Annotated in this window: 48 protein-coding genes, 1 tRNA gene and 1 pseudogene (1 of these 50 running past the window's edge); 26 read left to right on the top strand and 24 right to left on the bottom strand. The window is 70.5% G+C overall.

The features are described 5' to 3' along the window. From ACTIE5_RS23380 to ACTIE5_RS23350, 7 genes are all read right to left on the bottom strand, one after another. Positions 1-31 carry the 5' portion of an efflux RND transporter permease subunit gene (locus ACTIE5_RS23380; protein WP_439552132.1) on the bottom strand. It extends 3,122 nt beyond the left edge of the window, so only the first 31 of its 3,153 coding nucleotides appear in the window; its start codon is at positions 29-31; the stop codon falls past the left edge of the window. A gap of 4 nt (positions 32-35) precedes the next feature. After that, positions 36-1,238 (bottom strand): efflux RND transporter periplasmic adaptor subunit, encoded by a 1,203-nt coding sequence (locus ACTIE5_RS23375; RefSeq protein ID WP_439552131.1) that lies wholly within the window; start codon positions 1,236-1,238, stop codon positions 36-38. Positions 1,239-1,376: 138 nt separating this feature from the next. After that, the gene (locus ACTIE5_RS23370) at positions 1,377-3,008 is read right to left on the bottom strand and encodes a hydantoinase B/oxoprolinase family protein (protein ID WP_439552130.1); all 1,632 of its coding nucleotides are present in this window, start codon (positions 3,006-3,008) and stop codon (positions 1,377-1,379) included. After that, positions 3,005-5,044: a hydantoinase/oxoprolinase family protein gene (locus ACTIE5_RS23365; protein ID WP_439552129.1), complete on the bottom strand. Its 2,040-nt coding sequence runs from the start codon at positions 5,042-5,044 to the stop codon at positions 3,005-3,007. Before ACTIE5_RS23365 ends, ACTIE5_RS23370 begins: the two co-directional genes overlap by 4 nt. Before the next feature lie 127 nt (positions 5,045-5,171). Further along, a complete protein-coding gene (locus ACTIE5_RS23360) occupies positions 5,172-5,483 on the bottom strand; it encodes an HU family DNA-binding protein (RefSeq protein WP_439552128.1) in 312 nt (103 codons plus the stop codon). Between the two features lie 153 nt (positions 5,484-5,636). Next, entirely contained in the window at positions 5,637-7,601 is a 1,965-nt protein-coding gene (locus tag ACTIE5_RS23355) for a molybdopterin biosynthesis protein (RefSeq protein WP_439552127.1), read from the bottom strand. Further along, on the bottom strand, positions 7,594-8,604 hold the full coding sequence (locus ACTIE5_RS23350; RefSeq protein ID WP_439552375.1) for a hypothetical protein: 1,011 nt from the start codon (positions 8,602-8,604) through the stop codon (positions 7,594-7,596). Before ACTIE5_RS23350 ends, ACTIE5_RS23355 begins: the two co-directional genes overlap by 8 nt. Before the next feature lie 207 nt (positions 8,605-8,811). Between ACTIE5_RS23350 and ACTIE5_RS23345 the strand changes: the two genes are divergently transcribed. From ACTIE5_RS23345 to ACTIE5_RS23330, 4 genes are all read left to right on the top strand, one after another. After that, positions 8,812-9,228: a hypothetical protein gene (locus tag ACTIE5_RS23345; RefSeq protein WP_439552126.1), complete on the top strand. Its 417-nt coding sequence runs from the start codon at positions 8,812-8,814 to the stop codon at positions 9,226-9,228. A 90-nt stretch (positions 9,229-9,318) separates the two neighbouring features. Then, positions 9,319-10,026, top strand: coding sequence for an FCD domain-containing protein (locus ACTIE5_RS23340; RefSeq protein ID WP_439552125.1), 708 nt, complete (start codon positions 9,319-9,321; stop codon positions 10,024-10,026). A 41-nt stretch (positions 10,027-10,067) separates the two neighbouring features. Continuing rightward, positions 10,068-11,021: a VOC family protein gene (locus tag ACTIE5_RS23335; RefSeq protein ID WP_439552124.1), complete on the top strand. Its 954-nt coding sequence runs from the start codon at positions 10,068-10,070 to the stop codon at positions 11,019-11,021. 188 nt (positions 11,022-11,209) lie between these two features. Continuing rightward, a complete protein-coding gene (locus ACTIE5_RS23330) occupies positions 11,210-12,178 on the top strand; it encodes a Bug family tripartite tricarboxylate transporter substrate binding protein (protein WP_439552123.1) in 969 nt (322 codons plus the stop codon). Positions 12,179-12,382: 204 nt separating this feature from the next. On the opposite strand, the gene ACTIE5_RS23325 is transcribed toward ACTIE5_RS23330, so the two are convergent. The 8 genes from ACTIE5_RS23325 to ACTIE5_RS23290 form a co-directional block, all read right to left on the bottom strand. Beyond that, positions 12,383-13,420 carry an Ldh family oxidoreductase gene (locus ACTIE5_RS23325; RefSeq protein WP_439552122.1) on the bottom strand — a complete coding sequence of 346 codons (1,038 nt, stop codon included), beginning with the start codon at positions 13,418-13,420 and terminating at the stop codon, positions 12,383-12,385. Positions 13,421-13,429: 9 nt separating this feature from the next. Then, positions 13,430-14,302, bottom strand: coding sequence for an alpha/beta hydrolase (locus tag ACTIE5_RS23320; RefSeq protein ID WP_439552121.1), 873 nt, complete (start codon positions 14,300-14,302; stop codon positions 13,430-13,432). Between the two features lie 109 nt (positions 14,303-14,411). Next, on the bottom strand, positions 14,412-15,062 hold the full coding sequence (locus tag ACTIE5_RS23315) for a DUF2161 family putative PD-(D/E)XK-type phosphodiesterase (RefSeq protein ID WP_439552120.1): 651 nt from the start codon (positions 15,060-15,062) through the stop codon (positions 14,412-14,414). A gap of 141 nt (positions 15,063-15,203) precedes the next feature. Continuing rightward, positions 15,204-16,523, bottom strand: coding sequence for a methyl-accepting chemotaxis protein (locus ACTIE5_RS23310; protein WP_439552119.1), 1,320 nt, complete (start codon positions 16,521-16,523; stop codon positions 15,204-15,206). Then, entirely contained in the window at positions 16,498-17,022 is a 525-nt protein-coding gene (locus ACTIE5_RS23305; protein WP_439552118.1) for a PAS domain-containing protein, read from the bottom strand. The genes ACTIE5_RS23310 and ACTIE5_RS23305 overlap by 26 nt, the downstream gene beginning before the upstream one ends. A gap of 113 nt (positions 17,023-17,135) precedes the next feature. Beyond that, positions 17,136-17,735, bottom strand: coding sequence for a glutathione S-transferase N-terminal domain-containing protein (locus ACTIE5_RS23300; RefSeq protein ID WP_439552117.1), 600 nt, complete (start codon positions 17,733-17,735; stop codon positions 17,136-17,138). 160 nt (positions 17,736-17,895) lie between these two features. Continuing rightward, positions 17,896-18,612: a response regulator transcription factor gene (locus tag ACTIE5_RS23295; RefSeq protein WP_439552116.1), complete on the bottom strand. Its 717-nt coding sequence runs from the start codon at positions 18,610-18,612 to the stop codon at positions 17,896-17,898. A 97-nt stretch (positions 18,613-18,709) separates the two neighbouring features. After that, a complete protein-coding gene (locus ACTIE5_RS23290; RefSeq protein WP_439552115.1) occupies positions 18,710-19,345 on the bottom strand; it encodes an HD-GYP domain-containing protein in 636 nt (211 codons plus the stop codon). A 230-nt stretch (positions 19,346-19,575) separates the two neighbouring features. On the opposite strand from ACTIE5_RS23290, the gene ACTIE5_RS23285 reads away from it, so the two are divergent. Together ACTIE5_RS23285 and ACTIE5_RS23280 are read left to right on the top strand one after the other, a co-directional pair. Beyond that, entirely contained in the window at positions 19,576-20,634 is a 1,059-nt protein-coding gene (locus ACTIE5_RS23285; RefSeq protein WP_439552114.1) for a glycosyl hydrolase family 8, read from the top strand. A 66-nt stretch (positions 20,635-20,700) separates the two neighbouring features. Beyond that, positions 20,701-21,414 carry an MlaA family lipoprotein gene (locus tag ACTIE5_RS23280; protein ID WP_439552113.1) on the top strand — a complete coding sequence of 238 codons (714 nt, stop codon included), beginning with the start codon at positions 20,701-20,703 and terminating at the stop codon, positions 21,412-21,414. Between the two features lie 25 nt (positions 21,415-21,439). Here ACTIE5_RS23280 and ACTIE5_RS23275 read toward each other — a convergent pair whose 3' ends face one another. Then, positions 21,440-21,850, bottom strand: a complete 411-nt coding sequence (locus ACTIE5_RS23275) for a Zn-ribbon domain-containing OB-fold protein (RefSeq protein WP_439552112.1) — start codon at positions 21,848-21,850, stop codon at positions 21,440-21,442. A 5-nt stretch (positions 21,851-21,855) separates the two neighbouring features. Then, positions 21,856-23,007 (bottom strand): thiolase C-terminal domain-containing protein, encoded by a 1,152-nt coding sequence (locus ACTIE5_RS23270; RefSeq protein ID WP_439552111.1) that lies wholly within the window; start codon positions 23,005-23,007, stop codon positions 21,856-21,858. 367 nt (positions 23,008-23,374) lie between these two features. On the opposite strand from ACTIE5_RS23270, the gene paoA reads away from it, so the two are divergent. The 5 genes from paoA to ACTIE5_RS23245 all read left to right on the top strand — a co-directional run bounded on the left by paoA (position 23,375) and on the right by ACTIE5_RS23245 (position 28,987). Then, positions 23,375-23,944 carry an aldehyde dehydrogenase iron-sulfur subunit PaoA gene (paoA, locus tag ACTIE5_RS23265; RefSeq protein ID WP_439552110.1) on the top strand — a complete coding sequence of 190 codons (570 nt, stop codon included), beginning with the start codon at positions 23,375-23,377 and terminating at the stop codon, positions 23,942-23,944. After that, positions 23,941-24,888 (top strand): FAD binding domain-containing protein, encoded by a 948-nt coding sequence (locus ACTIE5_RS23260; protein WP_439552109.1) that lies wholly within the window; start codon positions 23,941-23,943, stop codon positions 24,886-24,888. Before paoA ends, ACTIE5_RS23260 begins: the two co-directional genes overlap by 4 nt. A 3-nt stretch (positions 24,889-24,891) precedes the next feature. Beyond that, complete coding sequence (paoC, locus tag ACTIE5_RS23255; protein WP_439552108.1) at positions 24,892-27,102, top strand: aldehyde oxidoreductase molybdenum-binding subunit PaoC; 2,211 nt, start codon at positions 24,892-24,894, stop codon at positions 27,100-27,102. Between the two features lie 177 nt (positions 27,103-27,279). Then, positions 27,280-28,275 (top strand): Bug family tripartite tricarboxylate transporter substrate binding protein, encoded by a 996-nt coding sequence (locus ACTIE5_RS23250; protein WP_439552107.1) that lies wholly within the window; start codon positions 27,280-27,282, stop codon positions 28,273-28,275. Continuing rightward, complete coding sequence (locus ACTIE5_RS23245; RefSeq protein ID WP_439552106.1) at positions 28,265-28,987, top strand: hypothetical protein; 723 nt, start codon at positions 28,265-28,267, stop codon at positions 28,985-28,987. Before ACTIE5_RS23250 ends, ACTIE5_RS23245 begins: the two co-directional genes overlap by 11 nt. Before the next feature lie 75 nt (positions 28,988-29,062). Here ACTIE5_RS23245 and ACTIE5_RS23240 read toward each other — a convergent pair. Together ACTIE5_RS23240 and ACTIE5_RS23235 are read right to left on the bottom strand one after the other, a co-directional pair. Continuing rightward, a pseudogene (locus ACTIE5_RS23240) lies at positions 29,063-29,242 on the bottom strand (DUF6538 domain-containing protein); the annotation flags it as partial. Between the two features lie 100 nt (positions 29,243-29,342). Further along, positions 29,343-29,416: transfer RNA gene (locus ACTIE5_RS23235), tRNA-Gln, on the bottom strand. Between the two features lie 310 nt (positions 29,417-29,726). On the opposite strand from ACTIE5_RS23235, the gene ACTIE5_RS23230 reads away from it, so the two are divergent. The 3 genes from ACTIE5_RS23230 to ACTIE5_RS23220 all read left to right on the top strand — a co-directional run bounded on the left by ACTIE5_RS23230 (position 29,727) and on the right by ACTIE5_RS23220 (position 34,296). Then, the gene (locus tag ACTIE5_RS23230; RefSeq protein WP_439552105.1) at positions 29,727-32,291 is read left to right on the top strand and encodes a calcium-binding protein; all 2,565 of its coding nucleotides are present in this window, start codon (positions 29,727-29,729) and stop codon (positions 32,289-32,291) included. 125 nt (positions 32,292-32,416) lie between these two features. Then, positions 32,417-33,541: a Ppx/GppA phosphatase family protein gene (locus ACTIE5_RS23225; RefSeq protein WP_439552104.1), complete on the top strand. Its 1,125-nt coding sequence runs from the start codon at positions 32,417-32,419 to the stop codon at positions 33,539-33,541. Positions 33,542-33,558: 17 nt separating this feature from the next. Next, positions 33,559-34,296: an RlmE family RNA methyltransferase gene (locus ACTIE5_RS23220; RefSeq protein ID WP_439552103.1), complete on the top strand. Its 738-nt coding sequence runs from the start codon at positions 33,559-33,561 to the stop codon at positions 34,294-34,296. A gap of 1 nt (position 34,297) precedes the next feature. On the opposite strand, the gene ACTIE5_RS23215 is transcribed toward ACTIE5_RS23220, so the two are convergent. Next, entirely contained in the window at positions 34,298-35,593 is a 1,296-nt protein-coding gene (locus ACTIE5_RS23215; RefSeq protein WP_439552102.1) for a hypothetical protein, read from the bottom strand. A 299-nt stretch (positions 35,594-35,892) separates the two neighbouring features. On the opposite strand from ACTIE5_RS23215, the gene guaB reads away from it, so the two are divergent. Beyond that, positions 35,893-37,398 carry an IMP dehydrogenase gene (guaB, locus tag ACTIE5_RS23210; RefSeq protein ID WP_439552101.1) on the top strand — a complete coding sequence of 502 codons (1,506 nt, stop codon included), beginning with the start codon at positions 35,893-35,895 and terminating at the stop codon, positions 37,396-37,398. A 274-nt stretch (positions 37,399-37,672) separates the two neighbouring features. Here the strand turns inward: guaB and ACTIE5_RS23205 are convergent, their stop codons facing one another. Together ACTIE5_RS23205 and ACTIE5_RS23200 are read right to left on the bottom strand one after the other, a co-directional pair. Beyond that, a complete protein-coding gene (locus tag ACTIE5_RS23205) occupies positions 37,673-38,965 on the bottom strand; it encodes an SPOR domain-containing protein (protein WP_439552100.1) in 1,293 nt (430 codons plus the stop codon). 158 nt (positions 38,966-39,123) lie between these two features. Next, positions 39,124-39,624: a hypothetical protein gene (locus tag ACTIE5_RS23200; protein WP_439552099.1), complete on the bottom strand. Its 501-nt coding sequence runs from the start codon at positions 39,622-39,624 to the stop codon at positions 39,124-39,126. 275 nt (positions 39,625-39,899) lie between these two features. On the opposite strand from ACTIE5_RS23200, the gene ACTIE5_RS23195 reads away from it, so the two are divergent. From ACTIE5_RS23195 to ACTIE5_RS23175, 5 genes are all read left to right on the top strand, one after another. Further along, positions 39,900-40,634 carry a haloacid dehalogenase type II gene (locus tag ACTIE5_RS23195; protein WP_439552098.1) on the top strand — a complete coding sequence of 245 codons (735 nt, stop codon included), beginning with the start codon at positions 39,900-39,902 and terminating at the stop codon, positions 40,632-40,634. Next, positions 40,634-41,947: an RsmB/NOP family class I SAM-dependent RNA methyltransferase gene (locus ACTIE5_RS23190; RefSeq protein ID WP_439552097.1), complete on the top strand. Its 1,314-nt coding sequence runs from the start codon at positions 40,634-40,636 to the stop codon at positions 41,945-41,947. Before ACTIE5_RS23195 ends, ACTIE5_RS23190 begins: the two co-directional genes overlap by 1 nt. 25 nt (positions 41,948-41,972) lie before the next feature. After that, entirely contained in the window at positions 41,973-42,566 is a 594-nt protein-coding gene (locus ACTIE5_RS23185) for a GNAT family N-acetyltransferase (RefSeq protein ID WP_439552096.1), read from the top strand. A 48-nt stretch (positions 42,567-42,614) separates the two neighbouring features. Next, positions 42,615-44,201, top strand: a complete 1,587-nt coding sequence (guaA, locus tag ACTIE5_RS23180; protein ID WP_439552095.1) for a glutamine-hydrolyzing GMP synthase — start codon at positions 42,615-42,617, stop codon at positions 44,199-44,201. Positions 44,202-44,518: 317 nt separating this feature from the next. Next, positions 44,519-45,799: a tyrosine-type recombinase/integrase gene (locus tag ACTIE5_RS23175; RefSeq protein ID WP_439552094.1), complete on the top strand. Its 1,281-nt coding sequence runs from the start codon at positions 44,519-44,521 to the stop codon at positions 45,797-45,799. Here the strand turns inward: ACTIE5_RS23175 and ACTIE5_RS23170 are convergent. Continuing rightward, the gene (locus ACTIE5_RS23170; RefSeq protein WP_439552374.1) at positions 45,765-46,043 is read right to left on the bottom strand and encodes a helix-turn-helix transcriptional regulator; all 279 of its coding nucleotides are present in this window, start codon (positions 46,041-46,043) and stop codon (positions 45,765-45,767) included. The two genes, ACTIE5_RS23175 and ACTIE5_RS23170, sit on opposite strands and share 35 nt — an antisense overlap. 233 nt (positions 46,044-46,276) lie before the next feature. Between ACTIE5_RS23170 and ACTIE5_RS23165 the strand changes: the two genes are divergently transcribed. The 4 genes from ACTIE5_RS23165 (at position 46,277) to ACTIE5_RS23150 (ending at position 50,949) form a co-directional block, all read left to right on the top strand. Further along, on the top strand, positions 46,277-47,245 hold the full coding sequence (locus ACTIE5_RS23165; protein WP_439552093.1) for an ArdC family protein: 969 nt from the start codon (positions 46,277-46,279) through the stop codon (positions 47,243-47,245). After that, positions 47,242-47,658: a hypothetical protein gene (locus tag ACTIE5_RS23160; protein ID WP_230165389.1), complete on the top strand. Its 417-nt coding sequence runs from the start codon at positions 47,242-47,244 to the stop codon at positions 47,656-47,658. Before ACTIE5_RS23165 ends, ACTIE5_RS23160 begins: the two co-directional genes overlap by 4 nt. Positions 47,659-47,734: 76 nt before the next feature. Then, positions 47,735-49,855 carry a ParB/RepB/Spo0J family partition protein gene (locus ACTIE5_RS23155; protein WP_439552092.1) on the top strand — a complete coding sequence of 707 codons (2,121 nt, stop codon included), beginning with the start codon at positions 47,735-47,737 and terminating at the stop codon, positions 49,853-49,855. 62 nt (positions 49,856-49,917) lie between these two features. Further along, positions 49,918-50,949, top strand: coding sequence for a DUF7146 domain-containing protein (locus ACTIE5_RS23150; RefSeq protein ID WP_439552091.1), 1,032 nt, complete (start codon positions 49,918-49,920; stop codon positions 50,947-50,949). 245 nt (positions 50,950-51,194) lie between these two features. Here ACTIE5_RS23150 and ACTIE5_RS23145 read toward each other — a convergent pair whose 3' ends face one another. Next, the gene (locus ACTIE5_RS23145) at positions 51,195-53,819 is read right to left on the bottom strand and encodes an AAA family ATPase (RefSeq protein WP_439552090.1); all 2,625 of its coding nucleotides are present in this window, start codon (positions 53,817-53,819) and stop codon (positions 51,195-51,197) included. A 501-nt stretch (positions 53,820-54,320) separates the two neighbouring features. On the opposite strand from ACTIE5_RS23145, the gene ACTIE5_RS23140 reads away from it, so the two are divergent. Both ACTIE5_RS23140 and ACTIE5_RS23135 read left to right on the top strand, forming a co-directional pair. Next, positions 54,321-55,253 carry a DUF2493 domain-containing protein gene (locus ACTIE5_RS23140; protein WP_439552089.1) on the top strand — a complete coding sequence of 311 codons (933 nt, stop codon included), beginning with the start codon at positions 54,321-54,323 and terminating at the stop codon, positions 55,251-55,253. A 102-nt stretch (positions 55,254-55,355) separates the two neighbouring features. Beyond that, positions 55,356-55,895 (top strand): hypothetical protein, encoded by a 540-nt coding sequence (locus tag ACTIE5_RS23135; RefSeq protein WP_439552088.1) that lies wholly within the window; start codon positions 55,356-55,358, stop codon positions 55,893-55,895. The last annotated feature ends 249 nt before the right edge of the window (positions 55,896-56,144 follow it).

Here is a 56,144-nt window from a genome sequence, read left to right as displayed (position 1 = left end):
AGACCGGGCGGTCGATGAAGAACCGTGCCATCGCCTCAGCTGCCTGCGCGGGCGACGGGTGCCGTGCGTTCCGTCGGGTTCACCCGCGCGCCGGGGCGGATGCGCTGGACGCCCTCCACCACCACGCGATCGCCCGGCGCGACACCGTCCGTCACCAGCCAATCCGTGCCGATGGCGCGGGTGGTGCGCAAGGTCCGCGCCTCCACCACATTCTGCGCGTTCACCACGAAGGCCATGGGCTCGCCGCGCGGCGTGCGGGACACCGCCTGCTGCGGCACCAGCAGCGCGCGGTCGGTGACGCCTTCCTCCACCTCCGCGCGCACGAACATGCCGGGCAGCAGCAGCTGGTCCGGGTTCGGGAAGACCGCGCGCATGGTGACGGACCCCGTGCCCTGGTCCACGATCACCTCGCTGAACTGGATCTCCCCGGGATGCGCGTAGCGGGACCCGTCCTCCAGGATCAGCGATGCGGAAGCGAGGTCGATGGAGGCGCGCCGCAGCGCGCCGCTCGCGACATCGCGGCGCTGCTGCAGCAGCGCGGCACTCGGCTGCGTCACGTCCACATAGATGGGGTCGAGCTGCGTCACCGTGACCAGCGCCGCCGCCTGGTTCGCCGTCACCAGCGCGCCCGGCGTCACGGTGGAACGCCCCGTGCGGCCATTGATGGGGGAGGAGACGCGCGTGAAGGCCAGGTCGATGCGCGCCGTCTCCAGCGCCGCGCGGGCGGACATCACATCGGCCTGCGCCGTGCGGAAGGCCGCTTCGGCATTCTCCAGATTCTGCTGCGACACGGCCTGCGCCTGCGCCAGGGACCGGTAGCGCGTCGCCGTGCCGCCGGCCGCGCGTTCCGTCGCCTCCGCCCGCGCCAGCGCGGCTTCCGCGCGGCGGACGGCGGCTTCCAGCGTGGCGGGGTCGATCTGGAACAGGGGCTGGCCGGCGGCAACGCGCTCGCCTTCCGTGAACAGCCTCTCCCGCAGCACGCCGCCGACCTGCGGCCGCACCTCCGCCACCCGGAAGGGCGCGGTGCGGCCGGGCAGGGTGGTCGTCACCGGCACTTCCTTGCGTTCCAGAGTCACCACCGTGACGGCGGGCGGCGGGGGTGGCGCGCCCTGGGCCGCCGCCGGCTTGGGCGGTTCGTCGCAGGATGCCAGGACGCCGAGCAGGGCGAGGCAGGGCAGCAGGCGGCGCGCCATGACATGGCCGTGAAGGCCATGCCGGAAGCCGGGGGAGGGTTGCATGCGACCTCGATGAAACGCGTCTTTGTCGGATTGGGAAACTGGCGCGTTTCCGCCTCATGTCAACATAACTTGCTGCAACGCAGCGTAACTTCTGTCCGCCAGCCGTTACGCCGGATGCTGCGCGCGGCGTCGGTTACGTCAGGCGTAGCCCATCCGCGTGTCGCGTTCGGTGGCCTCCGGCGCGCGATCCGCCGGCGGGCCGAAGCCGCCGCCGCCGCTGGTCTCCAGCCGCACCACATCGCCCTGCTGGAGCTTGAGGTTGTCGGTCTTTGGCGGGATCGGGCCCTCGGCGCCATCCCGCCGCAGCACCAGCGCGCCGGTGGCCGCCGGCCCGCCGCCTGCCAGGCCGTAGGGCGCGTGGTCGAAGCGGTCCATGTTGGCGGTGAAGAAGCAATGGGCGCTGTCGATGCGCCATTCCCGCACCAGGCCCAGCCCGCCGCGCCGCATCCCCGCGCCGCCGCTGCCATCGCGCAGCGCGTAGCGCAGCACCGTCAACGGCAATTGCGCCTCGATCATCTCGATCGGGATGTTGCTGTTGTTGTGCATCCCGCTGGCATAGGCGTTGACGCCATCCTTGGCGGGATGCGCGCCCGATCCGCCGATCTCGATCTCCACCAGCACGTCCCGCGCGCCGCTGTCCTTCACGGTCTGGAAGGTGGTGACGTAGCTGTTGCCGTAATAGGCGGCGGGGATCAGGTCCGGCACCGCCTGGTGCAGCGCGCCGTTCATGGCGTTCAGCAGCCGGTGCGAAACGGCGATGCGATGCGCGACGGGCGCGGGGTGGCGCGCATTCACCACCAGCCCTTCCGGCGCCGTCACGCTGATCGGCCGGTAGCAGCCCGCCGACATGTGCAGCGACGCATCCGCGCAGCACATCAGCGCGAACATCACCGCTGCATTGGTGGAAGCGAGCGTCGCATTGGTCGGCCCCGCCACCTGGGGCGAACAGCCGGAGAGATCGACCCGCGCCGTCTCCCCCTCGATCTCCAGCCGCACATGCAGCCGGATGCGTTTCCCCAATTCGATGCCGTCATCGTCGAGGAAATCCTCGAACTCGTAGGTGCCGTCCGGCATCCGCCCGATGGCCGCGCGCATGCCCGCCTCGCTCATGTCGAGGATGCGCGCACCCGCCTCGATCATCGCCGCGGCACCGAAGCGGTTGGCGAGGCGCGTCAGCGCCGCCGCGCCCACTTCCAGGCTTGCAAGCTGGGACGACAGGTCGCCCAGCAGCAGATCCGGCTTGCGGATGTTCTGCCGGATCATCGCCCAGATGCCCTCGTTCCGCACGCCGCGGTCGATCAGCTTCACGGGCGGGATTCGCAGCCCCTCCTGGAAGATTTCCGTGGCTTTCGCGGCATAGGACCCGGCGACGAGGCCGCCCACATCGATGTGGTGGCACAGCGTGCCGACGAAGGCGATCCGCGCGCCGCCGTGGAAGACGGGCTTGAAGGCCAGGATGTCCGGCAGGTGCTGCCCGCCGCAATACGGGTCGTTGAAGATCACCACATCGCCTTCGTGCCACTGCTCCGGCGGGACGTGGTCCGCCAGCAGCGCGCGCAGCGCATGGGTCATGGAGTTGAGGTGGCCGGGGATGCGCGCGGATTGCGCCAGGTTCTGGCCCTCCGCGTCGAACACCGCCGTCGAGTAGTCCAGCAATTCGCGCACGATGGTGCTGCGGCTGGTACGCCAGATCGTGATGTCCATCTCCGCCGCCGCTGCCGTCAGCGCGTTGCGGATCACCTCGATCTCGATAGGGCCCAAGGTGGTCATGCCGCGATCCTCCGCGCGATGATCGCGCCCTCGGGGTCCAGCGCCGCGCGCCAGCCCGCGGCGATGACGTGGGTGGCGAAGGCTTCCTCGATGATGGCGGGGCCCTCGATGCTGTCGGAAAGCCGCAGCCTCTCCCGCCGCCAGACCGGCCAGGCTGTGGCCGCGCCGCCCTGCCAGACCTGCCGCGCGCCCGGCGCCGTCGCGCTCTCCGCCGGCGTCGCCGCCGCTTCCTCCGGCTTGTCGAGCCGTCCGATGGCGGCGGCGCGCAAGGTCACGATCTCCACCGGATCACCCTCCGCCGCGTAGGAGAAGCGCGCGCGATGCGTCGCGTGGAAGCGCGCCAGCAGGGGGGCCAGGGCAGGGGCTTCCGGCCAGGGCACCAGCAATTCGAAGGCCTGGCCGCGATAGCGAAGATCGGCCGATACCTCGACCGCGCGCTGGCTGTCCGGCACGCCATCCTCCGCCAGCCGCGCATCGGCTTCCGCGCGCAGCCCCGCCACCGCCTCGGCCAGCGCCGCCGCGTGGCTGTCCTCCGCCCGATACAGCCGCGACCGCGCGATGTCCTGCACCAGGTCGGAGAACAGGATGCCATAGGCCGAGAGCGTCCCCGGCTCCCGCGGCAGGACCACCTCCGTGATGCCGAGCTCGTCGGCGACTTCGGTGGCGTGCAGGCCGCCCGCGCCACCGAAGGACAGCAGGGAGAATTGCCTTGGGTCCAGCCCCTTCTCGAACAGCGAAAGCCTGACGGCCGCGGCCAGCTGCGCATTGGTCACGCGCAGCACGCCCTCCGCCGCCGCTTCCGTGGACAGGTTCAGTGGCCCACCGATCCGCGTCGTCATCGCATCCCGCGCGCCCTTGAGGTCCAGCGCCATCGCGCCGCCCAGGAAGAAATCCGGGTCGAGTCGGCCCAGCACCGCATTCGCATCCGTCACGGTGGGCTCCACGCCGCCGCGCCCGTAGCAGACCGGCCCCGGCCTGGCGCCCGCGCTGCGCGGCCCCGCCGTCAGCCGCCCCGCCGCATCGACGCTGGCGATGGAACCGCCGCCGGCGCCGATGGTCCGCATCTCCACCATCGGCAGGCGCACGGGCAGCCGATCGACCTCCCCCTGCGTCACCAGCCCGATGACGTGGTCCTGCACGACGGAGACGTCGAAGCTCGTCCCCCCCATGTCCACCGCGACCAGATTCGGCCGTTCCAGCCGGCGGGAGAGCCTTTCCGCCGCCAGCGCGCCGCCCGAGGGCCCGGACAGCAGCAGGCGCGCCGGCTGTTCCGCCGCCCGCGCCAGGCTGCACATCCCGCCATTGGACTGCACCAGGAAGATGCGCGGCCGGAACCCATCCTCCCCCAGCCGTGCCTCCAGCTTCGCGAGGTAGCGCTGCACCACCGGCATCAGCAGCGCGTTCAGCACGGTGGTGGACAGGCGTTCGTATTCCCGTATCTCCGGGCTGATGTCGGATGACAGGCTCACCGGCACCCCCGGCAGCGCCTTCGCCACCGCATCCCGCAGCGCGCGTTCATGCGCGGGGTTGGCATAGGCATGCAGCAGCCCGATGGCGATCGCCTCCGGCGCCGTGGCCCGCAGCCTTTCCATCATGGGCGCGAGGTCGCCCAGCGCCGTCTCCACGCTGCCATCGGCGCGCATCCGTTCGGCCACGCCGAAGCGCCGGTCACGGTCGATCAGGCAGGGGAAGGGGTCCGGCGCCAGGCCGTAGATGTCACGCCGCACATGGCGCGTGATCTCCAGCACATCCTCGAACCCCGCCGTGGTCAGCAGCACGCCGTGGGCGAGCTTGCGTTCCAGCACCGCATTGGTGGCGATGGTCGTGCCGTGCAGCAGCAGCCCCACATCGGCCAGCCGGAATCCGAATCGCTCGGCGGCCTGCCGGATGCCGATCATCAACCCCTCGGAGGGATCGGCCGGCGTCGTCGGCGCCTTCCAGGCCATCACGCGGCCGTGGCGCTGGTCCAGGATCTGGAAGTCCGTGAAGGTGCCACCGATATCGACAGCGATTCGAACAGGCTGGGCGACGCTCATGCGTGCACGCGCCTGCGCTGGATGGGAGGCATCTTGTATCTCCGGTCACGTCGGACCGGCAGCATGGCCGCACCCGGCGGGATGCGGAAGGGGCGCCGGCCGCCGTAGGGGCCGGCGCCGCCGAACCTCAGGCCTTGGAGGCCTTGCGCTTCGCCTTCTTCATGCCGGCCAGCGCCGCTTCCTTCAGCGCCGGGCTCGCCTTGAACTTCACCGTGGCGCCGGCCTTCACCGCCACCTTCTCACCCGTGCGGGGGTTCATCGCCGTGCGCTTCGCCGTCTCGCGCACCGCGAAGGCGCCGAAATCGGGAATCGTGAAGCGGCCCGTGGCCACGATCTCGGTCTTGATGGCCCCGATGATGTCGGCAGCGAGCTTGCCCGCGGCATTCGCCGGCATCTCGGTGGACTTCACGATGACATCGGTGAGGAACTTCTTTGACATGTTGCGTCTCCTTGCAGGCAGCCCCGCATAGCCGAGCGCGATGCCGATGTCAGCGCCGAATGCACGCGAATCGGCAATCTTCCCGCGCTGCACTGCAAAAAAACCGCATGATGAGCCGCCGAAACGGCTTTCTGCCCACCATGCCGCCCGGCTTCACGCCCCCGTGGCCGCGCGGGCGAAGCCCAGCGCCGCCAGCGCGGCACGCGATTCGGCCGATTCCAGCACCCGCAGGAAGGCCGCCACCGCCGTGCGATCGGCCCGCGCCTCGGCCAGGAAGAAGTCGTAATGCTCATCGGCCAGCGGCAGGAAACCCAGGCCATAGGCGCGCGCGACCGTCTCGATCGCCACCCCCCAATCCGCCCGCCCCTGCGCCACCGCGGCCGCGACCGCATTGTGGGATTTCGGCTGGTTGGCGTAGCCCGCTGGCTTCGCGCCGCCCAGCAGCCCGTCCAGCAGGATGCGCGTGCCCGATCCCGCATTGCGGTTCACCAGCAGGCAGCGCGGATCGGCAGCGGCCTCCGCCACCGCCGCCCTGCCATCCCGCCCCGCGAAGCGCCCGTCGCCGGGCCGGAACACCACCCCCTGCAGGCGCCGCCAGCCCGGCACCAGGCGCAGCCCCGGCGCCAGGAAGGGCGTGTTGTAGTCGCCTGTCTTCGCATCCAGCAGATGCGCCGGCGCCAGGTCGCATTCCCCCCGCCGGGCCGCCGCCAGCCCGCCGAGGCTGCCCACCGCCAGGCTGCGCGCGCGCAGACCCTCCGCCGCCAGCAGGTCCAGCACCGCATCCAGCCCTACGCAATGGCTGCCGATGATGGTGAGGTCCGGCAGCCGCGTCGCCGCGCCGATCAGCCGCACCCGCACCGCCTGGCCGGCTTCCGCCCCCTGGTCCAGCGCGGGGATGGCGAAGAATCCGTCGGCCTGGCTGAAGGCCGTCACGCTGCCGGATCCTTTGCCCAGCGGCCAGGCCAGGATTCCGTCCCCGGATGGCGCCAGCGACGCCATCACATATTCCTCCCGCCCCAGTTCGCTCGGCATCCGAACGGGGAGCGTCGCCGCCACATCCGTCTCCTCCCGCGCCGGCAACCCCGCCATCGCGCGCAGCAGCGGCACGGCAAACTGATGAAAGGTGAAGACCGCGCTGGTCGGAAAACCCGGCAGCACGAAGACCGGCTTGCCATCGACCCTGGCGATGCAGAGCGGCTTGCCCGGCTTCAGCGCCACCCCGTGCACAATCACGCCGTCGCCCAGGATGCGGTGCGACACATCGCCCGCCCCCTTGCTGGTGCCGCCAGACATCACGACGATATCCGCCTGCTCCACCGCCTGGCGCAGCGCCGCCGCCAGCGCCGCCTCCTCATCCCGCAGGATGCCGAGGGGCAGGGCCTCGCCCCCATTCTCCGTCACCGCAGCGGACAGGATGGCGGCGTTGCTGTCCGGGATGGCGCCGGGCGGCAGGGGCGTGCCGGGCGGCACCAGCTCATCCCCCGTGGAGATCACCGCCACGCGCGGCCGCCGGACCACCGGCACCGCCGCGATGCCGCAGGCCGCCAGCATCCCGATCTCCCGGCTCGTTACCACCGCGCCGGCGCGCAGCACCGTCTCCCCCCTCGCGATGTCGCTGCCGGCGAAGCTGATGAAGGAACCGGGCGCGGCGGGGCGGGACAGCAGGATGGCGGGCGGGTCGCCTTCCTCCCATTCCGTATGCTCGATCATCACCACCGCATCGGCGCCGCGCGGGATCACGCCGCCGGTCGCGATGGCTGTCGCCGTGCCGGGCGCCACCTCGATCCCCGGCGCGACGCCGCAGGCCAGCACTTCCGCGTTCAGCACCAGGCGGCGCGGCGCTGCCTCCGCCGCCCCGGCCGTATCCGCCGCCCGCAGCGCGAAGCCATCCACGGCAGACCGGTCGAAGGGCGGCGCATCCCCGGCGGCCGGGACGGGCCTCGCGATCACGCGGCCCAGCGCCGCCGCCAGCGTCACCTCCTCCGCCGGCAGCGCTGCGAAGGGGAAGGCATCGCGCAGCCGGCGCATCGCCTCCCCGGCGGAGACGACCTCCAGGAACTGTTCCTGCCGGGCGGCGCGTCGGATGCGCTCCGCCAGCGATCGGTGATGCTCAGACAAGGGAAAGCGCCTCGATCATCGTTCCAGCCTCGTAGCCCTCCGTGCCCGGCGGCACCACCAGCACCGCCTGCGCCCGGGCCAGCGCGCCAAGCGGCAGGGCGCCGATGGCCAGGGGCGTGGCCATTCCGTCCGTATCCACCGCCAGCGGCACCAGTTCCGTGATGCCCACGGCGGAAGCGACCTTGCGCGCCAGCCGCGCCCGCACCGGCGCCGGCGCCGGCGCGCCCGACAGCACCCGCAGCGCCGGCAGGGCGAGCAGCAGGAAGGCCGCGGCCGCATCCTCCGCCATCGGCGGCAGCAGCAGCGCCGGCACGCCATCCCGCCGGCCGACCGCCGCCTCCATGCCCGGTCGCGCACCCAGGCCCCGCAACGCCTCCTCCAGCGCCGGGTCGTCGGTCAGCACCAAATCGGGCGTGTCGCCGACGCGCTCCGCCCCCTCCGCCCGCAGCCAGGCCTCGATCATCGCGGCCACAGCGGGGTCGCGGTGGCGCAGCAGGATGCGCGGGATGCGCAGCGCCACGCTCTCCAGCCCCGTGGCCGCCAGCGCCGGCAGGTCCCGCGCCTGCAGCCTTTCCCCTGCCGCGCGGATCACGCTGCCCGCGGCGATGTCGGCGCCAGGCGGGCGGAGGCCATCGCCCGCCGCCACTTCCTGCATCGCCATCACGGCCTCGCCCGCCTCCATCGCATCGAAGGGGTCGAGCACCGCATCCCGGCCCTCCGGCATCGGGTCCCCCGGCCGCACCCGGATCGCCGGGCCGGGCAGGGGTGACGGGGCATAGACGCCCGCCCCTTCCGTCTCCGCCGCCACCACCGCCCAGCCTTCCCGCAGCGCCATCACCCGGGCGGGCACCGGCCCGGCGGTGACCAGCGCCGAAGCCAGCACCCGTCCCGGCGCATCGGGCAGCGCCACCAGGCGCGGCGCGACCGGCGCCAACTGCCGGAGCAGGACAGCGAGCATCGCATCCAGCGGCGTCAGCCGGGCGGGGCCGGGCTGCCGGAACATGGGGGGCACGGGTGGGGTCCTTCTGCCGGTGCCGCCGCCTGTTAAGGCTGGAACCCCCGATCCGCCAGCGCCCAAGGCGATGCCGAACGGCGAAGGCAGCGATATCGTACACGAAATGGAGAGCGCAATGTTCACAGCTTGTGCACGCATGGCGTGCATTCCGCCCAGGCCTTATGCTCGCGAAACCTTGAACCCCCGAATCCTCCCATGAATGGCTTGGCGCTTGTCCTCCGGTGGCTCGCCAGGCTGCGCGGATTGCCGCTCTGGCTCCGCCTGGCCACCGCCCTGCTCCTGGGCGTCGTCGCCTTCCTCTGCCGGGCCAATCTGCTGCCGCACCGCATGGGCGCGGGGCGGGACCTGCTGCTGGTCGCGATCGTCCTGTCCTCCTTCTGGCTGGGCTTCCTGCCCGGCCTGGTGACCGGCGCCGTGGTGCGTGGATTGTCGCTGTGGTGGTTCACCGGCCCGCAGGAAACCACCCTGGTCCGCCCCTGGAACGACCCCGGGATCGCCTTCTTCATCCTGATTGCGGTCGGTGGGGCCGCCGCCGCGGGCCATGCGCTGCTGGTGCTGTCCAGCACGGAGGACAAGCCCGGCGACGACCCCCCCACCCGCCTGGGCGCCTGACCTTTTCGCGGGCTATCGGATTTTCGAACATACTTGCTTGATCGAATATCCTTCCCTAGGCTCCCCGGCGACGGGGAAGGGGGAGGTTTCGTGCCGCCGCGCGCCATGCCAAGACCGGCGGAGCCGGATGCCGTGCTGGTCAGCCAGGACGTGCTCTCCCGCCTCAAGGGCGATATCCTGGACGGGCACTACGCCCCCGGTGCCCGGCTGCGCTTCGCCGATCTCCAGCGCGCCTATGGCGCGGGTATCGGCACGCTGAGGGAGGCGCTGTCCCACCTGCTGCCGGAAGGGCTGGTCGAACTCGACGCCAATCGCGGCTTCCGCGTCGCTGCCATCTCGGCGGAGGACCTCCGCGATGTCTCCGCGCTCCATACCGAATTCGAACAGCGCGCCATCCTGGAAAGCGTGCGGCATGGCGACGATGCCTGGGAAGCCGGCGTGGTGCTGGCCTTCCACCGCCTGGCGAAGATCGAGCGCCTGAGCCGGGAGGAGCGCAAGCAGCGCAGCAGCGAATGGCTGGCCGCCCATCGCGACTTCCACCGCGCGCTCGTCGCCGCCTGCCCCTCCCGCTGGCTGCTCCGCCTGCGCGCCCAGATGTATGACCACATGGAACGCTACCGCCTGGTCTGCCAGCGCCACCGCCCCATCGGGCCGTCCAAGCGCGCGGAGCATGAGGCGATCCACGACGCCGCGCTGGCGCGCAAGGCGGAACTCGCCGCCGAACTGCTCGGCGCGCATCTGAACGAGACCACGGAAACCGTGCTGCGCCACGCGCCGCAATTCATGCCGCCACCCTGAGCCCGCAGGGGGCAGGACTGGCGTTGGGAGGAAGGAACAGGATGCAGGACCCCATCATCAAGGTGCGCGATGTCGCATGGATCAGGCTCGGCTCGCCCGATCTCGACCAGGCGGAGCGCTTCCTGACGGATTTCGGGCTGCTGCGGCAGGTGCGGACGGAGAATGCGCTCTACATGCGCGGCACCGGCGATGCCCACCATTTGCACATCACCGAACGCGGCCCGGACCGCGTGCTGGGCGTCGCCTTCCACGCGGATAGCGAGGCCGATCTGCACCGCCTGGCCGCCCATGCCGCCGGTGCATCGGGCGTGGAGGCGCTGAACGAACCCGGCGGCGGCAAGCGCGTGCGCCTGAAGGACCACAACGGCTTCACCATGGAAGTCGTGCATGGCGTCGCCACCGTCGCCACGCTGCCCGAACGCCATTCCCTGCTGAACACCGGCGCGGAACGCCCGCGCCTCGGCCAGTTGCAGCGGATCGAGCCGCGCCCCTGCCAGGTGAAGCGCATGGGCCATGCCGTGTTCAGCACGCCGGACATCGAAGGCTCCGTCGCCTGGGCGCATCGCCATTTCGGCTTCATGGTCAGCGAACACGTCCACGCCGAGGACAACCCCGACTTCCTGCTGGCCAGCTTCAACCGCGCCGACCGCGGCGATGAATTCGTCGACCACCACATCATGATGTTCGGCCGCCACAGCCGCGCCGGCCTCAACCACATCTCCTACGAGGTGCAGGACATGGACGACCTCCATGCCGGGCATGACTGGCTGCAACAGCAGGGGCACTACCACCTCTGGGGCATCGGCCGGCACCTGCTGGGCAGCCAGGTCTTCGACTACTGGAAGGACCCCTGGGGCCGGGTGCATGAACACTGGACGGATACGGACACGCTGAACGCCAGCATGGCGCCGCGCCTGGTGCCGAAGAGCCAGGGGCTGAAAAGCCAATGGGGCCCCCAGGCGCCCCAGGAATTCCGCGAAGCGGCCAGCGTCTGATCCCATCCGCCGCCTCCAGCGGCTCCTGGGAACAGCCACTTGCCATGCCCTCAAACGCCGGGCGCGCGCTCCGCGCGCTTGGCTTCGCGGCACTTGCCGCGGGCCGCATTCGCGACCTCGGCCGCCCGTGGCGGCCGCCGAGCGTGTGCCGAAAAATCGAAACGCTGAGAATGGGAGGAAACAAGAAAATGCTCACCCGTCGCATGGCGCTCGGCCTTCTGGCTGCGCCCCTGGTCGCCAGCCCCGCGCTCGCCGCCTGGCCGGACCGGCCCATCCGCCTGCTGCACGGCTTCGGTCCGGGCGGCACGGCGGACATACTGGCCCGCCTGATTGCCACGCCGATCGGCGAACAACTGGGCCAGTCCGTCGTCGTGGAGTCGCGGCCCGGGGCGGGGGGCAACATCGCCTCCGCCGCGCTGGCCCGCAGCCAGGCGGATGGCCATACCATCGGGCTGCTGACCGGCGGCCACGCCGTCTCCGCCGCCTTCGCCCAGGGGCTGACCTTCGACCCGGTGAATGACTTCGACTTCGTGTCGATGGTGGTGCGCTACGCCTTCGTCATCGTCGTGCGCGCGGACAGCCCGGCGCGGGATCTGGCGGGGCTGGTGGCGATGGCGAAGGCGCAGCCCGGCCGCGTCACCTTCGGCTCCGCCGGGGTGGGGTCCACCCATCATCTGGTGGGGGAGATGCTGAACGCCGCGGCGGGGATCCAGATGCAGCACGTGCCCTATCGCGGCGACGCCGCCGGCACCACGGCGCTGCTGGGGGGAGAGGTCGCGGCGATGGTCACGACCAGCGTCGGCGTGCTGCCCCATGTCCGCGCCGGCACGCTGCGCTGCCTGGCGGTGAGTTCCGCCACGCGGTCCAAGCTGCTGCCCGATGTGCCCACGGTGGCCGAGGGTGCGGGGCTGCCGGGCTTCGAGGCCCCGACCTGGGCCGGCATCGCCGCGCCCAAGGGCCTGCCGGAACCCGTCGCGGTCCGCCTGCACCAGGTGGTTGCCGCCGCCATCAACGAACCCGCCATGCGCCGCCGCCTGGACGATCTGGTGGATGGAGAGGTCGATGCCGGCCGCCCCGGCGACATGCGCCCCTTCGTCGCGGCCGAGATCACGCGCTGGCGCCAGGTGATCCAGCGCCAAGGCATCCAGATGCAGTGACCGGTGCCGATTCCGCTGGCGCGGGCGGGATCGTTCCTGTTATGTTCAGGTCGTCATCGGGCTTGCCGCGCGACACGCAAAGCCCTCTCCCCCCCAACGGGGGGAGAGGGTTGGGTGAGGGGGGCTGCGCCACCCCTGGCATTTGTCCAAAAGCACCACTGAATCGGTGCTAAAACCGCTAAAACGGCTAAATCGGGTTAGAAACTAAATGGTCGCCGGCACCGGCACGCCCAGCCGCGAAGCGGCGTCGCTCAGCTGCTTCCACACGCCCGGCGGCAGCGGGATGCCATCGGCAAGCCGCCGCACCCGCTCCGCATCGCCACGCTCGCCCGGCACCAGCAGGGCATCGGCGCCCGGCGCGCGGGGCTGGGCGGCCACCGTGGCGGCGAGGTCATCGACGCTGTCCGCCAGCTCCGCCGGATCGCCGAAGGCCGCGAGGTCCAGCGCGATGGCGACGCCGTTCATGCCGTAGGATTTCTCGCCGCGAAGCGCCGGCGCGATCATCGGGTTGGTCGCCACCAGGCTCGCCAGGCATTCGATCATGAGGGAGAGGCCGGCGCCCTTCGGCCCCGCCATGGGCAGCAGCGTGGCGACCTTCGCGGCCTCGGTGGTGTCGGCGCCCTCGGCATCGATGCCCCAGCCCGCGGGGATCGGCGTGCCCGCCTGCTTGGCGCCGAGGATCTTTCCGAGTGACACCGTCGCCGTCGCCATGTCCAGCAGCAGCGGCGGATGCCGGCCCCCCGGCATGGCGATGGCGATGGGGTTCGTGGAGACCACGGCCTTCCGGCTGCCCGGCCAGGCCATCAGCGGGATGCTGGCGGTCATCACCAGCCCCGCCATGCCCTGCGCGGCGGCCTGCAAGGCGAAGTGCCCGACGGCGCCGGCATGGGTGATGTTCCGCGCCACGCACCAGCCCACATGCACGCGCTTCGCCGCAGCGATCGCTTCCTCCATCGCGCGCTTCATCGCGACGGGTCCGGGGGCGCCCGCGGCATCGAGCAGCGCGATGGCGCCCACGGATTTCAGAAGCGTCATCGCCGCCGCCGGGCGGATGTCGCCGGTGCCGATCTGTTCGAGGTAGCGGGGGATGCGGATGACGCCGTGGCTGTCCACGCCGCGAAGATTGGCGAAGACCAGCGTCTCCGCCCAGACCGCCGCGTCATCGATCGGCGTGCCCGCCGCGGCCAGGATATCGCGCGCGAGGGCTTGCAGGGCAGGGGCGGCGATGCGGATCTTGCTCATGCGCGCAGACTACGCCGGGACGACCGGGAAATGCACGTCGAGCCAGCCCTTCAGCAATCCCGCGGTCCGCTTGTTGCCGGCGGCCAGCGGGAAATGGTCGGTGCCGGTGATCAGCACCAGGTCCTTGGGCTGGCCCGCCTTCTCCCACAGGCGGATCGACTGCTCCGTCGGCGTCACCGTGTCATCCGCCCCGTGCAGGAACAGCACGGGCCGCGGGCTGATCCAATGCACCACCTCCTCCGCCTTGAAGTCGAACATGGATTGCGCGGTGTCGGCGGATACTTCCATGAGTGCGTTGGGAGAGAGGTTCTTGCGCAGGTGTTCCTGCATCGGCACCACGTCGAAGCGAGGCACCGTCAGCGCCTCGCCCGTCTTCTCCTTGTGGGCGCGGTTGGCGGCGAGCATGTCGAGGAATTTCGGCCAGGCCTCCCCGGGATGCTGGCCCATGAATTTGCGCTCCCCATGGCCCCAGCCGCAGGAGGAGATGACGGCCGCGAAGCGCTGGTCCACCGCGCCGGCATAGCAGGCGACGGCGGCGCCGAAGCTGTGGCCGATGATGCCGATGCGCGCAGGGTCGATCTCGGGCCGCTGCGACAGCCAGTTCAGCGCGTTCTTCGCATCCGCCACCTGGTCATGGCACAGCACGTAGCCGCGCTTGCCGCCGGACTTGCCGCAGCCCCGGAAATCCATGCGCAGCACCGCGTAGCCGAAGGATTCCAGCAGCCGCGCCATGATCTCCGCATGGCTCTTGTCCTTGGACCCGATGAAGCCGTGCAGCACGATGAAGGCCGGCAGCCTGGTGCCCGGCGGCGTGCCGTCCGGGATGTGCAGGTCGCCCGCGATGTCGATGCCGTCGGAGACGAAGCTGACGGGGGTATCCATGGCGCGTGCGTCCTCCTGCCTTGTCGCCTCCCCGAAGCCAGGGCCGCGGCGCGGGCGGAGTAGGGCATGGATATTCGAAGATGCCAAGCATGTTCGAATTCAACGCGCCTCACCCCGCCGCCAGCGCGGCCTCCCCGGCCGCGGTCAGGCGGTAGGTGCCGCGGCTGACGCGTTCGAACCAGCCATGCACGTTGCGCAGCAGGATGGTCGGCGCATCCGGCACCACCGCCTTCACCGCCTTCGTCGTCGCCGGGCCATCCTTCAGCGCGGCCGCGCAGGCCAGCGCGGCCTGGCGGTAGGCGGTCATGATCGGCTTGCGATTGCCCCCGCCGGGCGTGGGGTCGCCGCGCCGCTTGCGGTGTTCCGCCACCAGGCGGGACCGGCGCTTCGGGTTCAGGCGGGGGCGATAGGCGCTGGGCTCCACCAGCACCTCCACCCGCCCGGTGCCGGGCAGCACGGCCAGCAGCCCGAAGCCCAGCAGCCGGCAGAGGCGATGCGCCCGGCGGTCCCGGTCCCGGCCCTTCCGCGTGGCGGGCACGGCCAGCCAGACCTCGTCGCACAGGGCGATCCGGTCCACGCCCTGCAGCAGCAGGTCGAGCGTGAAGCCCGACTTCATCTCCGCGATCACCAGCAGCGGCGGGTCGCCCGCGCCGAGTGCGACCACGTCGCAGCCCAGCACCTCCCCCTTCGGGTCCAGGCCCAGGCTTTCGAGGTGCGCCTTCACGGCGGCGTAGAGATCAGTTTCCGGGGCGCGGGCCATCGGCGCGGGCATGCGCCCGGCTGGCGCGCCACGTCAATCGCCCTTGCCGGGGGATCCGGCGACGGAGTCGCCAGCGCTTCTCCCATCCAGCCCATGCGCGGTCCCGCCATGGCGCTTGATGCGTGACCTCGGCAACAGGCCTCAGGCCGCGCGGGCGCTGGCCAGGAAGGCGCGGACCCCCTCGCTCAACCGCCCGGACTGGGCGGCCAGGTCCTGCGATGCCGCCAGGACACCTTCCGCCGATCGCCCGGTGGCGGAAGCGGCTTCGCCCACACCGGCGACGCTGGCCGATGCGGTGGCGCTGCCGCTGGCCACGCCCTGCACGCTGCGCGCGATCTCCTGCGTCGCGGCGCCCTGTTCCTCCACCGCCGCGGCGATGGCGCTCGCCACCTCATCCGTCTGGTGCACGGCGGCGCTGATGCTGCGCAGCGCCTCCACCGCGCCCTGCGTCGCCACCTGGATCTCCGCGATCTGGCGGCCGATCTCCTCCGTCGCCTTCGCGGTCTGCGCGGCCAGGGCCTTCACCTCGCTCGCCACCACGGAAAAGCCCTTGCCGGCCTCGCCCGCGCGGGCGGCCTCGATGGTCGCGTTCAGCGCCAGCAGGTTGGTCTGCCCGGCGATGTCGGCGATCATCAGCACCACCTCTTTCACCCGCGCGGCCGCGCTGGCCAGGCCGGTGACGCTGGCATCGGTGCGGCGCGTTTCCTCCACCGCCTTGCGCGCGATGGAGGAGGCACGCGTCACCTGGCGGCTGATCTCGCTGACCGAGGCCGAGAGTTCCTCCGCCGCCGCGGCCACGGCGTTGGTTTCCGCCGCGGTCCGGCCGATGGCCTCGGCCGCCGTGGTGGCGGCGGTGGCGCTGCGCCCGGCGCTGCCGGACAGCGCTTCGGCGCTGGCGCGCATGGAGACGGCGGCGCCGGCGACATTCGTCACGACCTCTCCCACCTCCGATTCGAAGCGCGTGGCGAAATCGGTGAAGGCGTGGGCCCGGGCTTCCATGGCGCCGCCGCCGGCGTTGATGTCGGCGGCCGCCGCGGCGAAGGCGCCAGGCAGGCCGCGCAGCAGCACCTTGCGATGATGCGCGCCGAGGCTCGCGGCCTTCATCGATCCGCCGGCTTCGCGCACGAAGGCATCGGTGATGTCGAGCAGCCGGTTCACGCCGCGCTGCGCCCGGCCGATCGCGCCCGGCGCGGGCACGCCGATGAAGCGGGCTTCCAGGTCGCCATGCGACGCGGCTTCGGTGATCGCGGCGAGTTGCGTCAGCGACGCTGCGTCGCGCGCCATGTGCCAGGCGGCGGCACCCAGGGCGGAGAGGCTGAGCGCCGCGCCTGCCGCGAGCGCGACGGGCCCGGGCGGCCCGGCGAGGAGCCCGGCCAGGGCCTGGCCCAGCGTGACGACCGCGGCCGCGCCCAGCAGGGCGGCGGGCGGCACGCGATCAAACGGAGAAGGCGAACTGGTCATAGCTGATCCCCCTTTCGGCCAGGAAGGCGTCGAGAAGATCGGCACCGCGGCGCTGGCCGGCCTTGCGGTCCGCCTGCGCGTCCTCGGCCGCCAGCAGCCGCTGGTAGAGCGGTTCGATGCGCGCGATCTGCGCGGCATCCGGCTTGCGGCGGTTGGAATGGAAGCCCGTGATGGTGCCTGCCGCGTTGCGGCTCGCGGTCACATGGGCGACGACCCAGTAGTGGTCGCCATTCGTGGCCATGTTCTTGACGTAGCCGAAGAACTCGCCGCCCGCGCCGATCGTCTTCCACATCATCTCGAAGATGCAGCGTGGCATGTCGGGGTGGCGGACGATGCTGTACGGCTGGCCCAGCGCCTCGGCCAGCGTGAGGCGGGAGACCGTGAGGAAGGTCTCGTTCGCGTAGAGGATCCGGCCCTTCGGGTCGGTCTTGGTGACGATGATCTCGTCTTCCGCGAACGGACTCGCACGCCCCGTTGGTGTTGGCCTTGGCCCCGCCATGGTCGCTTCCTGCGCCTCCGGCAGTCGAGAATGACCGCCTGGGGCGCAGGATGCGGGCGCATTGCTAACGGAATGCGAGCCGGCGCCGAACCGGGCCGCGTGCAGGGCAGGCGTCAGCCAGGCGGCGGGGCGGTGCGGGCCATGGCCGGCAGGCGGGCGACGCGGGCATACCAGGCTTCCAGCTTCGGATGCCCGGGGCGCCAGGGTTCGTTGGCGTAGCGGAAATCGAGGTAGCCGAGCGCGCAGGCGATCGTGATCTCCCCGATCGTGGTCAGGGCGCCGAGGGTGTGGGCCTCCGCTTCCAGCGCATCCACCGCGCGGGTAACCTTGCCCTGCTGCAATTCGATGTAGCTGCGCCGGCCTTCATCCTGCGGCAGCGCGATCTCCCGCCGCCTCGGCTGCGATGCGTCGAGGATGCCATCGCCGAGCGCCTGCTGGCGCAGCGCGTTCCAGCGCGCGGGACCGGCCGGCGGGAACAGCGGCGGCGCGGTGCCGATGCTGTCGAGGTATTCGCAGATCACCGGGCTGTCGAACAGCGCGACGCCATCATCCGTCACCAGCGTCGGCACCTTGGACAGCGGGTTGAGGCGCGGCAGCGCGGGATCCTTGCCGGCCTCCAGCCAGGGCTCGATCCGGTCCTCGATCCCGCGCTGGATCGCGCAGGCGCGTGCCTTGCGGACATAGGGGCTGTTGGGGGAGATGGTGAGCTTCATGACGGGCCGCTTCCTCCTGCGTTGGTCGTGGCCAGTCTTGTCCCGGCGAGGACGCGCGGCAATGGAGCCCGGCAATTCGCGAAACCCGACCCGTGTTCGACCAGCGCGCCGGAACTGCGCCAGGCGCGGGGTGGCCTGCGACCTCCGCGGATAGCCGCGCCTACCAGGCCAGGCGGTAGCCGCGCCCGCGCACCGCGGCGACTGTGACCTGGCCGGCCGAGGAATCGCGCAGCTTCTGCCGTAGCATGGAGGCCAGCTGGTCCACGCCACGCTGTTCCGGCAGCAGCCGCCGCCCGAGCGCGCGTTCGGAGATGCTGGCGCGGTCCGCCAGGTTCTCCGGCGCTTCCAGCAGCAGGTGCAGCAGCGTGGCCTCGCCCCCGGTCAGGCGGATCTCCCGCCCATCCGGGGCCACGATCCGCTGCCGTGTCGGTTCCAGCCGCAGGCCGACGATGTCCCAGGCCCCGGGCGGTGGCGGCACCGTGGCCGGGCGGGCGAGGGTGGCGATGGAATCCAGCCGGCGACACAGCGCGCGGATCCGGGCCACCATTTCCCGCAGCGAGAAGGGCTTGGTCAGGTAGTCATCCGCCCCGACCTCCAGCCCCACGATCCGGTCCACTTCCTCGGCCCGGCCGCTGACCACGATGATGCCGATATCGGGCCGCCGGGCCGCTTCCTGCACGAAGGCGATCCCGTTGCCGTCGGGCAGGCCGAGATCGACCACCACGATCCGCGGGTTGCAGGCGGCCAGGCGCGCGCGGCCCAGTGCCAGCGTATCGGCCGCCTCCACCCGCCAGCCATCCTGCGCCAGGGCGTCGCCGATCGCGGCGGCCACGCCGGGATCATCTTCCAGCACGAGAAGGGGGCGCGAAGGCGGCACGGGCTCCTCGCCTTTCGTTGCAAAGGGTGACGTAACACAACCATACCGCGAAAAATTAACCATGTCGACACGGTGTGGGTGGTGCCGCGGGCGCGCCTCAGGTACCGAGAAGGGTGGCGAGGGGTCCATCCCCGCGGGAGGCGGCGGCGAGGAGGATGGACGTCGTCTCCGGGTCGAAATGCACACCGGCGCAGGCGCGCAGTTCCGTCAGCGCGGCCTCCCGCCCCAGGGGCGCGCGATAGGGGCGGCCGGGTTCGACCATCGCGACCAGGGCATCGGCCACGGCGACGGCGCGCGACAGGCGGGGCTGCGCGGTGGCGGGCAGGCCGGCGGGGTAGCCGCCGCCCTGCCAGCGTTCGTGATGGCCCAGCGCCACCTCGACGATGAGGGGTTGGAACCCGGCCTCGGCCAGGATGGCGGCGCCCTCCGCCGGGTGGGCGCGGATCAGGTCCCGCCCGGCCTTGTCGAGGCTGGCGGGGGAATCGAGCGTCCCGGGCGGCACCGCCAGCTTGCCGACATCATGCAGCAACCCCGCCACGAAGGCCGTGCCGGGATCGCCGAGATAGCCAGGCTGCTCGGTCGCCATCGCGAGCAGGACCTGCCCGACGCGGACGGAATGCCCGGCGCTGGCCGCGTGGTGGCGGTGCAGGCGGGTGAGGAGCGCCAGCACGGCCTGCCGCTGCGGATAGGCGTCGAGAAGGGCTGCGAAGGCCGTCCCGGGCAGGCCGGGCATGGGTGGGGAGGCGGTGGGTTCCATTGGCGGGAAGGCTAGCCACCGATGCCGCCGCGGGAAGCCCCGGCAGCGGGGTGCCCTACAAATCCGAACAAAACCTGCGTCGAGCCGACCCGCATCGCGCGCGTAACCATGGCGGTGCAGGGCAGCGGGAAGAGGAGGCGGCGGTGGCGGCAGGGCAGGTCACATCCCGGCTTGGCCGCAGGGCGCTGTTGCAGTGGGGTGCCGGCATGGGTGTCGCCCTCGGCGCCGGTCAGGCCCAGGCGCTTCTGCCGAATGCTCGGGTTCAGGCGGAGTCCGCGGAATGGGAGGATTTCCGCCGCCGCTTCATCACCCATGACGGCCGCGTGGTGGATAACGGCAATGCCGGCGCCACGCATTCCGAGGGGCAGGGCGCCGCCATGCTCTTCGCCGTCCGCTTCGATGACCGCGCGACCTTCGACCGCCTGCTGCGCTTTTCGCGCCAGGCGCTGCGGCGGCCGGATGATGCGCTGCTGGCCTGGCGCTACCAGCCCGGCGCCGCCGTGCCGGTCTCGGATTTCAATAACGCGACCGATGGCGACCTGCTGGGCGGCTGGGCGCTGGCGGAGGCGGCCGCCCGCTGGTCCTCCGGCGAATACCGGCGGCTGGCCGCGCAGGTGGCGCGGGACATCCTGCGGCGGCTGGTGCTGCCGCTGGCCGATGGTCCGCTGCTGCTGCCGGGGGCGGAGGGTTTCCTCAAGCCCGACCACGTCGTGGTCAATCCGGGCTACGCCATGCCCAACGCCTTCCGCGTGCTGGCGCCGCTGGCGCCAAGCCCCGCCTGGGCGGCGCTGGAGGCGATGGGCCGGCAGATCACGGATCGCGCCCGCTTCGGCCGCTGGCGGCTGCCGCCGGACTGGGTCGCGATCTCCCGCGGGGATGGGCGGCCGATCCTGGCGCCCGGGCCGGCGCCGCGCTTCTCCTACGACGCGGTGCGGGTGCCGCTGCACCTGGCCTGGTCGGGCAGCGTGGCGGCGCCGGCGTTGCTGGCGCTGGCCGAGTTCTGGGCGGACCCGGACCACGCCGCCGCGCCGGCCTGGGTGGATCTGCGCAGCAACCTGATCGCCCCCTACCGCGGGGATGCCGGCATCCAGGCCGTGGCGCAACTGACGGTGGCGACGGTGCTGGGGCGCGTGTCCAGCCTGCCGCGGGTGGAGGAAGCGGCGCTCTACTACCCCGCCTCCCTGGCGCTGCAATGCCGCCTCGCCTGGCAGGATATCGGCCCCCGCATCGCCATGGCCCCCGTAGCCGGCGCGCAGCCCGGGTGATGCGGCTTCGCGGTGGCGCCATCGGCCCGACCGGTGATATCCGGGTCACGGGTGCGGGGGGTTGTGATGCGAAACGACGGTGCTCTGCGGGCGGCGCTGCTGGGCCTCGCCTTGACGGCGGTGGCCGCGCCGGCTGCGGCGAATGGCGGCGATCCGCTGGAACGGGTGAACCGCTACACCCATGTCTTCAACGCGACGCTACGGACCCATCTGCTGACGCCGGCCGCGCGCTTCTACGTCGGTCAGGTGCCGGCGGAGGTGCGGCAGGGAATCGGCCAGGCGCTGTCCAACCTGGGGGAGCCCGTCACCGCCATGGCCGGCGTTGCGGGCGGCGAATTCGGCATTGCGGGCCATGCCTTGCAGCGCTTCGGCATCAACACGGTGCTGGGCTATGGCGGGGTGCGGGATGTGGCGGCGGAACGCGGCCTGGTCGCGCGGCCCTTCGGCCTGGCGGATGCGGCCTGCGGCTGGGGCGTGCCGAGCGGGCCCTACCTGGTGCTGCCGATCCTCGGCCCCTCCACGCTGCGGGATTCGGCGGCGGCCTTCGCCACGGGCCTTGCCCTGTCCCACGCCGTGGGGCCGGAGGCGGTGCTGGGCTGGCAGGCGGGTTCCGCCTTCCACGGCTATGCGGGTGCCTACCGGGACCTGGATGCGGCGGAGGCCCATGCGCTGGACGCCTACGCCATGCAGCGCAGCGCCCACCTCCAGCGCCGCGCCCTGGCCTGCCCCGGGGATGCCGGGCTGCAGGTTGCAGCCGGGATGACCGAGGAGGAGGAGTAGCCCTCCGGCCTCGATCCCGCCTGCGTCAGGCGTCCGGCACCACCGGCGTGAATGCCGGCAGCGCGAAGCCATCCGCGCCTGCCGTAAAGCGGATCACCACGGGCATGTCGATCCGCGGTGCCTCCCCGATGAAGCGGCCGAGCGCGCGGACCCCTTCCTCCATCTCCACCACGACCAGCGTGTAGGGCAAATCTTCCTTGAAGCCGGGGTGGAAGGCGTGATGCGCCACCATCCAGCTGTGCACCGTGCCGCGGCCGCTGCAATCCTTCCAGGTGACGTCGAAGGAATGGCATCCGTCGCAGAGGTAGCGGGGGTAGTGCCGCAGCTTGCCGCAGGCCGCGCATTGCTGCACCCGCAGCACGCCCTGCGCCGCGCCATCCCAATAGGGCTGCGTCAGGGGGGAGGGATGCGGCGCTGGCTTCGATATGTCCGACATGCCGCCTATCCCCGTCGCGCGATCATCATGGCGCCGTCGCCCAGGTCGCCATAGCCCGTGGCCAGGCCGACCTCCACGCCCGGCACCTGGGCGCGCCCGGCCTGGTGGCGCAGCTGGCGCACCAGTTCCACCACATGGTTCATGCCGATCATGTGCGCCTGGCTGAGCAGCCCGCCATGCGTGTTCACGGGCAGCGCGCCGCCGAGGGCGATGCGCCCGCCCTGCACGAAGGCGCCGCCTTCGCCCTTCGCGCAGAAGCCCATATCCTCCAGCTGGCACAGCACGACCCAGGTGAAGCAGTCATAGACCTCCGCCACCTGGATATCGGCCGGCGTGACGCCCGCCATGGCGAAGGCGCGCGGGGCGGCCTTGGCGATGCCGAGGCGCGTCATGTCCGGCCGCTGGGTGATGGCGCTCGGGCTGTCCGGATGCCCCTCCGCGATGCCGGATAGCAGCACGCGCGGCGCGCGCATGTCGCGCGCGCGATCGGCGGCGCTGACGATGAAGGCGGCGCCTCCATCGCTTTCCAGGCTGCAATCCAGCAGGCGGAAAGGGTCGGCGATCATGCGGCTTGCCTGGTGGTCCGCCACCGTCATCGGCTTCTTCATGATGGCGTTGTCGTTCAGCATCGCATGGCCGCGGATCGCCACCGCGATCTCCGCCAACTGGGCGCTGGTGGTGCCGAACAGCTCCATGTGCCGCCGGGCCATGGGCGCGTAGAGCTGCGCCGGGGCGATGGCGCCCAGCGGCAACTCGAACTCCGTCACCAGGTGGAATTGCGGCATCGCGTGGATGCGCGCGCCGACCTTGGCGGCGATGGAGGTGTTGCGCCCCGCGGCGATCAGCACATGGCGGCACAGCCCCGCCTGGATCGCCGCCGCCGCCGTCTGGATGGAGGCGATGCCACCCGCACCACCCATCGGCGTAACGGCGGTGTAGCGCAGATCCGTGATGCCGAGATTGGTGGCCAGTTCCTCCGCGGAGGCGCCGGTGGTGCCGATCGGCATGATGCCGTCGATGTCGCGCGGCGAAAGCCCCGCATCGGCGATGGCGAGGAGCGATGCCTCCAGCTGCAGCGCCGTCGCGGGCCGGGTGGCGCCGCGCTGGTAGGCGGTCTCCCCGATGCCGGTGATGGCCGCCTTGTCGCGAAGCGACATCAGGCCGCCCCGCCCCTGGTTCCGCCTGTGCCTGGTGCTGGCATCCCGCGCGTTTCCCCCATTGCTGCCGCGCATCATGGCCCCGCCAGGCCAGCGGTGGAAGACAGGGCAAGGCGCGGAATGACGCTGGCGTGATGGCGCCGGGCCGCAACGGCGTGTGACGCCGCCGGTTGTCACCGCAATGCCCGCATGGGGCGCCGCCTGGGCCACCAGGGGCGACCACGGCGAGGCAGCGCCGGTGAACGGCGCCGCACTCAACCCCGAAGCGAGGACCAGGCGCGCCCGTCACGGGGCGCGTTCCCGCGATGCCCAGCCGCCCAGGGCCGGACGCGCGGGGTTGGTCCGTCCGGCCAGCAAGGACGCCCGCATGCAGCCTCCCGATCCCACCTCCCGCCGCATCCTGCCGGAGGCTGCACCAGTCATCGCACCGGCGGCGGTGTCGCTGCGCGTGAATGGGGAGGACCGCGTCCTCGACATCGATCCGCGGACGAGCCTGCTGGATGCCCTGCGGGAACACCTCCGCCTGACCGGCAGCAAGAAAGGCTGCGACCACGGCCAATGCGGCGCCTGCACCGTCATGGTCAACGGCACGCGCATCTATGCCTGCCTGACTCTGGCCGTGATGCATGATGGCGACGAGGTCACGACGATCGAGGGCCTCGGCGCGCCGGACCGGCTGCATCCTTTGCAGGCCGCCTTCGTGCGCCATGACGGCTACCAATGCGGCTACTGCACGCCGGGGCAGATCTGCGCCTCCGTCGCGATGCTGGAGGAGATCAAGGCCGGCATCCCGAGCCATGTCACCGCCGACCTCGGCGCGCCGCCCGCGCTGACGGAGGAGGAGATCCGCGAGAGGATGAGCGGCAACATCTGCCGCTGCGGCGCCTATTCCAACATCCTCGAAGCCATCAAGGACGTCGTGGAGATGCCGGCATGAGGCCCTTCACCTACGAACGCCCGAGCACACCGACCGAGGCCGCCGCCGCGGCGCGCAGGCCCGGCGCCCGCTTCATCGCCGGCGGCACCAATCTGCTCGACCTGATGAAGCTGCAGATCGAGACGCCGGCGCATCTCATCGACGTCAACCGCCTCGGCCTCGATGCCATCGAGCCGACGGCGGATGGGGGCTTGCGCATCGGCGCGCTGGTGCGCAACACGGCGCTGGCGGCGGATGCGCGGGTGCGGCGGGACTACGCGGTGCTGTCGCGCGCATTGCTGGCGGGCGCCACCGGCCAGTTGCGCAACAAGGCGACCACCGCGGGCAATCTGTTGCAGCGCACGCGCTGCCCCTATTTCTATGACACCGCCCAACCCTGCAACAAGCGCCAGCCCGGCAGCGGTTGCGCGGCCATCGGCGGCATCACCCGGCAGCTGGCCGTGATCGGCGCGAGCGAGGCCTGCATCGCCACCCATCCCAGCGACATGGCGGTGGCGATGCGCGCCCTGGATGCGGTGGTGGAGACGGTGAACGCCGAGGGCGCGATGCGCCGCATCCCGATCGCGGAATTCCATCGCCTGCCCGGCGAGACGCCGCATCTCGAGACGGCGCTGGAAGCCGGTGACTTCATCACCGCCGTTACCCTGCCGCCCCGGCTGGGCGGGCGGCACTTCTACCGCAAGGTGCGGGACCGCGCCTCCTACGCCTTCGCCCTCGTCTCCGTCGCGGCGGTGGTGCAGCGGGACGGGTCGGGGCGCGTCGCGCTTGGCGGCGTCGCGCACAAGCCCTGGCGGGTGGAACAGGCGGAGGCCGAGTTACCGAAAGGCGCCGGGCCGGCGATGGCCGCCATCCTGGATGGGGCGCGGCCCGACCGCCACAACGCCTTCAAGGTCACGCTGGCGGAGCGCGCGCTGGCCGCCGTACTGGCCGAGGCGAGGAGCTGAGCGATGAAGTTCGACACCCCCGCCACGACCAACCCGATCGACCGGATGAAAATCGTCGGCCAGCCCGTGGACCGCATCGATGGTCCGCTGAAGACGACGGGCCGCGCGCCCTACGCCTATGAACGGCACGATGTCGCGGCCGGCCAGGCCTATGGCCATGTGCTGGGCGCCGGCATCGCCAAGGGGCGCGTGCTGGCCATGCATATCGATGCCGCCCGCGCGCTGCCCGGCGTGCTCGCCATCGTCACCACGCTCGACATGCCGAGACTGGCAAAGGGGAAGATGAACACCGCCTTCCTCTTCGGCGGCGCCGACATCCAGCACTACCACCAGGCGATCGCCGTGGTGGTCGCCGAACGCTTCGAACAGGCGCGCGACGCGGCTGCGCTGATCCGCGTGGAATATGACCGCCAGGCAGGGCGCTTCGACCTGGCGGCGGAGGGCGCGAAGGCGGAGCTGGTGAGCGGCGAGAGCAGCGATGCTCCCGCCGAACATCGCGTCGGCGATTTCGAGGGTACCTTCGCGACCGCCGAGGTCACGCTGGACGAGACCTACACGACGCCCGACGAAAGCCACGCGATGATGGAGCCGCACGCCACCATCGCGGCGTGGGAGGGCGGCAAGCTGACCATCTGGACCTCCACCCAGATGGTCGCCTGGTGGCGGCGCGATCTGGCGATCACCCTCGGCCTGAAGCCGGAGGATGTGCGCGTCGACAGCCCCTTCATCGGCGGCGGCTTCGGCGGCAAGCTGTTCCTGCGCGCCGATGCGGTGCTGGCGGCGCTCGGCGCAAGGGCGGCGGGGCGGCCGGTGAAGCTCGCCCTCGCGCGGCCGCTGGTCGCCAACAACACCACGCATCGCCCCGCCACCATCCAGCGCATCCGCATCGGCGCGGGGCGGGACGGCCGCATCACCGCCATCGCGCATGACAGCCTGTCCGGCGACCTGCCGGAAGGGCAGCCGGAAACGGCGGTGGCGCAGACCAAGCTTCTCTACGCCGGCGCGAACCGCCTCATGACGATGCGCCTGGCGGAGCTGGACCTGCCCGAGGGCAATTCGATGCGCGCCCCCGGGGAAGCCCCCGGCCTGATGGCGCTGGAGATCGCCATGGACGAGATGGCGGAGCGGCTCGGCATCGATCCCGTCGAGTTCCGGATCATCAACGACACGCAGGTCGATCCCGCGGATCACGATCGCCCTTTCTCCCAGCGGCAATTGATCCGCTGCCTGCGGGAGGGATCGGAGCGTTTCGGATGGAGCCAGCGGAACCCGACGCCGGGACAGTGGCGTGAAGGGCGCTGGCTGCGCGGCATGGGCATGGCGGTGGGGTTCCGCAACAACCTGGTCGTCACCTCCGGCGCGCGCGTCAGGCTCTCTGGCGACGGGATGGTGACGGTCGAGACGGACATGACCGACATCGGCACCGGCAGCTACACCATCATCGCCCAGACGGCGGCGGAGATGATGGGCGTCGAGTTGGGACATGTGCGGGTGCGGCTGGGGGATTCGGATTTCCCGGTCTCCGCGGGTTCCGGCGGCCAGTTCGGCGGCAACAGCTCCACCGCCGGCGTCTACGCCGCCTGCGTGAAGCTGCGGGAGGCGGTGGCGCAGCGCCTGGGCTTCAACGCCGCCGATGCGGTGTTCGAGGATGGGGAGGTGCGGGCCGGTAACCGGCGCGTGCGCCTGGCGGAAGCTGCCTCCGCGCAGGAACTGGTGGCGGAGGACCGGATCGAGTTCGGCGACCTGACGAAGCGCTTCCAGCAATCCACCTTCGCCGGGCATTTCGTGGAGGTCGCGGTCGATGCCTTCACGGGCGAGACGCGGCTGCGCCGGATGCTGGCGGTCTGCGCGGCGGGCCGGATCCTCAACCCCAAATCCGCGCGCAGCCAGGTGATCGGGGCCATGACCATGGGGGCCGGGGCGGCGCTGATGGAGGAGTTGGCCGTGGACACGCGCCTCGGCTTCTTCGTCAACCACGACCTCGCGGGCTACGAGGTGCCGGTCCATGCCGACATCCCGCGGCAGGAGGTGGTGTTCCTGGATGAAGCCGATCCGCTTTCCTCGCCCATGAAGGCGAAGGGGATCGCGGAGCTTGGCATCTGCGGCGTGGGCGCCGCCATCGCCAATGCCATCCACAACGCGACGGGCGTGCGGGTGCGGGACTATCCGATCACGCTCGACAAGCTGCTGGAGGGCCTGCCGGAAGTGGCGTGAGGGCGCCCGCATGCGGTCCGCCCCAGGCAGGTTTGCCAACGTCCAGCGCCTGGTGGTGCCCAAGCGGGCACCGCTATGCGCGACCGTGGCCGCCAGTGTTGTATGGCGTCGGTATCCCACTTAGGCTGCCCCCACGCGCGGTCCGACGGCGGATCGCTCATCGGGGGAGAGGGCGGCATGCCCAACGGAAGCCTGGCGATATCGCGCCGCGCGCTGCTCGTCGCCGCCGGCGCCGCTGCACTGCATGGCCAGTCGGCCGGCGCGCAGGGCGTGTGGAAGCCGGCGAGGGAGGTGAAGATCCTCTGCGGCTTCGCACCGGGTGGCGCCGGCGACCTGCTGTGCCGCCTGATGGCCGATGCGCTGCGCGCCCAGTGGGGCCAGACGGTGATCGTGGAGACGCGGTCCGGCGCCGGCGGCATCATCTCCGCCGAGGCCTGCGCGCGGGCGGCGCCGGATGGCCATACCGTCGTGCTGGCGACGATGGCGATGCTCACCGTATCGCCGCAACTCCCCGGCGTGACCATGCCGATCAATGTGGAAACGGATCTGACGCCGATCGCGAGCCTCGCGGGCATCTACAAGATCCTCGTCGCCAATACTCAGGCGCCCTTCCGCGACGTGCCGGGGCTGATCGCGCATGCCCGCGCCAATCCGCAGGCGGTGACCTATGGCTCGGCAGGCGTCGGGTCCAGCCCGCATCTGGCGGCGGAGTTGTTCGCGCGGCAGGCCGGGATCGAGTGCACCCATGTGCCCTATCGCGGCGGCGCGCCGGCCATCACCGACCTGGTGGCGGGCCGGATCGGCTTCATGATCGGCAACATGCCTGAATTCCTGGGCCAGATCCGCAGCGGCGGGCTGCGCGGCATCGCCTTCGGCGGCAGCGGCGCGGCCCCCGCCTTGCCGGACCTGCCTCTCATCAAGCAGTGGCTGCCGCGCTACGACGTCAGCAACTGGTTCGGCTTCTGCGGGCCGGGCCGGATGCCGGCGGAAATCCTGGCGGCCTGGAACGGTGCCTTGCAGGCGGCGCTGGCGGACCCGTCGACGCGCGGCAAGATGGTGGAAGCCGGGATGGAAATCATGGGCGGCCCTGTCGCCAGCTTCACCAACCTGATCGCTGCCGACCGGCAGCGCTGGGGGGGCGTCATCCAGGCGGCCGGCATCCGTGCCGACTGAGCCGATCCCGCCGGAGGTCGTCCGGGCCCGGCTTGAGGAATTCCGCGCGCGCCGCGGCTACGTCCTGCCCCACCAGGGCGCCATGGCTGCCGCGATGCCCGACCTGCAGGACGCCTATGGCGTCATGTACAAGGCGCTGACGCTGACGGAACGCCACCTCGACCCCTTCGAGAAGGAGTTCGTCTGGCTGGCCATCCTGACGGCGGCCGAGGAGCATGTCGGCACCCACCATGTGGACCTGTTCTTCCGCACCGGCGGCACGGGGCCGCAGGCCGAGGCGGTGTTCCGCCTGGTGGCATGGGCGCGCGGCGCGGACACCTTCGGCTTTCTCGACAAGCACTGGCAGGGCTATTTCCCGGAAGTGCCGGCCGCCGCCGCCTATTGCGCCGGCACGGCGGCGCTGATCGCCGGGCTCGGCGTGCCGGCATATCTCGCGCGGCTCGCGCTGCTGGGCATCCACGCGGCGCGGGGCGCGCACTGGCCGCTGACGGCCGACCTCGAAGCCGCCTATGGCGAGGGGGTATCGGAGCCGAAGATGGCCGAGGCGATGAGCCTGGCCATGTGGCCCTGCGGCGTGAACCGCTTCCTGGAGGCCAGCGGCGTCTGGCTCGACCTGTTGCGGAGCGGCCGGGTCGAGCCATCCCCCGCCTTTCGTGCCTGGGCGGAGACCCCGGGGCAGGATGGCTTCGTTCTGGCGCCTCGCGGCGGCTGAGACCTCGCGAGGCCAACCGCGGTCGCCGGGCCCTGAAGCGCAACCCGGCTTGGCGACACCGGAAGCGGAATGTCGGCGCGCCATGCGGGCGTCGCAGGTCATCAGGGATAACCGAAGCTGCCCGGTCGACGGCCGCGTAACGGTGTCTCGCAGGGCACTGGGAAGCCGCCGAACCCAGTACCAGGTGTCACCGCGACGGATCAAATGGGCAGCGCCGGACCGCAACGTCTGTGGTTGCGCCAGGCGTTCATGCACCGCAGATGTTTGCTACTCATGCTGCACAGCGCGCTCGCCTCTCGGCCTGGACGTCAGTGCGCGTAGCTAGGTGCTTGAGAGAGTGTGGCTATCGCCGAAGTGGCTGGGGGACCTGGATTCGAACCAAGACTGCCCGAGTCAGAGTCGGGAGTTCTACCGTTAAACTATCCCCCACCAGCGAGGCATCGTGATGCCGTTCGCGGCGTGGCGGCGAGGTAGCATGCTGGCCGGGGCTCGGCAACAGCCCCCCGCCAACTCCCATCGCCTGGGAAATCGAGACAGCGGGGACGGCAGCGCGCGTCGCGCCTCGCCCGCTGGCCGGCCATCATAACGCCTTTGTGATCGCGGCCGGGACCGGATCAGTTCCCGTAAATGTCCATGATTTCGCGGGTTTGCGCGAGCATGGATGCGATGCCGCGCGACGATCGCGCCGTTGCACGGAGGGAGGGCGCCGATATCTTCCGCGGCGTTAACGGAGAGCCCGATGTTTCAACGCTTCGGTACGCGGCTGGCTGACACCCTGATCGGCACGGAGGAGGAGGAGACCCTCTACGGCGGCGGTGGCGATGACCTCGTCCAGGGCCTGGGCAGCGGCGACTACCTCTTCGGCAGCGCGGGTGACGATACGCTGCAGGGCGGCGACGGCGCCGATACCCTTCACGGCGGCGCCGACAATGATCGGCTGGAAGCCGGGGCGGGCGACGATCACCTGTTCGGCGGACAGGGGGCGGATACGCTGATCGCCATCGGCAGTGGGGCGGCCACGCTTCACGGCCAGGATGGGGATGATTCGCTGCTGGGCGGCGACGGCGATGACCTGGCGTTCGGCGGCAAGGGCGACGATACGCTCCTCGGGGGGCTGGGTGATGACGCCTTGTCGGGGGGCGATGGCAACGACGTCGTGCAGGGCGAGCATGGCGACGACGCCATCCTGGGCGGCATGGGCGACGACGATCTGGACGGCGGCGATGGCCACGACCTGATCGCTGGCGAACGCGGCGCCGATACGCTGCGCGGCGGCGCGGGGGATGACGAACTCTCCGGCGGGGCCGATGACGATGTCCTCGAAGGCGGGGAGGGCACGGATCTCCTGTTCGGCGAAGCGGGTGCTGACACGCTGTCAGGCGACGCGGGGGATGACGAGATCCACGGCGGGGCCGATGACGACCTGCTCGAAGGTGGGGAGGGCGCGGATTACCTGCTGGGCGACGCGGGCGCGGACACGCTGCTGGGGCATGGTGGCTACGACATCCTGTCCGGCGGTGCCGGCAATGATCGCCTCTACCTGAACGATGACAGTGATCCTTCCGGCGACACGATGGGGGGTGTTGTCGGTGGCGGCGACGGCGATGATCTCGTCTGGGGTAGCGGCGGCGCCGATACAATCTTGGGTGGCCGTGGCGCGGATACGCTGGTGGGGCATGGCGGTCAGGACTTCCTGTCCGGCGAAGCCGGCGATGATCGCATCTACCTGAACGATGACAGTGACCCTTCCGGCGACACGATGGGGGGTGTTGTCGGTGGCGGCGACGGCGACGACCTCGTCTGGGGTAGCGGCGGCGCCGATTCAGTCGTGGGTGGCCGTGGCGCGGATACGCTGCTGGGGCATGACGGCGCCGACTTTCTGATCGGTGACGCGCATGATGACGTCCTGATGGGCGGCGTTGGCGCCGATACGCTGACCGGCGGTGCCGGCAATGATCGCCTCTATCTGAGCGATGACAGTGATCCTTCCGGCGACACCTTGGGGGGTACTGGCGTCGCCGGAGACGGTGATGATCTCGCCTGGGGTGGCGGCGGCGCCGATGCGTTGTTTGGCGAACGTGGTGCGGATACGCTGATGGGGCATGGCGGCTACGACATCTTGAACGGCGGTGCCGGCAATGATCGCCTCTACCTGAACGATGACAGTGATCCTTCCAGCGACACGATGGGGGGTGCTGTCGGTGGCGGCGACGGCGATGACCTTGTCTGGGGTAGCGGTGGCGCCGACTCAGCCATCGGCGGTCGACACGCTGATACGCTGCTGGGCTATGGCGGCGATGACTTCCTGGCTGGGGAAGATCATGCCGACCTGGTGATCGGCGGTGACGGGAGGGACACGCTGGGTGGCGGCGCAGGCGCCGATACCCTCCTCGGCGGTGCTGATGACGATGTGTTCGACGGTGACGTGGGGAACGACCTCATGCTCGGCGGCGCGGGCGCAAACACCATGGTAGGCGGGGGTGGAGATGACCGCATCTATCTGCATGATGACATCGCCCCCGACGCGATCACGACCGGCGGGTTCGCCATCGGTGGTCTGGGTCGGGACCTGATCTGGGGCGCCGGTGGGGCCGACATCGTCACCGGCGACGAAGGCGCGGATACGCTGATCGGCGGCCTGGGCGCGGATTCCTTGCACGGTGGCGCGGGGGCGGACTTCATCAGCCTGTCGGACCTGCTCGGCCTGCTGGCGGACCATGACGGCGGCCTTGCAGGCGGTGGCAGCGGCACCGACACGATACTCGGCAGCCTGGGGGCTGATTCGATATCCGGCATGGAGGGGGCCGACAGCCTCGTCGGCCTTGGCGGTGCGGATTTCCTGGATGGTGAGGAGGGCCGGGATACGCTGCTGGGTGGCGATGGGCGCGATGTCCTGATCGGTGCGGCGGGAAGCGACCTGGTCGAGGGTGGCGCCGGCAACGATACCATCATCCTCGATACCCGGGACGGCGGGACGGATACGGTCTCGGGCGGCGCCGGGGCTGACGAATTCGCCTTCTTCGATTTCGGCGCGCGGCACCGGATCATGGATTTCAACCCGGAGGAGGATCGGTTCATCTTCATCGACCGGTCGCTGGGCGTGGTCACCTTCGGGATCACGCTGACCGGCGCGCCGGAGGGTGACGAGGCGCAGGTCGTCTACAACCGGGCGACCGGCCTGCTCTCCTGGTATGCGGAGGGCGACCAGGGCGCTGGCGTCACCGTCGCCTGGCTGGATGGGGCGCCCGATCTTCTGCCCGGGAACTTCTTCATCCAGATCATCCCCGATCCGCTGGTGGGATAGCCGAGGCCGCGGCCGCTCGCCCCGCGGGGCGGCGACTCGGAATTGCCTTGCCCCCGCGGCGTCCTGGCCGGATCATGCGCGGAGCCTGCCCACTGTCACCTCATCCCGGGGCAGGCCCTCGGACGATGATGACGAAGGATGCGCACCAGGCGGCCGATGCCGCGCCAGCCCTCGATGCCTGCGGCGCCCTGCCGTCGGCCGGGGCGGCGCTGCGCCCGCGGGATGTCGCGGCTTCCTGCGGGTCGCGGGCCTATGCGGCGCTCGACCTCGGCACCAACAACTGCCGCCTGCTGGTCGGCACCCCCGCGCCGGGCGGCAATTTCCGGGTCGTGGACAGCTTCAGCCGCATCGTCCGGCTGGGTGAGGGGCTGGGCGCCACGGGCAACCTCTCCGACGCCGCGATGGACCGGGCGGTGGCCGCGCTGCGCAACTGCGCCGACAAGCTGGCCAAGCGCCCCGTGCGGGCGCTGCAGGCGGTGACGACGGAAGCCTGCCGCCGCGCCGGCAACGGCGCCGCCTTCCTGGCACGGGTGGAGGCCGAGACGGGCCTCCGCCTGCGCGTCATCTCCGCGCGGGAGGAAGCGGAACTCGCCATGGAATCCTGCGCGCCGCTGCTGGAGGCGCAGGACCGGCGCGCGCTGCTGTTCGACATCGGCGGCGGATCGACCGAGATCGCCTGGATCCGCATCCATCCCGGCCGCCAGGTGCCGGAATTGATCGGCTACATCTCCGTCCCCGTGGGCGTGGTCACGCTCTCCGAACGCTGCGGGCCCTCCTGCTTCACGGAGGCGGGCTTCCACGCGGTGGTGGATGAGGTCGCGGCCAGGCTGGCGGGCTTCGATGCCGTGCATTGCATCGGGCAGGAGATCAGGTCCGGCGGGGTGCGGCTGATGGGCACCTCCGGCACCGTCACCACGCTGGCTGGCGTCGCCATGGCGCTGCCGCGCTACCGGCGGCCGCTGGTGGATGGGCAGACGCTGGAGGCCTGCGTGGCCGACCAGGCGCTGGGGGACCTCTTCGCCCTGGGGCGGGACGGGCTGGCGGCGCATCCCTGCGTCGGGCCGGACCGGGTGGATTTCGTCCTGCCGGGCTGCGCCGTCTATGCCGCCATCCGCCGCGTCTGGCCGGTGCCGCGCCTCACGGTGGCGGATCGCGGGCTGCGGGAGGGCATCCTGCTGCGCCTGATGCGCGCCGATCGCCTGGCGGGTGCGCGGCGGGGCGCGGCGCGCGGCTGGCATGGGACGGCCTGAGGGCCTATTGGCCTGCCATGGCGAAAACTCCCGGCGGCAAGCCGCCCAGCCCCTCCGTTCCCGGCCGGCAGCAGACCAAGGCCGGCGCCAAGCCCGCGGACCGCGCGCTGAAGACCCGGCTCCGCACCGCGGAGGGCCGGACCATCGGCAGCCAGAAATGGCTCGAGCGGCAGTTGAACGACCCCTATGTGAGGGAAGCCAAGGCGCGCGGGCTGCGCAGCCGGGCGGCCTTCAAGCTGGAACAGATGGATGACAAATTCCATGTGTTGAAGCCGGGCAGCCGGGTGGTGGACCTCGGCGCGGCGCCGGGCGGCTGGACGCAGGTATCGCTGGCGCGGGCGGGGGCGACGGCGAAGGTGGTGGCGATCGACCTGCTGCCAGTGGACCCGATCCCGGGCGCCATCCTCCTCCAGGGCGATTTCCAGGAAGCGGCGGCGGAGCAGGCGGTGCTGGCCGCGCTGGATGGCCAGGCGGACCTCGTCCTGTCCGACATGGCGCCCAACACCACCGGCCACAACGCCACCGACCACCTCCGCATCATGGCGCTGGCGGAGCTGGCGCTGGATTTCGCCGGGCGCGTCCTGGCGCCCGGCGGCGGCTTCGTGACCAAGGTCCTGGCAGGCGGGTCGGAGAAGGAGTTCCTCGCGACCCTCAAGCGGGATTTCGCCGTGGTGCGCCACGCCAAGCCACCGGCCAGCCGCAAGGACAGCGCGGAGCTCTACGTGGTCGCGACCGGCTTCCGCGGCGGCAAGTAGCCTACAGCACGAGGTCCGCAATGGCCTGCGGGACGGGCTGGCTGGTCAGCACCGCCAGGTCCAGCGTGCCGTTGCTGTCGGCATCCAGGCGATAGAGCGTGTTGTTGTTCAGAAGCTCCGCATCGCCCGGCACCTGCAGCGGCACCAGCGCATTCGGGTCGTCACGCTCGCCCCCGGCGAGGTAGCCATCCGCAACGCCGCGGCCGAGCGTGTTGGCCACCAGGGAGAAGCCGCTGATCTCCTCCGGCGCGCCGCGCACGCCCGCGTTGAACAGCGTGGGGTCCGGCAGGGTGCGGAGCAGCGACACGACGTTCACATGCGCATCCGCCGCCGTGACGGCGACGGCGCTGCCATTGGCGTCAACGGCCTGGAAGGACAGGCTTTCCCCGATATGGCTGCCGATGCGGCTGATCAGATCGCCCTGGGTGCGGATGTTGAGCGCGTTGATCACGTTCAGCACGGCGGGGTCCAGCGTGCCTCCGTTCAGTGCCTCCGTCGCATCGCGCCCGCCCAGCGCATCCACCGTCAGCAGGCGGACCGTCCCGGGCGCGGTCGGCACCCCGGCGGCGATCAGCGCCTCCGCTGCCTCATAGGCCGCGGCCTGCGCGACGGCGCCGCCAAGGCTAGGCCCCACGAATTGCACGCCGCGGCCGAGGGTGGCCTGCGCCTCCACCGCATCGGCGATCATGGCCTGGAAGGCGGCGGAGCGGAGTTGCAGTCCGCCGAGATCGACGGCCGCGACGGTATCGGCGATGGAGCCGACTTCCAGCCCGTCGATCACGAAGATCATCGGCCCGCCATCCGCCGGCAGGACCTTGATGGCGGAGAAGCCCGACTCGACGTCGTTGTACTGTTCGTTGATGGCGAAGTCGTAGCCGCGCACCTGCATGGCGATGGCATCGGGGCCGAGGGTGTTGACCACGCGCGCGGTGGCGGACAGCGCGGCGCCGACCTCGACCTGGATCTGCAGGAAGTCGGACAGGCCGGTGCGGACCTCCCCGGTTGCATCGGGGCGGCGGTATTCCGGCGGCAGCTGGTCGAGCAGACCCTCCAGCCGCGCGAAGTTCAGGTCATCGAGGTTGGCGAGGAAATCCGCCACCGCCTGCGTGGCCGGGAGGTCCGCGATGTCATCGACCAGGTCTGCGATGTTGATGGAAACGGCATCGGCCACCTCCACGGGCTGGGGCAGGGGGATGGGGTCCAGGATGTCGGTGACGGTGGAGGAGACGTCGCCGCCGGCCTGCGCGATGGCGTCCTCGATCTCCTCGAGCGAATTGAAGCTGATGCTGCCTGACATGGCGCCTGGGTGTCCTGTTGTGGGTTGGCGGTCCCAACGCCGGAGGACGGCTTGCGTTCACCCTGCGCCCGCCACCAGCGCAGCCCAGGCGCCCGCGCCCAGCATCCCAGGCGCCTGCGCCATGCATCCCAGGCGCCCGCGCCCAGCATCCCAGGCGCCCGCGCCCAGCATCCCAGGCGCCCGCGCCCAGCATCCCAGGCGCCCGCGCCATGCATACGTCACAGTATCGCCCTGGACGGGTGGGGCGCTTCCGGTGTAGGCGGGGCCGCCAAGGTTGCGGATCGAAAGAGGCTCCCGCCATGGCGCGCTCCCCAGAAGCAGTTTCATCATTCACGGCCCTGCCGCGCTTCGAGGAGGCCTATGCCTTCGACGATGTGCTGCTCGTGCCCGCCTATTCCACGGTCCTCCCCTCGGAGACCGACACGCGCACCAGGCTGACGCGGGAGATCTCGCTCAACATCCCGCTGGTGGCCGCGGCCATGGACACGGTCACGGAAGGGCCGATGGCCATCGCCATGGCGCAGGCCGGCGGCATCGGCGTGATCCACAAGAACCTCTCGCCCGAGGACCAGGCCGCGCAGGTGCGGCGCGTGAAGAAGTTCGAATCCGGCATGGTGGTGAACCCGCTGACCATCCACCCCGACCAGACCCTGGCGGAGGTGCGGGCGCTGCAGGAGAATCACCGCATCAGCGGCATTCCCGTGGTGGAGCGCGACAGCGGCCGGCTGGTCGGCATCATCACCAACCGCGACGTGCGCTTCGCCACCGATCCGAACCTGCGCGTCTATGAGCTGATGACGCGGGAGGGGCTGGTGACGGCGGATGCCGACGTGACGCCGGAGCGCGCCCGCGCCCTGCTGCACAAGCACCGGATCGAGAAGCTGCTGGTGGTGGACGACCAGTTCCGCTGCGTCGGCCTCGTCACCGTCAAGGACATGGACAAGGCGCAGGCCAACCCCAACGCGGTGAAGGATGCGATGGGCCGGCTGCGCGCGGCGGCCGCGACAGGGGTGGGGGAGGATGGTTTCCACCGCGCCCAGCTGCTGGTGGCGGCGGAGGTCGATGTCATCGTCGTCGATACCGCGCATGGCCATTCCGGCGGCGTGCTGCGCGCGATCGAGCGCATCAAGAAGCTGTCGAATTCCGTGCAGATCGTGGCGGGCAACGTGGCGACGCCGGAAGGTGCGCTGGCGCTGATCGAGGCCGGCGCGGATGCCGTGAAGATCGGCATCGGGCCCGGTTCCATCTGCACCACGCGCATCGTCGCCGGCGTCGGCGTGCCGCAGCTGACCGCGGTAATGGAAAGCGCGATCGCGAGCCGGGAGAAGGGCGTTCCCTGCATCGCCGATGGCGGCATCCGGTCCTCCGGCGACATCGCCAAGGCGATCGCGGCGGGCGCGGATTGCGTCATGATGGGCAGCGTCTTCGCCGGCACGGATGAGGCGCCGGGCGAGGTGTTCCTTTATCAGGGCCGATCCTACAAATCCTATCGCGGCATGGGCTCGCTCGGCGCCATGGCGCGCGGTTCGGCGGACCGGTATTTCCAGGCCGAGGTCTCCGACAAGCTCAAGCTGGTGCCGGAAGGCGTCGAGGGCCGGGTCGGCTACAAGGGGCCGGTCGGCACCGTGATCCACCAGATGGTGGGCGGGCTGCGCGCCGCGATGGGCTACACCGGCAGCGCCGCCATCCCCGATTTGCAGAAGAACGCCCGCTTCCGCCGCATCACCAATGCGGGCCTGCGGGAGAGCCATGTGCATGACGTGGCGGTGACGCGGGAAGCGCCGAATTATCGCCTGGAAGGCTGAACGGGCGTTCGGTGTGGCATTTCAGCCACTAAACGCCTTTAGAAGATAAAAGCGGGAAGCGCGCGGTCCGGCGCCTTCCTGCATCCCGCTGATTTTGCTGGATTCAGTACCCTAAAATCTAAAACGCATTTAGCCCATTTAGTCGTTTTAGCACCGTTTTGCGGGGGGCAGGCCCCCCGGCGGGGCGGCAGCGAAGCGGGCGCGGTTCGGCAGCGTGATTTCCAGAACGTAGCAGGAACGAGACGCCCGGCGCCAGCGCTTTCGCGGCTGCCGCTCAGCCGCTGATCCAGCAGGGAAGCTGCCGTTCGGCCAGGCGGGTGCAGAAGCGCTCCGCCTCCTCCCGGTTCGCGAAGCCGCCGAGGCGCAGGCGGAAGACCGGCGGGGCGTTGTCCCGGTCCAGCCGCAGGATGATGGGCGTGCGACCGGCGGCGAGGTCCGGCAGGCGCGTGGCGAAGCTGTCCCAGTGGCGCTGGGCCTCGGCCTCGCTGCCTGCGGCCGTGATCTGGACGCGCAGGCCAGGCGCGGGGGCCGGCCGGGGCGCGGCGGGGGGTTCCGCCGCCGGGGAGGCGATGAGCAGGGCGGCCAACTCCGGCGGTGCGGCGGCCAGGACTGCGGGCGCGGACAGGCTGGGCCTGGCGGCGGGCGGCGGCGCGGGCGCCGATGCCGGCGGGGGCGCGGCGGGTGGCGGCGAGGCTGACGTGACGATGGCTGCGGGTGACGCGGGCGCCACAACGGGTGCGGGCGAGGCTGTCGCGACGATGGGCGCGGGCGACGCTGGCGCGGCGACGGGCGCGGGCGAGGCTGTCGCGACGGCAGGCGCGGGCGAGGCTGGCGCCACAACGGGCGCGGGCGAGGCTGCCGCGGCGACGGGCGCGGGCGAGGCTGTCGCGACGGCAGGCGCGGGCGAGGCTGGCGCGGCGACGGGCGCGGGTGAGGCTGCCGCGATGACGGGCGCGGGTGAGGCTGCCGCGATGACGGGCGCGGGCGAGGCTGCCGCGACGGCAGGCGTGGGCGAGGCTGTCGCGATGATGGGCGCCGGCGACGCTGGCGCGACGATGGGCGCGGGCGAGGCTGTCGCGACGATGGGCGCGGGCGAGGCTGGCGCGGCGACGGGCGCGGGCGAGGCTGGCGCGACGATGGGCGCCGGCGAAGCCATGGCGGCGATGGGTGCGGGTGCAACCGCCTCGACGACCGGGGCGGGCGGCGCTGGCGCGGCGGCGGCTGCGGGCGCGGCTGCCGGCGTGGGTGGGGCTGCTGCGATGACCGGTTCGGGTGAAGCCGGCTCGGCCGCCGGCCGTGCCGGCGCGGTGGCCAGGAACACAGGCGCGACGGGCAGCGGCGGGGGCGGCTCGGCGATGTCCGACAGGTCCAGCAGTCGGATGCGGGCCACGCCGCCGCGGCCGGGCAGGAGGGGGGGCAGCATGATCCGGTCCTCCTGCACCACAGGGGCGGTGGCGACGACCGGGGTCAAAGGGGCCTCGGGGGGCGGGGCGCAGGCCAGCAGGGGCGAGAGCAGCAGCAGGGCGCCAAGCCTGGCCGGGGCGGCGCCGGGCCTGGCGCCACCCATGGGACGATCACTGCCTGTCATGCGCGCCGGCGTGGAGCCTCCTGCCACCGGGCGCATCATGGCGGAGCGGGGCGGGCGCGGCTACCGGGGTTGTTGCGCCGGGGGAACCGCGGGCGGTCTCCCCCTGGTCGTGCACGCAGGCAGGCCCTCCGCCCGCCTCAGCGGCGGGGCGGAACCTCGCTGATCCGCAGCGTGGCGCGCTGGGGGGCGCCGCGCTCGAAGGTGCCGATCCAGATATTGTAGTTGCCGCTGGCGGGGCGCTGGATGATGATTCCGGGGTTCACGCCATCGAAATCGTCGTTGCAGATCCAGCGGCCGGCGGCATCGTTGATGACCAGCGTCGTGTCCACGCCGGCGGCGACGGAGATGTAGAGCGGGTATTCGCCGGCGGTGTAGTTCAGGTCCACATCGGGCTTGGAGAAGTCGATCCAGCCGGCGCAATCGGGGCCGATGCCGGTGGCCTCCCGGTCCCCGCCGGCTTCGACCTGCACCTCATGCGGATCGGGTTCGAAGCCCGCGCGGAGATTGGCGGTGGCGTAGCGCGGCTGCGCGCGCCAGTCCGGCGTGGCGCTGGGCGCGGGGCCCTTCTGCTGCGCCAGCACCCCGGCCGTGGCCATCACCATCATCACGCCGGCGGCGGCGATCGTCCTCAGCATCATTCTGTCCTCTGCGGCGCGCCGGGGGGCGCGCGGTGCTACGAGGCGCGCCGGATGCGCGCCGGGCGCCAGATGAGCCCGGCGCGGGGGCGTGCCGCAAGGGCCGCGCAACCGTTTGAAACACATCGCGCCTTGGTGAAGTCCGGGCCTGATCCGCGGGGCGTTCCCGACCGTATCGGCAGACCGATCCCGGCCTTCTCGGCCAGGTCGCAACCGTGATGCTTGCCCCCGGCGCCCGCCGGGGCGACCATCAGGGCGAGGAAGGACAAAAGACGATCATGGCATCCCCCCCGGCGCCCCGGCCCGACCCGGTCGGCGCCTGTGTCTTCGACGCCTATGGCACGCTGCTGGACGTGCATGCGGCGGTCGGCCGCCATTCTGCCCGGATCGGGGCAGCCGGTGACGGCGCGGGCGGCGGGAAGGCGGCCGCGCTGTCGGCGCTGTGGCGGGCGAAGCAGTTGGAGTACAGCTGGATCCTGTCCCAGACCGGCGACTACGAGGATTTCGAGGCGCTGACCGAACGCGCGCTGGATTTCGCCATGGCGGCCCATGGGATCGCCGATCCTGGGCTGCGCCAAGCGCTGCTGGCCTCCTACCGGGCGTTGGACGCCTTCCCGGATGCCGCGCCCACCCTGGCGGCGCTGCGGGCGAAGGGGGTGGCGACTGCCATCCTGTCCAATGGCTCCCCCGGCATGCTGGCGGCCGCGGTGGGGGCGGCGGGGCTGGCGCCCTGGCTGGATGCGGTTCTTTCGGTCGATGACCTTCGCATCTACAAGCCCACCCCCAGGGTCTATGCGCTGGCCGCCATGCGCTTCGGCTGCGCGCCACGTGACATTGTGTTCATTTCGGGCAATGCCTGGGATGCCTATGGGGCGGCACGCTTCGGCTGCCGCGTCTATTGGCTCAACCGCACCCCCCATAATGGGGAAAGACAGCCCGACGAATACGGGTTGGATCGCCTGGCGGAGGGACGGATCGCGTCCCTCGCCGAACTGCCTGATCGGATTCTCTGATGACCCCTGCTGCGCGGCTTGCCGCCGCGATCGACCTTCTGGCCGCGGTGGAGGCTTCGCCCCGCCGCCCGGCCGATGGCATCGCCAATGATTTCTTCCGGGCCCGCCGCTACATCGGCAGCTCCGACCGGCGCAACGTGTCTGACCGCGCCTGGGGCGTGATCCGGCAGCGGCTGCGCCTGGCCTGGCATTTCGCGGAGGTGGGGGAGCAGCGCCCGGGCGCGCGGCTGCTCGTGGCCGGGCACCTGCTGGTGGCGGAGGGCTGGGTGATCGACGGCATCGCCCAGAATTTCTCCGGCGAGCGGTTCTGTGCCGGGCCGCTGACCGAGCATGAGCTGGAGGTCCTGAAGAAGCTTGAAGGCCGGGAGCTGATCCACCCGGACATGCCGGAGGGGCCGCGCCTCAACCTGCCGGAATGGGCGCTGCCGGGCCTGAAGGCGCGCTTCGGCGATGCCCTGGCGAAGGAGGCCGAGGCGATGGAGGAGGCCGCGCCACTCGACCTGCGGGCCAACCTGCTGAAGGGCACGCGGGACCTGGTCCTGGCCGCGCTGGCCGGGGAAGGCGTGCCGGCGGCCATCACGCCACTGTCGCCCTGGGGGCTGCGGGTGGCGGACCGGCGGCCGGTGGGGGCGACCAAGGCCTATCTGGAGGGCCTGGTGGAAATCCAGGACGAGGGCAGCCAGCTGATCGCGCTGCTGACGGATGCGAAGCCTGGCATGCGGGTGGCGGATTACTGCGCGGGGGCGGCGGGCAAGACGCTGGCGATCGCGGCGACCATGGACAACAAGGGCCATATCGTCGCCTGCGACGTCTCCGCGACCAGGCTGGAAGGCGCGGGCAAGCGCCTGCGCCGCGCCGGCGTGCATAATGCGGAGCGCCATTTGCTGGCCGCCGGCGACAAGTGGCGGAAGCGTAATTCGAGAAAATTCGACCGGGTGCTGGTGGATGCGCCCTGCACGGGAAGCGGCACCTGGCGGCGCAACCCGGATGCGCGGGTGCGCACAAATGCCCGTGACCTGTCGGAGCTGGTGCTGAAGCAGGCGGCCATCCTCGACGATGCTTCGGAACTGGTGCGGCCGGGGGGGCGGCTGGTCTACGCTACCTGTTCGCTGCTGCCGGAGGAGGATGAGTTGCAGGTCGAGCGCTTTCTCCAGCGCCATCCGGATTTCGAGGCGGTGCCGGTGCCGGGCCTCTGGGCCGGGCTGGCACCAGGCTCGGTGGCGCCGGTGGAGGCGGATTGCATGGCGCTGTCCCCCGCGCGGCACGGCACTGATGGGTTCTTCGCCGCCGTGATGCAGCGGCGCGCATCCTGATGGCACGGGCGGCGGAGACGGGCCGATGATCTGCATCCGCCGCGCCCGGCCGGGCGATGCCGCGGGGATCGCGGCGGTCCATGTTGCGGCCTGGCGCAGCGCCTATGCGGGGATTTTGGGGGAAAGCTACCTGTCGGGCCTGTCGGAGGCGCGGCAGGCAGCCTTCTACGAACGGGCGATCATGGACCGGCGCGATGGCCATGCCGTCTTCGTCGCGACCGCCGGCGGGGGCGACCAGCCGGCGCCGGAGGGTGACGGCCCCGTGCCGCGGGAGGCGCCGGTGGTGGGCTTCGCCTCCGGCGGGCGGTCCAGGCGGCGCGGCCTGGCGGAGGGCGAGGTCGAGACGCTCTATGTGCTGGATGATTTCCGCGAAAGGGCGGTCGGGCGCCGGCTGATGCGGGCGATGGCGGCGCATCTGCGGGCGATCGGCTGCAATTCGGCCATGGCCTGGGTGCTGGAGGACAACCCCAGCCGCTTCTTCTACCGGCACCTCGGCGGGCGGATGGCGATGCGTGAGTCGATCCGCGTCGCCGGGCAGGGGGTGGAGCAGGTGGCCATGGTCTGGGACCCCATCGATGTGCTGCTGGCCGCGACCCTGACGACGCCGGAGGGCAGCTAGGCAGGCTTCGCGCTTGCCCCGGCGGCAGGGTTGTGTTCTGCACTCGCCATGACGAACCTCGACTCCCCCACCGACATCCCCGCCCGGCATGAGCGCATCCTGGTGCTCGATTTCGGGAGCCAGGTGACGCAGCTGATCGCCAGGCGGCTCCGCGAAAGCGGCGTGTACTGCGAGATCTGGCCGTTCAACGCGGCGCCGGAGGACCGGATCAGGGCCTTCGACCCCAAGGGCATCATCCTGTCCGGCGGCCCGGCCAGCGTGACGGAGGGGGAGAGCCCCCGCGCGCCGGACTACGTCTTCGAATCGGGGCTGCCGGTGCTGGGCATCTGCTACGGGCAGCAGACCCTGGCCCACCAGCTGGGCGGCGTGGTCGAGGGTGGCCATGCCCGGGAATTCGGCCGCGCCTTCATCGATGTGACGGGCGATTGCGCCATCACCCAGGGCGTCTGGGCCAAGGGCGCGCGGGAACAGGTGTGGATGTCGCATGGCGACCGCATCACCCAGCTGCCGCCGGGCTTCCGCGTGGTGGCGGCGAGCGAGGGTGCGCCCTTCGCCCTGATCGCCAATGACGAACGCCACTACTACGGCACCATGTTCCACCCGGAAGTGGTCCACACGCCGCATGGTGCGCAGCTGCTGAAGAACTTCACCCACCTGGTCTGCGGCTGCCGCGGCGACTGGACGATGGGCGCCTTCCGCGCGGAGATGATCGCGAAGATCCGCGCCCAGGTCGGCCAGGGCCGCGTGATCTGCGGGCTGTCGGGCGGTGTCGATTCCTCGGTGGCGGCGGTGCTGCTGCATGAGGCGATCGGCGACCAGCTGACCTGCATCTATGTGGACCACGGCCTGATGCGGGCGAATGAGTCCGAGCAGGTGGTCGCCACCTTCCGGGACCGCTTCAACATCAAGCTGGTGCACCGGGATGCGAGCGAGCTGTTCCTCGGCCAGCTCAGCGGAGTCACGGACCCCGAGATCAAGCGCAAGACCATCGGGCGCCTGTTCATCGAGGTGTTCGAGGAGGAGCAGAACAAGGTGGGCGGCGCCGACTTCCTGGCGCAGGGGACGCTGTATCCGGACGTGATCGAGAGCGTGTCCGCGACCGGCGGGCCGAGCGTGACCATCAAGTCCCACCACAATGTCGGCGGCCTGCCGGCCGGCATGCGCATGAAGCTGGTGGAGCCGCTGCGGGAACTGTTCAAGGACGAGGTCCGTGTGCTGGGCCGCGAACTCGGCATCCCGGAGGAGATCGTGGGCCGGCATCCCTTCCCGGGGCCGGGCCTCGCCATTCGCATCCCGGGCGAGGTGACGCGGGAGAAGGCGGATCTGCTGCGCAAGGTGGATGTGGTCTACCTGGAGGAGATCCGGAACGCCGGGCTGTATGACGCGATCTGGCAGGCCTTCGCGGTGCTGCTGCCGGTGCGGACCGTCGGCGTGATGGGCGATGGCCGGACCTACGACATGGCCTGCGCACTGCGCGCCGTGACCAGCACGGATGGCATGACGGCGGATGTCTATCCCTTCACCATGGAATTCCTGAGCCGGGTGTCGAACCGGATCGTGAACGAGGTGCGGGGCATCAACCGCGTGACCTACGACATCACGAGCAAGCCGCCCGGGACGATCGAGTGGGAATGATGCGATAGGCTTCGGCATGGTTCGAGACCTATCGCGCCAACGGCGCTAAGCAGCGAAAATTATTGAGATTACCTGGTGATATGCTTCGCGATCTATCGCGCGCAAGCGAGTTGATCTGACGGCATCATTGACGGTATCAACTGGCGGGTAGTGTCGGCGTGTTGAAGCTTGCCCGCCTGGAGATCCTTCAAGCTCGATCCAATTTTTACAGATAAAGCGCTGAATTTATTGATAATCTGGATAGACTTGACGGTATCGACGCTGACGGTATGGACGGCCCCCGAGCGGGGCGTATCATAGTCGCTGAGGAGGATGCCATGCTAACCGATATCGCCATCAAGCGGCTGAAACCAAAAGATAAATCGTACAAGGTTGCTGACCGTGACGGTATGTATGTCGCGGTCCTGCCGTCAGGAGCGATCTCGTTCCGCTACGACTATCGGCTGAACGGGCGCCGCGAAACGCTGACCCTCGGCGCCTACGGACTTGGCGGACTGACGCTCGCCGAAGCCCGCGAGCGCTGCCTCATTGCTCGGAAGATCGTTGCGGGCGGACAGTCGCCCGCGCAGGAGAAGCAGCGCGCGAAGCGCCGCGCGGCAGAAGCACTCACCATCGCGGCCGCCGGAAAGCGCTGGTTCGAGGGCGCGCGAATGGCCGAGAGTACGAGGGCCATGCGCAAGGCAATCTTCAACCGAGACATCCTACCAACGTGGAAGAACAGGTTCCTTTCGGAGATCACGCCTGACGACCTGCGCGGGCTCTGCGCCAAAGTGAAGGAGCGCGGCGCGCCCGCGACCGCAATCCATGTTCGCGACATCATCAAGCAGATCTACGGCCACGCGATCCTGCATGGCGAGAAGATTGCGAACCCGGCCGACGAAGTAGGGCCGGCATCAATCGCCACCTTCGTGCCAAAGGATCGCGCGCTTTCGCCGTCGGAGATCCGCATTCTGTTCGACCAAATCGAGCACGTCGCAACGCTGCCGACCATACGGCTCGGGCTCCGCCTCATTCTCCTAACCATGGTGCGCAAGAGCGAACTGCTCGATGCAACCTGGGACGAGGTAGATTTTGAGAACGCTGTCTGGACCATTCCGAAGGACCGGATGAAGCGCTCGCGTGCGCACAACGTCTATCTGGCGCCACAGGCACTCGACATCATGGTCGCGCTGAAAACATGCGCTGGCAATTCACCCTATGTGTTGCCGTCCCGCTATGAGGCCGACCAGCCGATGTCTCGTGCGACCTTCAATCGCGTCATCTACGCTGTTGTTGGGCGTGCGAAGACCAGCGGGCTGCCGTTGGGCGCCTTCACGGTGCACGACTTGCGGCGCACTGGCGCGACGTTGCTGAACGAGCTCGGCTTTAACAGCGACTGGATCGAGAAAAGCCTTGCCCATGAGGACAATCGATCGTCGCGCGGTGTCTACAACAAGGCGGAGTATGAGCCGCAGCGTCGACACATGCTCCAGGAGTGGGCGGACATGATCGACGCATGGTGCAGCGGTCAGAAGCGGGTGCCCACGCTCTATCCGCCGACGATGCAGCTTGGGCCCACTGACGTCATGCCTTCACAGGCCGTGTCCGCCGCATCCTGACATTGGGTATTGGCCCGCGCGTTGATCGGCCACTGTCAGCGCCGTGCCGCCGCTCCGCGAGCCAGGCTGCGATTTCTGCATAGTCCCAAGCCACGCAACGCGGCGTCAGATGGAAGCGTCGTGGAAACTCGCCCCGCTGCTCCATCTCGTAGATCGTCGTGTCCGATAGCGGGACGAGATCCCGCAGCTCGTGCCTTCGAAGGGTGCGGCGAAGGGCGGGGACGCTGCGCTGGCTTTCGGACATGTGCCGCTCCGTGACGATCGCTATCGCCATCGAGCGGCACCTATTGAGCAGAGAAAAGCCGAGAGTGAGTGCCGTAGTGCCGCGTCGCGTCGCTGCGCGCAAATCGGATGGTGTTCCGCTGGCGACGTAGACGTCTGACCGCGCCGAAGAGGGTGAGAGTTTGGCGGCTGTCGCCGTGACGGGTTTTGGGGCCGAGAGAGAGGCTCGCGGCCGGCCCGTCATGGAGAACTGCCATGACCCGCTCCGCGACGCGGCCGGCCCCGAGCGGCCGAGCCTCGGTTGATCGCGCGAACCTCTACGACGAGATCACCGACAGGATCATCGCCGAACTCGAGGCCGGGCGCCTGCCCTGGGTGCAGCCCTGGGGAACCTCCGGTGTGGCCGCGCCGCTTGCCCTGCCGAAGAACGCCGCGACCAGCCGCCGCTACTCCGGGATCAACGTGCTGATCCTCTGGGGCGCCGTCGTTGAGCGTGGCTACACCGGCCAGAGCTGGCTCACCTTCCGCCAGGCGCTCGCGCTCGGCGGCAATGTACGCAAGGGCGAGCGTGGCACCACCGTCGTCTACGCCGATCGGTTCATTCCCGGCGAGGAGCGGCAGCGCGCGCAGGAGACGGGCAAGGACGCCCGCGCGATCCACTTCCTCAAGCGCTTCACCGTCTTCAATGTCGAGCAGTGCGATGGCCTGCCGCCCGAGCTCGCGGCGACGGCGCCGCCTGCGGATACCTCGCTCATCGAGCCGCGGGTCCAGGCGCTGATCGCTACCTCCGGCGCCGACCTTCGCATCGGTGGGGAGCGCGCGTACTACGACGTGCTAGGCGACTTCATCCGCGTGCCGCCGCCGCAGGCCTATTTCCAGCCGATCGACTGGCACCGGACCGCGCTGCATGAGCTCGGCCACTGGACGGGGCACGCGTCGCGCCTGGGCCGCGAGATCGCCAACAGCTTCGGCTCGAAGAAGTACGCGCAGGAGGAGCTGGTCGCCGAGATGACCGCAGCCTTCACGTGCGCCGCGCTCGGCATCGTGCCGACGGTGCGGCACGCCGACTATGTCGGCTCCTGGCTGGAAGTGCTGCGCGAGGACAATCGCGCGATCGTCCGCGCGGCGAGCGCGGCATCGAAGGCGGCGGACTACCTGCTCGCCTTCGCGCCCGAGACCGAAGCGGTCAACGCCGACGCGGACGCGGCAGAGGTGGTATCGTGACCCGCGGGCGCAACGCCACTGCCCCGCTCATCCTGCCAGAGGCGGAGGAGCGCTACGGCCACTACATCCGCGAAGCACTGACCACGGAGGGGGGCCACCTCGCTATCGGCCGCGGCGGCTTCACCCTGTACTTCGCCCGCGGCGCATTTCTCAGCGGGCATGACTACGAGACCATCAAGACGGCCTGCATCGCCGCTGGCCTGCCGGTGATCGACAGCCGCGCTCTCCCCTTCGAGGTCGTCTGCGATCTCGCGGTACGCGGCCCGATGGTGGCGGTCGGTGAGCCCGCAAGCGCACCGCCTTGGGGTGCCTTCTCCTACGCGCCGCTCGCGGCTATCGCGGATGCCTATCGAGCGGCCGGCGCGGAGGTGTGGAACCTGCCTCCCGTCGTAATGGCGGCGCGGAGAGAGTGAGAGGGCCGAGGCGGTCTTCGTGACGGGTTGAAGGTCGGGAGAGAGGCTCCCGGCCGGCCCGTCATGGAGAACCCCCATGTCGAAGTCCGCCCCGAAGGTCGCGCTCTCCGCCTCGCGCGACATCCCCTTCAACCGCCTCGTCCTCAGCCAGGCGAATGTCCGCCGCATCAAGGCCGGCATCTGCGTCGAGGAGCTGGCCGAGGACATCGCCCGCCGCACCCTGCTGCAGAGCCTCACCGTCCGTCCCGTGCTGGACGACGACGGCCGCGAGACCGGCACCTTCGAGGTCCCCTCGGGCGGCCGGCGCTACCGCGCGCTCGAGCTGCTCGTGAAGCAGAAGCGCCTCGCCCGCACCGCGCCGATCCCCTGCATCATCCGCACCGAGGGCATCGCCGAGGAGGACAGCCTGGCCGAGAACGTGCAGCGTGCCCCGCTGCACCCGCTCGACCAGTTCCGCGCCTTCCAGGCCCTGCGCGAGCGCGGCCGCTCGGAGGAGGAGATCGCCGCGGCCTTCTTCGTGTCGGTCGGCGTCGTCCGGCAGCGGCTGCGCCTCGCCGCCGTCTCGCCGCACCTCCTCGACCTCTACGCCGAGGACGGCATGACGCTCGAGCAGCTGATGGCGTTCACCGTCAGCCCCGATCACGAGCGCCAGGAGCAGGTGTGGGAGGCGCTGCAGCGCTCCCACACGAAGGAGCCCTACCAGATCCGCCGCCTGCTGACCGAGGGCGCCGTCCGCGCCTCCGACAAGCGGGCGCGCTTCGTCGGCGCCGAGGCCTACGAGGCGGCGGCCGGGCTGATCCTGCGCGACCTGTTCCAGCCCGATGATGGCGGCTGGTGGCAGGATGCCGGGCTGCTGGACCGGCTCGCGCGCGAGCGGCTGGAGCGCGAGGCCGAGGCGATCCGCGCCGAGGGCTGGCGCTGGGTCGAGGCCGCATCCGACTTCCCCTACGGCCACAACTACGGTCTGCGCCGCCTGGCCGGCGAGGCGCAGCCATTGAGTGAGGAGGAGACGGCTCGGCGCGGGGCACTCCAGGCCGAGTTCGACCGGCTGGAGCAGGAATGCGCCGAGGCCGATGAGGTGCCGGAGGAGACCGACCGCCGCCTGGCCGAGATCGAGGAGGCGCTCGCCGCCTTCGAGGACCGGCCCGTCACCTACGACCCCGAGGAGATGGCGCGGGCCGGTGTCTTCGTCAGCATCGACGGCTCGGGCGCGCTGCGCGCCGAGCGCGGGTATGTCCGGTCGGAGGACGAACCGCCGGTCGCGGCCGAGCCAGAGCAGGAGCAGGTCGGGACCGACCCGCCCCCGGCCGATCCGGAGACGGAGGGCGAGACCACGGCAGAGCCCGACACCGGCACGGCCGCCCCGCGCACCGAGCCAACGGAGGAGGACGAGGGCATCCGCCCGCTGCCCGACCGGCTGCTGACCGAGCTCACCGCGCACCGCACCCTCGCGCTGCGCGATGCGCTCGCCGCCGATCCGCAGACGGCCTTCCTCGCTGCGCTGCATGCGCTCTGCGTGCGGCTGTTCTACCGCTACGGCCTCGACTCCTGCCTGGAGATCGAGCCGAAAAGCGCGCTGTTCTCGGCCCAGGCGCCGGGCCTCGCCGACACCACCTCGGCGCGCGCCATCGAGGCCCGCCACGCGCGCTGGCAGGCGCAGATGCCGACGGAGCCTGGCGAGCTCTGGCCGGTCCTCGCCGGCTTCGACGCCGACAGCCGCGAGGCGCTGTTCGCGCACTGCGTCGGGCTGACAGTCAACGCAGTGCACGAGGCCTACAACCGCCGGCCCAAGGCGATCGCGCATGCCGACCGCATCTCCGAGGCGGTCAGCCTCGACATGGCCGCGGTCGGCTGGCGCCCGACGGCGGAGGCCTATCTCGGCCGCGTCACCAAGGGCCGCATCCTCGCCGCCGTGCGGGAGGCGCGCGGCGCACGGGCGGCGGAGCGCCTCGTCGGCCTGAAGAAGGCGGAGATGGCGACGGCCGCCGAGGAGCTGCTTGCCGGCACGGCCTGGGTGCCCGAGCCGCTGCGCACGCCGGGCCAGGTCTTCGCGGCGATGGAGCCGGAGACCGAGGCCACGCCGGAGGGCGAAGCGGAATCGGCGGCCGAAGGCGGCGAACCGGCCATCGCCTCGGCGCCGCCGGCCGAGGACACTGAGGCCGCGGCGATCCCCACCGCCGCGATCGCCGCCGAGTAACCGGCCTCCCTGCACCTCGCGGGCCCGTCGCAAGGCGGGCCCGCATCTTCATGGAGGGACCGATGCGCGAGGATGCTGCCGCGCTCGCGCGCCGCCTGGCCCGCAACGCCGAGGCGGTCTGCCGCCACTACCTCTCCAACGGCCGACGCGAGGGGAACTGGTGGACCGTGGGCGATGTCACGAACACGCCGGGGCGCAGCCTGTTCGTGCGGCTGCACGGGCCGGAGGCGGGCCGCGGCGCCGCCGGGAAGTGGACCGATGCCGCGACGGGCGAGCATGGTGACCTACTGGACTTGATCGCCCGGGCGCGCGGGCTCGACAGCTTGCGCGACGTGCTGGAAGAGGCGCGGCGGTTCCTGAGCCTGCCCGCGCCACAGCGGCCGGAGCCGCGCGCGCCGGTCGCGACTGGCTCGCCGGAAGCGGCGCGTCGGCTGTTCCACGCCGGGCAGCCAATCAGAGGCACGCTTGCCGAGACCTATCTACGCGCGCGCGGCATCACCTACCTGGACGACCTGCCCGCGCTGCGCTTCCACCCGCGCTGCTATTACCGCGCTGACGAGAATACGCCGGTCGAGACGTGGCCCGCGATGCTCGCCGCGGTGACGGACCTCGACGGCACGATCACCGGCGTGCACCGCACCTGGCTCGCGCGCGACGGCAGCGGCAAGGCGCCGATCGCGACGCCGCGGCGGGCGATGGGGCGGTTGCTTGGGAATGGCGTGCGGTTCGGCGTGGTGACCGATATCGTCGCCATCGGCGAGGGCATCGAGACCATGCTTGCGCTTCGGTGCATCCTGCCCACGCTGCCGATGATCGCAGCGTTATCGGCGAGTCATCTCGCGGCGCTCGTCCCGCCAGGCCCGCTTCGCCGCATCTACATCGCCCAGGACAATGACGAGGCTGGCTCGCACGCTGCTACGATGCTCGCCGGGCGCACGGAGCGGCACCCGATCGAAGCCGTCGCACTGCGCCCACACACCCTCGATTTCAACGACGATCTCCGCCGGATCCGCCCTGCCGAGTTGGCCGCGTGGGTACGGGTCCAGCTTGCACCTCAGGATGCAGCCCGTCTGCTGGCGGCCGCCGCCGGCTGATGTCTGGCAAGGCGGTCAGCGCAGCGTCTGCATCCGCGTCCTCTGCTTCGCGCCCATGTCGTTCGTCAAACGCCGATGCTGGCGCACTCCGGAGTGGATATACTCCCTCGCCCATCAGGCGCTCTTGCCTGGAATGCCTGCGGTGGATTGTAGGCAAACACTCGGCCGGCTGGTTGTCGGCCGCAACCACCGTCGATATTCTGGGAAGAGGTCGCACCTGCGAAGCGGCAGCGAGAAACGTTCTGTCATGCGGCGTTCGCCTGCCGCGTCCGGATGCTCGCGAGCCAGACCTGTAGTGCTGAGATTTCCGCTTCAATGAAATCAGGCGAAGGCGGAGGCCGGTTGATCTCTCCGGGCTGGCTATGAAGCAGCGTCGAGCATCTGCCGAACGCTTCGCGCATCGCCCTGCAATCGTCTTCGGTGAGAACGGTGAGTTTGATGAGACCGGTCGTATCAACCTTGCGCTGCAGTCGCCGGATCACCGGTCCGACAACTTCCTCGACGGCGCGCTCCCATGTCGTGCGCAACTGGTCCTGGAAAGAAGTAACCTCTCGCACCCAGTTGGCTTGATCTCCACGTTCGTAATGGACTTTCACGTTGGAGAGGTGCGTCTTCATGCCGTTGAGCACGTGGTCGATAGGCATGACAGTGGCGGGCGGATCTTGATGGCAGAAGCCGGAGTTTTCGCCGCCACGGCTAATAAGGCGATAGGTGATGGGTGTCGCTTCGCGGTCCTTGGTCGCGCGGCAGGCTTCCTCAAGCAGCAGCAGGAAGGCCATGTCGTGAGTGAAGACCACGACCTGGCGCGTCTGGCCGGCCTCGGCCAGGCGCGCCGCGACGCGGTCGCGATGCAGGTGGTCAAGCGACGAAACGGGATCGTCGAAGACGATCGCCGACTGTGCGTCGATTGTGGAGAGTTCCGCCAGGAACGCGGCGAGCGCTACGCAGCGATGTTCGCCCTCGCTCAGCACCTTGCCGACCGGCTCGCTCGGCTTGTTGATGAGCCGAACCTGAAAGAGGGGCACGCCAGCGGTCGTTCTCGCCTGCTGGAGCTCAATGGCCAGCCCTGCCACGCCAAGCTTGTCCACCTCTATCGCGAAACGCCCGCGCAGCCGATCGGTGACGAGGGCCTGCGCGATCCGGGCGCTCTGGGTGGTGATCTTGTTCGTGGTTGTGTGCTTGCTCGCCTTCTCAAGATCCTCGACAGCCTTGAGGCGCGTGATCTGGGCGAGCACATCAGCCAGCACGACGCCGAGCCATTTGCGATCGGCAAGCCCATCGCGTTCGGCCACGAGCGCAGCTCGCTGAGGTGAGTTTGCCTCAGACCTTAGGGCTTCCATGCGGGTCGCCAAGCCGGAAAGGGCGGATCGCAAGGGATCCAGTGAAACCGCGATTGCCGGCGGCAGGGTCGGCAGGGTTTGAAGATGATGGGTGCGCAGGATGGCGCGCAGGCGCCAGGCGAGCGCCAGAATCTCGCGACGAACCGACGTGGCGAGTGCCTCTTGTCCAAGATCGTCCCTGATCAATGCGATGATTGCCGGGACGTCGGCCATCGCGATGCCCTTCGTCGCGGCATCCTCCAGCGCCTCGTCATAGGCCGTCTCAGCCTCTTCCTCCCGCCGCTTGCTCTCGTCCTGGACGAAGGCCTCGAAGCTACTCAGGCGTTTCGAGGCTTCTTCGCTGAGGGGCTGCTGACAGAGAACGCAATGCGCGCCGGCGTCGGTGAAGGGAAAGCCCTTCTCCGGATATGCTGACGCGCGAGAGTAGACGCGGGCGGCCTCCCAAAGCGACTTCCACACGTCCGACCCGATGTCGGGCAGCGGTTCGTCGGCGAAGAGGTTCGCAGAAGCGGCAGCGGCTGCCCGCCGTGCAGTGCCGAGACGCGAATGGGCATCGCGCAGCGCGGTCCGAGTTCCCTCAGTCACGACGCCCGTCAGCCGTTCGAGATGCTCGATGATAGTCTTTAGGCGGGTTTCACGGCCCTGGAGCTGGCGCAGTGTGCGCGTCGGATCGCTGGCGAGATCGGTGACGAGGGTCTGAAGCCGGCTTTCCTCGTCGGCAGTGAGGCCCGCCAATTTCTCGACCGCTTCCGGCTTGGTCTTACCGGAGAGGGTAGCGACCAGCTTGCCGACCTCTGTCTCGGGCTTGCGCTCGGGTTTGGAAAGAACGGCTGGCGTCTGCTCCTGTAGCGCCTTGATCTCGGCGGCCAGCTTGGCCTTCACGTCCTGGCAGGCCTGCGCGAGTCCAGCGAGGATGCGAAGCGGCATGGGCGTGTAGGCAAGATCGTTGGTGTTCTCGACATGGACATTTGCAGTGCGTGAATCGAATACGCTGACCGCGGAGAGCATAGCGTCGGTCGGAGAACCTTGCGTCCAGGAGGCGTTGCGCGTCTGCCCACCAACATAGAACTCGACATTGGCGGACGGCGTGCCGGAAGCGGCCGCGTAGATGTTTGGCAGGATCGCATCGCCCTTGGGGGAGCGCGCACGGCAGAGCTGCTTCAGAACACGGGCATAGCCGGACTTGCCGGCGCCATTGTCGCCGTAGATGACCGTCAGTCCGGCCTTTCCAAAGGACAGGCGTTGCCCTGCTGCGAGCGCGTTGACGTTCGAAAGGCCGTGGAGCGCGCCGAGACGAACGACGGCGTGACTGGCGGCGGGATCTCGAACATGGGTCGCGTCGAGTGGTGAGCCTTGCTCCGCACCCTTGCAGATAGCCATGAGCGACGTCAGGTCCGCAGGCTCCAGATTCGCCTGACCGCACAGGCGTCGCAGCGCGTCCCGTTGCCAATCCGGAATATTGACCGACCATTCGAGGATGTCGGCAAGAGCAGCCGCTTCGCTGGAGAGATCTCCACCCTGTGAATCCATGACTCACCCAAAATTCTTACCGGCATGGCCGTTTTATTTGCCTGATCGTGATGCAGTGGGTCAATTCAGCCGTTGGTATCCCGTGCTTCCAGCAGTGTTTGCACGACCGCTTCTGCGATCCCATCGTCGGCAGCGGACAGTCTGCTCCCGGCCGATATCGGACCTCGGCATGTGGGATTGACAATGACGCAGGTCTGCGTGGGTTCGCCATCGTTCGCGCGCAAGGCACTCGGCAAGTGACCTCGCTACCGACCGCTCCCACGACCTTCTCTCCGGCGATCGGGCCGGAGCCGGGCCCTCCCCGCAACGCCGTCGCGCAGCTTTCTTCCCCGCGGCCCTGACGGGCCGCTTCCTCGCGAGGCAAGAAAGCCGCGCGCCGCCGTCCTCCGCTGCGCTGCGGCCCTCCGGCTTCGCCTGTGGGTGCCGGTCCGTCCCGACCCCGGCCGGGTGATCGCCACGAAGGCCGCGATGGGCGCGGCCCGTGACAGCGAGGACCCAGCCATGACCGACCGCTTCGACGACGCCGAACCCACCCACGCCGACTGCGCCACCGCGCACCTGCTCGACGAGCTCCAGCTCCACGGCTACCGCCCCTTCGCCGACGAGCCCGACCCGCGGCCACTGCCCGATCCCGATCGCCTCTCCGGCGCCGTCGCCGACATCTTCGACGCACTGGTCGCCAGCCTGGGCGAGACGCGCATCGAGCCCGATCTGCCCGACCTGCTCTGGTCGCTGGTCAACCTCTTTCATCGCGGCATCGACCGTATCGGCCGCGAGCTCGACACCAACGAGGCTGCGCAACAGCGCTCCCAGCGCGAGCAGGACGGCTCCGAGGTCCGCTCCGTCGAGCTGGAGCGCCTCCTCGCCCAGGGCCTCACGCTCATCGAGCGCCGCAACGCTTTCGAGTTCCTCCGCGACGCCGCCGCCGAGCACTTCGAGCATCACACCGGCTCCGCCTGGCGCCCGCGCGCGGGTTCGATGGTCAGCCGCCGCACGATGACCGCTGCGATGATCGACAGCCGCGACTTCCTGGCCGCGAGGCGCCGCGCCGAGACCGAGCCTCTTCTGCCCCCGGGCGTGCGCATCGCCTTTGCCGGCGGCGTCGAATGCATCGATCACCAGCGCATCTGGGCCGCGCTTGACCGCGTGCATGCGAAGCACCCCGAGATGGTGCTGCTGCACGGCGGCACGCCGAAGGGCGCCGAGCGCATCGCCGCCTGCTGGGCCGACCAGCGCAAGGTGCCGCAGATCGTCTTCAAGCCGGACTGGCACCGCCACGCCAACTCCGCGCCGTTCAAGCGCAACGACGCGCTGCTCGAGACGCTGCCGATCGGCGTCATCGTCTTCCCCGGCTCGGGCGTCACCGACAACCTGGCCGACAAGGCGAAGCGCCTCGGCATCCCGCTCTTCGACTTCCGCGGGGGCGGCGGCTAGCGCCGCCCGCACGACGATGCGCTCACGCAAAGGCGAACCGCTGCGCGCCGGCGATCCGCTACAATCGCGGCGCATCATCGCGCCTCGACCGGGGAGGGTCGCATGACGCTCGGTGTCATCGTCAGCCTGTTCGGCCTCGGCACGATGCTCGTGCTGCTGTTCACGCTCGCCATCTACGCCGTGCCGTTCTTCGTCGGACTGACGGTCGGCATGTGGGCGTTCGAGACGGGCGCGGGCGTCGTCGGCGCCGTCGTCGTAGGCATCGTCGCGGGGGTCATCGCGCTGTTCGCCGCGCAGCTGCTCTTCGCCTCCGTACGCTCGCTCGCCCTGCGGGCCGTCATCGCGCTGCTGTTCGCTGCACCGGCAGCCGTGGCTGGTTACCACGCGGTGCTCGGGATCTCGGCGCTGCTCGTGCCGTCGGAAACCTGGCGCCACGTCTTCGCGGCGATCGGCGGCCTCGTGGTGGGTGTCTCCGCTGCCGTGCAACTGGCTGCGTTTGCGGGCGCCGGCGCCCAGCCGAGGCAGGCCACCGCTGGCCGTCCAGACGCAGAGTTCGCCGAAGGCGCGGGACCTGATCAGCCTCGCCTGCCATCCCCTTCCGCGGCACGCCTGCCCGCGCCGTCATCGGGATCGCGCGGCTGAACCGAAGCAGGGTGGCGCTCGGCGGGAACATCCACGCCACGCCCCACCGAGTCGGGATGATGGGTCACCTGTCCAGCATCTCGCCTCCCCCGTTCCAGCCGGATCCTCCCTTGTGCACGCCATGGGCGCCGTGACCGCGATGACTGGTCCATCGCGCTTGTGCCGGGCAAGGCGACCGTCGCCTGCTGTCTCCGTGGTCCGTCCGGTGTCGCGCTGCCACGCTGCCTCGGATGGCCTGATCTGGCCGAG

The organism is Falsiroseomonas sp., assembly GCF_051859025.1.
GTDB lineage: Bacteria > Pseudomonadota > Alphaproteobacteria > Acetobacterales > Acetobacteraceae > Falsiroseomonas.
This window is presented reverse-complemented; position numbering and strand designations above follow the sequence as displayed.

Excerpts from the sequence above, each read along its gene's own strand:
- ACTIE5_RS23375 (WP_439552131.1), bottom strand. The coding sequence starts at position 1,238 with ATGCAACCCTCCCCCGGCTTCCGGCATGGCCTTCACGGCCATGTCATG.
- ACTIE5_RS23370 (WP_439552130.1), bottom strand. The coding sequence starts at position 3,008 with ATGACCACCTTGGGCCCTATCGAGATCGAGGTGATCCGCAACGCGCTG.
- ACTIE5_RS23365 (WP_439552129.1), bottom strand. The coding sequence starts at position 5,044 with ATGAGCGTCGCCCAGCCTGTTCGAATCGCTGTCGATATCGGTGGCACC.
- ACTIE5_RS23360 (WP_439552128.1), bottom strand. The coding sequence starts at position 5,483 with ATGTCAAAGAAGTTCCTCACCGATGTCATCGTGAAGTCCACCGAGATG.
- ACTIE5_RS23350 (WP_439552375.1), bottom strand. The coding sequence starts at position 8,604 with ATGTTCCGGCAGCCCGGCCCCGCCCGGCTGACGCCGCTGGATGCGATG.
- ACTIE5_RS23345 (WP_439552126.1), top strand. The coding sequence starts at position 8,812 with ATGAATGGCTTGGCGCTTGTCCTCCGGTGGCTCGCCAGGCTGCGCGGA.
- ACTIE5_RS23335 (WP_439552124.1), top strand. The coding sequence starts at position 10,068 with ATGCAGGACCCCATCATCAAGGTGCGCGATGTCGCATGGATCAGGCTC.
- ACTIE5_RS23330 (WP_439552123.1), top strand. The coding sequence starts at position 11,210 with ATGCTCACCCGTCGCATGGCGCTCGGCCTTCTGGCTGCGCCCCTGGTC.
- ACTIE5_RS23325 (WP_439552122.1), bottom strand. The coding sequence starts at position 13,420 with ATGAGCAAGATCCGCATCGCCGCCCCTGCCCTGCAAGCCCTCGCGCGC.
- ACTIE5_RS23320 (WP_439552121.1), bottom strand. The coding sequence starts at position 14,302 with ATGGATACCCCCGTCAGCTTCGTCTCCGACGGCATCGACATCGCGGGC.
- ACTIE5_RS23315 (WP_439552120.1), bottom strand. The coding sequence starts at position 15,062 with ATGGCCCGCGCCCCGGAAACTGATCTCTACGCCGCCGTGAAGGCGCAC.
- ACTIE5_RS23310 (WP_439552119.1), bottom strand. The coding sequence starts at position 16,523 with ATGACCAGTTCGCCTTCTCCGTTTGATCGCGTGCCGCCCGCCGCCCTG.
- ACTIE5_RS23305 (WP_439552118.1), bottom strand. The coding sequence starts at position 17,022 with ATGGCGGGGCCAAGGCCAACACCAACGGGGCGTGCGAGTCCGTTCGCG.
- ACTIE5_RS23300 (WP_439552117.1), bottom strand. The coding sequence starts at position 17,735 with ATGAAGCTCACCATCTCCCCCAACAGCCCCTATGTCCGCAAGGCACGC.
- ACTIE5_RS23290 (WP_439552115.1), bottom strand. The coding sequence starts at position 19,345 with ATGCCCGGCCTGCCCGGGACGGCCTTCGCAGCCCTTCTCGACGCCTAT.
- ACTIE5_RS23285 (WP_439552114.1), top strand. The coding sequence starts at position 19,576 with ATGGGTGTCGCCCTCGGCGCCGGTCAGGCCCAGGCGCTTCTGCCGAAT.
- ACTIE5_RS23280 (WP_439552113.1), top strand. The coding sequence starts at position 20,701 with ATGCGAAACGACGGTGCTCTGCGGGCGGCGCTGCTGGGCCTCGCCTTG.
- ACTIE5_RS23275 (WP_439552112.1), bottom strand. The coding sequence starts at position 21,850 with ATGTCGGACATATCGAAGCCAGCGCCGCATCCCTCCCCCCTGACGCAG.
- ACTIE5_RS23270 (WP_439552111.1), bottom strand. The coding sequence starts at position 23,007 with ATGTCGCTTCGCGACAAGGCGGCCATCACCGGCATCGGGGAGACCGCC.
- paoA (WP_439552110.1), top strand. The coding sequence starts at position 23,375 with ATGCAGCCTCCCGATCCCACCTCCCGCCGCATCCTGCCGGAGGCTGCA.
- ACTIE5_RS23260 (WP_439552109.1), top strand. The coding sequence starts at position 23,941 with ATGAGGCCCTTCACCTACGAACGCCCGAGCACACCGACCGAGGCCGCC.
- paoC (WP_439552108.1), top strand. The coding sequence starts at position 24,892 with ATGAAGTTCGACACCCCCGCCACGACCAACCCGATCGACCGGATGAAA.
- ACTIE5_RS23250 (WP_439552107.1), top strand. The coding sequence starts at position 27,280 with ATGCCCAACGGAAGCCTGGCGATATCGCGCCGCGCGCTGCTCGTCGCC.
- ACTIE5_RS23230 (WP_439552105.1), top strand. The coding sequence starts at position 29,727 with ATGTTTCAACGCTTCGGTACGCGGCTGGCTGACACCCTGATCGGCACG.
- ACTIE5_RS23225 (WP_439552104.1), top strand. The coding sequence starts at position 32,417 with ATGATGACGAAGGATGCGCACCAGGCGGCCGATGCCGCGCCAGCCCTC.
- ACTIE5_RS23220 (WP_439552103.1), top strand. The coding sequence starts at position 33,559 with ATGGCGAAAACTCCCGGCGGCAAGCCGCCCAGCCCCTCCGTTCCCGGC.
- ACTIE5_RS23215 (WP_439552102.1), bottom strand. The coding sequence starts at position 35,593 with ATGTCAGGCAGCATCAGCTTCAATTCGCTCGAGGAGATCGAGGACGCC.
- guaB (WP_439552101.1), top strand. The coding sequence starts at position 35,893 with ATGGCGCGCTCCCCAGAAGCAGTTTCATCATTCACGGCCCTGCCGCGC.
- ACTIE5_RS23205 (WP_439552100.1), bottom strand. The coding sequence starts at position 38,965 with ATGGGTGGCGCCAGGCCCGGCGCCGCCCCGGCCAGGCTTGGCGCCCTG.
- ACTIE5_RS23200 (WP_439552099.1), bottom strand. The coding sequence starts at position 39,624 with ATGATGCTGAGGACGATCGCCGCCGCCGGCGTGATGATGGTGATGGCC.
- ACTIE5_RS23195 (WP_439552098.1), top strand. The coding sequence starts at position 39,900 with ATGGCATCCCCCCCGGCGCCCCGGCCCGACCCGGTCGGCGCCTGTGTC.
- ACTIE5_RS23190 (WP_439552097.1), top strand. The coding sequence starts at position 40,634 with ATGACCCCTGCTGCGCGGCTTGCCGCCGCGATCGACCTTCTGGCCGCG.
- ACTIE5_RS23185 (WP_439552096.1), top strand. The coding sequence starts at position 41,973 with ATGATCTGCATCCGCCGCGCCCGGCCGGGCGATGCCGCGGGGATCGCG.
- guaA (WP_439552095.1), top strand. The coding sequence starts at position 42,615 with ATGACGAACCTCGACTCCCCCACCGACATCCCCGCCCGGCATGAGCGC.
- ACTIE5_RS23175 (WP_439552094.1), top strand. The coding sequence starts at position 44,519 with ATGCTAACCGATATCGCCATCAAGCGGCTGAAACCAAAAGATAAATCG.
- ACTIE5_RS23170 (WP_439552374.1), bottom strand. The coding sequence starts at position 46,043 with ATGTCCGAAAGCCAGCGCAGCGTCCCCGCCCTTCGCCGCACCCTTCGA.
- ACTIE5_RS23165 (WP_439552093.1), top strand. The coding sequence starts at position 46,277 with ATGACCCGCTCCGCGACGCGGCCGGCCCCGAGCGGCCGAGCCTCGGTT.
- ACTIE5_RS23155 (WP_439552092.1), top strand. The coding sequence starts at position 47,735 with ATGTCGAAGTCCGCCCCGAAGGTCGCGCTCTCCGCCTCGCGCGACATC.
- ACTIE5_RS23150 (WP_439552091.1), top strand. The coding sequence starts at position 49,918 with ATGCGCGAGGATGCTGCCGCGCTCGCGCGCCGCCTGGCCCGCAACGCC.
- ACTIE5_RS23145 (WP_439552090.1), bottom strand. The coding sequence starts at position 53,819 with ATGGATTCACAGGGTGGAGATCTCTCCAGCGAAGCGGCTGCTCTTGCC.
- ACTIE5_RS23140 (WP_439552089.1), top strand. The coding sequence starts at position 54,321 with ATGACCGACCGCTTCGACGACGCCGAACCCACCCACGCCGACTGCGCC.
- ACTIE5_RS23135 (WP_439552088.1), top strand. The coding sequence starts at position 55,356 with ATGACGCTCGGTGTCATCGTCAGCCTGTTCGGCCTCGGCACGATGCTC.